This window comes from Mesorhizobium sp. M1006, from assembly GCF_040318825.1.
Classification (GTDB): domain Bacteria; phylum Pseudomonadota; class Alphaproteobacteria; order Rhizobiales; family Rhizobiaceae; genus Mesorhizobium.
The window spans coordinates 169,707-226,466 of the sequence record NZ_JAMYMZ010000008.1 but is presented as its reverse complement, the minus strand read 5'-3'; the positions used below and the strand labels follow the sequence as shown (position 1 = coordinate 226,466).

Sequence of the window (56,760 nt, the reverse complement as noted above, 5' to 3'; positions counted from 1 at the left end):
TTTCGCCGCCTATATCGACAAGCTGAACCGCTTCGTCTTCCGCTCCGGCCTGGTCATGAAGCCCGTGTTCTCGATGGCCAAGACGTCGAGCGCCAAGCGCGTCATCTATGCCGACGGCGAGGACGAGCGCGTGCTTCGCGCCGCGCAGGTCGTGCTCGAGGAAGGCATTGCCGAACCGATCCTGATCGGCCGCCCGCACGTCATCGACGTGCGGTTGAAACGCTATGGGCTGCGCATCAAGCCGGGCGTCGATTTCGGCCTGATCAACCCGGAAGACGATCCGCGTTACCGCCACTACGTCGACCTTTTGATCGAGCTTGCCGGCCGCCGTGGGGTGACTACGGAAGCGGCACGCACCATGGTGCGCACCGACAATACGGTGATCGCCGCCCTTGCCCTGAAGCGCGGCGACGCCGACGCCATGGTCTGCGGCCTTGAGGGCCGTTTCGAGCGCCATTTGCGCAACGTCACGCTGATCATCGGGCCACGCGCCGGCATTAGGGATCGCGACCTGTCGACGCTTTCCATGCTGATTTCGCAGCGCGGCATCATCTTCCTCACCGATACCCATGTCTCCGTCGATCCGACCGCCGAGGAGATTGCGGAGATGACCGTTCTGGCGGCCGAGGAGATTCAGCGTTTTGGCATCGAGCCCAAGGCAGCCCTGCTTTCGCATTCGGATTTCGGCTCCCGCGATTCGCCAAGCGCCATGAAGATGCGGCAGGCGGCGGCGATCCTGGCGCGCATCGCGCCCGACCTGCAATGCGACGGCGAGATGCATGCCGACTCGGCATTGTCGGAGCAGCTGCGCCAACGCGTCTATCCGCATTCGCGGCTGAAAGGCGAAGCCAATCTGCTGGTGTTCCCCAATCTCGATTCGGCGAACATCACACTGACGGCGCTGCGCACAATGATGGAGGCGCTGCATGTCGGCCCGATCCTGCTCGGCACCGACAGCCCGGCGCACATATTGACGCCGTCGGTGACGTCGCGCGGCGTCGTCAACATGACGGCACTGGCAGTGGTCGAAGCCGCGCACAAGGCGCAAGCCATCGTCGATCTGGGGTAGCCGCGGGCTTTCTCAGATTGGCCTGAACCGGAAATGCCCTGTCTGCCTGAAGGCAAACAAAGTGTCCTCTTCCCTGGCGCCGCCGCCGATATTGTGAATAACCAGCCTTCTTGTCGGTACCAAAGTGGAGCGATTGGACGACACGATGGCAATATGCGACAGATTGCCGGGCAGCATCTGGGCGACGAGATCCCCTGGCCGATAGTCGGCGGGGTCTTGGCTGACGGGCAAGGCAGCACCGCGCCGCTCGAAATAGGCCGCAAGATTGGGCACACGGCGGTGGTCGATGTTGCGGTCCGGCGCTTTCAGGCCCCAAGCCTTCGGATAGGCGGCAAAATTGGCCCGCATATCCTCATGTACCAATCTTTGCAGATCGACATCGAAGGCGCGGCGATAGGCACGGATCACGACATCCGTGCAAACACCCCGCTCGGGCCCAACGTCCCCGCCCGGATAGGCCAGGCGTGTATAGGTCGGATCGTAGAGTGTGGTGACGCCGATCTGCTCACGGGCAGCTTCGACCAATCTGGTACCCCAATCCGGCGCGATGGGCTTTTGCTGCGCCATGGCATCCGGCATCGCCAGGCACAAAAGACCAAACTGCAGCGCGGCTCGACGGGTAATCGCGGTCATGCCAAGCCTCCGGGCATTGCTGAATCCAGGCATTCTTCTGGGCGAATACGCCTTTTTCGTGCAGCGCCAGGACGTCGCGGTTCTGGCTCTGTCCGAATACGCAGTGTGGCGTGGTCGAAATGACAGCACCGGTCGTGATCGAAGCCGCGCACAAGGCGCAAGCCATCCGATTTGGGCTGAAGCCGGAATCGGCGGCATGCTAAACAAACGATTAACCGCAAGCGCGGTAGCTTTCTGAACAACAGGCAGGCGGAGTCGGAGGGATGACGGGCGCACGTTGGAAGCTGACGCGTACCGCCGCGCTGCTCGGCGCCGTGGTGCTGTGCGGCATTGCCGCCACTCAGGCACAGGCCGCTTCCCGCCTCTGCCGCCAGCTTGAAGCCGATCTTGCCGCCGCTTCTCGTGGTGGCGGCGGCAAACCGGCATTGCTCAGGAAATATGACGACGCAATCGTCCGGCAGCGCCAGCAGATTTCAAAGGCCGTCAGGCAGGCCAGCAGCGCCGGCTGCGGCTTTTCGCTGTCTCGCCGCAACGCCAACGCATGCGCAGCACTCGACGCCACCATCGATCGCATGGCAGCCAATCTCGACGCCCTGCAGGCCAAGCGCGGCGACCTTGCCGGCGGTGGTTCGCGACGTGATCGTGCGCGCATATTGACGTTGCTTGACGCCAATGGCTGCCGCGATGATGCGGCGGCGCCGACGCCCGCGCCGGTCCGCGAAGCCAACCGTGAAAACGGCAAGCGAAACCTGCTCGACCAGCTTTTGGGCAGTCAGCCCGAAGAGGCCGACCAGGCTGAAGAACTGAGCCAGCCGGGCAACATCCGCACCGTGCTCAACAGCGCCGACATGGGCCAGCCCCAAGGCGAATTCCGCACCATGTGTGTGCGGACCTGCGACGGCTATTTCTTCCCGATGTCGAATGCTGCCTCGCTGGGCGATTTCGAGCGCGATCAGAAGAATTGCGAATCGAGCTGCCCCGGCACCGAGATGCAGGTTTTCTACACGCGCGGCGTGAACAGCGATTCGGCGTCGATGACGTCTTCGGTGACGGGCAGGCCTTATATCGAACTGCCGACGGCCTACCTCTACAAGCAATCCGACATGCCGCGGCCGCCGACCTGCGGCTGCAACGCCGCGCAGAATTTCGAGATCATCGCCGGCAACCCGCCAACCCGGGAACAATCCGAGGCGAATGTAGAGAGTACCCCGTTCATTCCGCTGCCGGTTGCCAGGCCTGATCCGGGCGCCGACCCGGAGTTCTTGGCCAATGCGCAAGACGGCCTCGACCGTGGGGCGATCAGACGCCTTGCTGTCAAACCTGTGCCCTCGCCGACATCGCTGCCGCCGCCGGAGCAGCGCAAGGTCAGGGTCGTCGGGCCAACGTTCCTTCCCGACCCAGCAGCGGCAACAGATCTGCAAGCTCCGGACCCGAAGGCTGTCCCGTAAGCGCCAGCCTGAGCGGCATGAACAGCGCCTTGCCCTTACGGCCGCTCGCCGCTCGGATCTTGCCCGTCCAGTCCTTCCAGACGGTGCCGTTCCAAGGCTCTTCCGGCAGCAACTCGAATGCCTGGCGAAGAAAGTCGCGGTCCTCGTCGGAAAACTCCGCCGGCTCCTCTGGACCGTCTCGAAGCGTACGCCACCAGATCGCCGCATCGGCCAGCCTGTCGAGATTGCCGCGCACGGCCAGCCAGAAAGACTCGGCCTGTTCGCCGGAGATGCCGAGCACGATCAGCCGGTCGCGCGCCTCGGAAAACGGCATGTGATGCAGCAGCGTGCGGTTGAGCACGAAGAGTTCGTCCGGGTCGAATTTGGCGGCGGATTTCGATGTTGCAGCCGGATCGAAGCGCTCGACTAGCTCGGCCATCGTTGGCACCGCCACGACGTTTTCCGAGGTGCCGACGAGCACCGCCAGCGAAGCGATCGCCATCGGCTCGATGCCGCTCTCACGCAGGCTCTGGATGGACAGCGCGCCGGTGCGCTTCGAAAGTCCCTCGCCTGATGCCGTTGTCAGGAGATTGTGGTGGCCGAACACCGGCGGCTCCGCGCCAAGTGCTCGGAACAGGGCTATCTGGACGCCGGTATTGGTGACGTGGTCGTCGCCGCGAATGACATGGCTGACGCCCATGTCGATGTCGTCGACAACCGAAGGCAATGTGTAGAGGTAGGTGCCGTCCTCACGCCGCAGAACCGGGTCTGAAAGCGAGGCGAGGTCGACGGTCTCTTCGCCGCGCACCAGGTCGTTCCAGTGGATTTCGGTGCGCTCCGGCTGTAGCGGATCGCTGCTGAAGTTGGGCAGCAGAAAGCGCCAGTGCGGCCGCCGGCCATCGGCCTCATATTCCGCCACCTGCTCGGGTGCCAGCGTCAGCGCCTCGCGGCCATAGACTGGCGGCAGGCCACGCGTGCGGCGCACCTTGCGCCTCAGGTCGAGCTCTTCAGGCGTCTCATAGCAAGCATAGACGAGGCGCGCCTCCTTCAGCCTCTCCAGTGCGGCATCGTAGATTTCGACCCGCCGCGACTGGTACTCCGTGGCATCGGGGAAGATGCCCAGCCAATGCAGGTCATATAGGATAGCGTCGGAAAACTCCTGCGTCGAACGGGCGACGTCGGTGTCGTCGAAGCGCTGGATGAAGCGGCCTTTGTTCTTGATGGCGAACAGCCAATTGAACAAAGCGGTGCGCGCATTGCCGATATGGATGCGGCCGGTCGGTGACGGGGCGAAACGGACGGTAACTGTCATGAGCGGGCGTACCGGATGGTTTTGCTGTTGACAAGACGCGCCCCCGCGCTCGGCGGCAGACATAGAACATGACAAAGGCGAAGAAAAGACTGCAGCGCCGCACGTCTATCAAGACGCGCGGCACCGCAACCGTCAGATCACCAGGCCTTTGGTCAGTTCAAGCGCCTGGCGTTCGAACAGCCGGCGGTAGATGCCGCCTTGCAGCCGGATCAGTTGGTCATGCGAGCCCTCTTCGACGATGCGGCCGCGATCGAACACCAAAAGCCTGTCCAGCGCCCGCACCGTCGACAGCCGGTGGGCAATGACCAGCGTCGTGCGGCCGACCATCAACCGCTCCATCGCCTGCTGGATCAGCACCTCCGATTCCGAATCGAGGCTCGACGTTGCCTCATCCAGGATGAGAATGCGCGCATCGGCAAGAAAGGCGCGTGCGATTGCAACGCGCTGACGCTCACCACCCGATAGCTTTACGCCACGCTCGCCGACCAGCGTGCCATAGCCTTTCGGCAAATTGGCAATGAAGTCATGCGCGCTGGCCAATCGCGCCGCGTGCTCGATCTCGGCCTGCGTGGCGGCCGGCCGAGCATAGGCGATGTTTTCGGCCAGCGACCGGTGAAACAGGATCGGCTCCTGCTGGACGATTGCGATCTGTGCGCGCAGCGACGCCTGCGCCACATTCGCAATATCCTGGCCGTCGATCAGGATATTGCCCGCAGTCACGTCGTAGAGGCGCTGGATCAGCTTGACGAATGTCGTCTTGCCGGAGCCCGAATGGCCAACCAGCCCAACCCGTTCGCCCGGCGCGATGTCCACCGAAAAATCGCGATAGAGCGGCAGGCGGTGGCTGCCATAGTGGAACGTGACATTGTCGAAGGTGATACGGCCATCGGTGATCCGGATCGGTTTGGCTCCGGGCCGATCCTCGATGCCGAGTGGTTCGGACTGGAAGTCGACCAGTTCCTCCATGTCGTTGATCGAGCGCTGCAGATTGCGGATATGTGTGCCGATGTCGCGCAGATAGCCTTGCAGCACGAAGAATGAGGTCAGCACGAAGGCGACATCGCCGGCGCTCGCCTGCCCCCACGACCACAACAGCAGGGAGAACCCGATGACCGCTGCCCTCAAAAGCAGCAGCATCGTCCCTTGCGTGGTGCCGTTGACGGTGCCGCGCATCCAGGTGCGGCGCGTGCGACCGCGCCATTTGGCGACGACCTCGGCGAGCCGCGTCTCCTCGCGTTCCTCGGCGCCAAAACCCTTGACCACGGCGTTGCAGCTTACCGCGTCGGCCAGCGAGCCGCCGAGCCGTGTATCCCACGCATTGGCAAGCCTTGCCGCGGGCGCGACATAGCCAAGCGACAGCATCGTCGTCACCGCGATGAACAGAACCGAACCGGTGGCGACGACAGCACCCATCAGCGGCCAGAACCAGCCAAGCAGCAGCGTCGAGCCGACGAGCATGACGACCGATGGCAGCAGCGCGATCAGGATCGTGTCGTTGAGCAGGTCGAGCGCCCACATGCCGCGCGTTATCTTGCGCACCGTCGATCCGGCGAAGCTGTTGGCGTGCCAGTCGGTGGAGAAGCGCTGGACGCGGTGGAAGGCGTCGGCGGCGATATCCGCCATCATCTTCAACGTCAGCTCGACAATGGCCATGAAGGCGAGATTGCGCAGCACGACACCGGTGAGCGCCAGGGCCACCAGCATCGAAAAGGCCGCTGTCGCCGCGTTCCACGCAACATCGTCGGCCGCAGCACTGCTGGCGACGGCATCCACCAGCCGGCCGGAATAGAGCGGCGTCAGCACGTCGGCCAAGGTCGACAGCAGGAATGTGCCCATAATGCCGGCAAGCCGCCACGGCTGACACCGCCAATGGCTGAGCGTGAAGCCAAGAACGCTGCGAAAGGCGCCCGCGCGCAAATCTATTCGAAAACGAGTCATGATGTCATTCGGGCGCAAACGAGCCCGATCCCACGAAAGTAGAAATTGAAAAACCGCGTCGGCGCCGTTTGGCGCCCGGAGATGCGGAGGTTTGGCGTATTTGGCGGCCCTGTAGAGGGGCGGCGACCGGCAGCGGCGAAATACCTGCCTCGGTTCAGCCTTGCCGCGAGGCTATCTCGCGGCGCACTGACCAAGACCTAGGCTTCGCAGCCTCGCATAACGATGTCAAATCCTGGCATTCGGTTCCTCCTGAAGGGGAATCGCGGAGAGGTGTTTATAGAGACGCCTCAACGCCGCGCCAAGTCAGTAGATAGCCAAAAGCGCATCTGGTCCAAGCAGTGAGACGATTTTGCAACAATCGCGGGTTGTGCGCTGCCTCTGTTCAGGTTGCCGGGATACGGTCGAGGCGCATATAGCGGCCGTCGGTGGAAGGCCTGAAGCCGAGCTTCTCGTACATGGAGTGTGCGTCGTTGGTCGACAGGCTCCAATGCGTGACAGTCTTGCAATCCGGATGACCGATAAGCGTCTGGACAAGCCGGGTTCCGATGCCTTGCCGGCGATACCCGGGCCAGACAATGATGTCGGCGAGATAGGCAAATACCGTACGGTCGGTGATCGCCCGGCCGAAGCCGACCTGATTGCCGCGGACATAGGCGCCGACGCACAGTGAGTTGGCAAAGGCGCGGCGGTGCAATTCGTCGCTGCGGCCGCTGCCCAATAGCTCTCCTTCAAAATGTCGGATGTCGCCCGGAAGTCGATTCGCGACAGGTCGAAGCTGATCTCAAAGTTGGCCATGGCTAAACCGTTATGCAGCCAATCGCCTACCCGCCATCCCTGAACCGGTTGGTGATGGGATAACGGCGATCGCGGCCAAAGTTCTTCCTGGTGATCTTCACGCCAGGCGCCGCCTGCCGGCGCTTGTATTCGGCGACGTAAAGCAGGTGCTCGACACGCGCCACCGTCGCCCGGTCATGGCCGCGCGCAACGATCTCGTCGACGCCCATCTCGTTCTCGACCAGACACTCCAATATGTCATCGAGCACTGGATAGGGCGGCAGCGAATCCTGGTCGGTCTGGTTCTCTCGCAGTTCGGCCGAGGGCGCCTTGTCGATGATGTTGGCCGGGATCACCTCGCCGGACGGACCGAGCGCACCCGGCGGCACATGCGCGTTGCGCCAGCGCGACAACGCATAGACCTGCATCTTATAAAGATCCTTGATCGGGTTGAAGCCGCCATTCATGTCGCCATAGAGCGTGGCGTAGCCTACCGACATCTCGCTCTTGTTGCCGGTGGTAACGACCATCGAGCCGAACTTGTTGGAAATCGCCATCAGGATGGTGCCGCGGGCCCGGCTCTGCAGGTTTTCCTCGGTGATGCCTTCCTTGGTGCCCTCGAAAAGCTGTGTCAACGTGTGCAGGAAACCCTCGACTGGCTCGAAGATCGGCACGATGTCGTAGCGGCAGCCGAGCGCGCGGGCGCAGTCCTCGGCATCCTTGAGCGAGTCCTTCGAAGTGTAGCGGTAAGGCATCATCACGGCGCGCAGCCGTTCCTCGCCGAGCGCATCGACGGCAAGTGCCGCGCAGATCGCCGAATCGATGCCGCCGGAGAGGCCGAGCACGACATTCTTGAAGCCGTTCTTGTTGACGTAATCGCGCAGGCCCAACATGCAGGCGCGATAGTCGGCCTCCTCCTTTTCCGGGATTTTCGACATCGGTCCGTCAGAGCAGACCCAGATGTCATTCTTTCGCTTCCAGGTGGTGACGTTGACCGTCTCCTCGAACTGGCTCATCTGGAAGGCCAGCGTCTTGTCAGAACCTATGGCAAACGATGCGCCATCGAAAACCAGCTCGTCCTGGCCGCCAAGCTGGTTGGCATAGATAATCGGCAGTCCGCATTCGATGACCTGACGGATGACGATCTGGTGGCGGACGTCGACCTTGCCGCGGTAATAGGGCGAGCCGTTCGGGACCAGCAGGATTTCCGCGCCGCTTTCGGCCAGCGTCTCGCAGACGGCAACCTCGCCCCAGATATCTTCGCAGATCGGCACTCCCACGCGCACGCCGCGGAAATTGACCGGCCCCTGGATCTCGGGGCCGGCCTGGAAGACGCGCTTCTCGTCGAACTCACCGTAATTCGGCAGATCGAGCTTGTAGCGTTCGGCAAGGATCTTGCCGCCATCGGCAAAGATGATCGAATTGTGCGTGCCGGTCTTGCGCTTCAACGGCGTGCCGATGACGAAACCCGGGCCGCCGTCGGCGGTATCGCCGGCGAAATCCTCCGCCGCCCGCTCGCAGGCCTTCAGGAAGGCGGGCTTCAGCACCAGATCCTCAGGCGGATAGCCGGCAAGGAAAAGCTCGGTAAACAGCACGAGGTCGGCGCCTTGGCGGGCGGCATCCGCCCTCGCCTCGCGTGCCTTGGCAAGATTGCCGGCGACGTCGCCGACCGTCGGATTGAGCTGGGCGACGGCGATGCGCAATATGTCTGGAGCGGTCTTGTCTGTCATGCCCGTGGGTTTAGCGCGGCAAAATTCGTCGAGCAATGGCGTTCGTTTGGACCAAACAGTCGATCCTATTCGCCCATATATTCGCGCAAGGCTTCCGGCGGATGGTTCTCGCCGATCGACATTGCCAGAATGCGCGAAATGTGCCGGCGCGGCAGCCCGGTTTCCGCCGCCCAGGCGTTTATCTGCACTTGGATCTTGTCCAGGTCCTTCTTCGACGTCGGGCTCTGCGCGAGGTCGAGCCCAGCGTCGCGCAGCGCTGCCGCCATGTCGGCCGAGACGATGAAGGCGTCCCACTCCAGCCAGCGCAGAAAATACTGGCCGGTATTGCCGCCGAGCCGGCTGCCATGCTTGCCGAGATAGGCCATCAATCCGACCTGGTCATCCGCCGGCCAATTGGCCAGGAACTTGCCGAAGCTGCCATGCTCCTTCGACACGCGCTCGACGAAGGCTGCGTTGTCGCGTACGGATTTGATCTTCTGCGGATTGCGGACGATGCGCTTGTCGAATGTGAGATCGTGCCAGAAATCGTCAGGCTGGAACAGCAGCCGCTTCGGCTCGAAGCCAAGAAATGCTTCCTCGAAACCCGGCCATTTCTGCTCGATGACGCGCCAGACAAAGCCGGCGGCAAAAACCCGCTCGGCCATGGTCGACAGGATCCGGTCGTCCGTAATCTTTGCCACCGCGGCATTGTCGGGCATAGGACCCAGCAGCGACGTCAGCGCTGCCTCACCGCCTTTGCGCTTCGCTGCACGGGCGCGAATTTTCTGAAAATCCACCATTGTTTCCTGACCCCATCGCGTCAATCTACCACTTCCCGTAGGAACCGGCAGCGTCTACCTCATCGCGGACGACGGAGGCGACGATGAACAAAACGATCGAGGACCTGGCAAGCCGCTGGCTGAAGCGAAAGCCGGACGGCCTCAGCGCGCTCGAAAGCCGGGTACTGCAATCTACGCTCGAGCGCACCACGATCTCCAAGGACACCAACAAGGCCGTCGCCTTTCACCAGACGTTTGGAGATCGCCTGGCCGACACCATCGCCCGGATCGGCGGCTCTTGGTCCTTCATCCTGGCATTCATTGGCTTCCTGATCCTGTGGACGGCAGGCAATGTCTGGCTCTTGTCGCGCGCCGCCTTCGATCCCTATCCCTTCATCTTCCTCAATCTCGTGCTTTCCATGGTTGCCGCCCTGCAGGCGCCAGTGATCATGATGGCGCAAAACCGCCAGACGGAGCGCGATCGAATCGACGCCGCCCACGACTATGAGGTTAATCTCAAGGCCGAGATCGAGATCATGGCGTTACACGAAAAGCTCGACGAACTGCGCCACAGCCAGATCATCGGCATGCGAGACGAGATCGCCCGGCTGGCCGAGCAGGTGAAGCGCATCGACGACATTCTGTCGAAGCAGCGAACGTCTTCATGACGGAAGTCATCCATCGTCTCATTGAGCAATATGGATTGGTCGCGGTTTTTCTGGGCTGCGTCGCAGAGGGCGAAAGCGCCGCAATTCTTGGCGGTTTTTTTGCGCATCAGCATGTCTTCATCCCGTGGCAGGCGTTTCTCGCAGCCGCGCTCGGCGCCTTCGGTGGCGACACGTTCTTCTTCATCTTGGGACGGAGCTTCGCCGACCATAAATTCGTGATCAGGCTCCGAGCCCGGCCGGGCTTCAGCCACGCCTACCGCCTTGTCACCTCTCATCCCAACATTTTCGTGCTGTCGAACCGCTACATCTATGGCCTCCGCCTGGTCGGCGGCATCGCCGCCGGGCTGTCGGGCATTGCGGCGGCGCGCTTCGTCATCCTCAACGCCATCTCATCGGTGGTCTGGGCGGCACTGTTCTGCACTGTCGGTTATGTCTTCGGGCTGGGCGCGGAGCACATCGTCGGCCAAGCGCTGGCTCGTCACGAGCGATTACTGATCGCTCTGGCAATCGGCCTCGTTGTGGCCATCCTCGGCTGGCTCGCGGCCCATATCGTCGCCAAGAAGGAACTCCACAAGGGAAGCTGATCGTCAATCAATGCCGAGCGCGCGATCACCCTTCTCGAGGATCAGCGGAATGATCAGGTCTTCCTCGTCGGCAAGATGCCGGGTCAACATGGCGATCAGCCGGCCGTTCTCGTCGGCATAGGCATCGGCGGCGAAACGCTGTTTGTCTTCGCTCTTCTGAAGCGTGCGGATGAAGGCATTTGCCGCCTCGGCATTGCGCTCCAGTCCCTCATGGATTGTGTGGTGATCGGCATCGAGAATCTCGAAGCCGCGCTTCAGACGGGTCTCGGCCCTGGCGAAGACCGGGAAATAATGATGGTCCTCGACATTGTGATGGCCGTCGAGATTGCCGAGGAAATGGTTGAGGCGCGGCGCGAACCAGCGCGCGAATTCCGGCGCGTTCAGCCTACTTTCTCGATAATCGCCGATACCATTGGTGAGCATGCCGCCAAGCTCGCGGAACATGTCGTGCCGCTGCAGCCACATATTGGCTATGCCGTGGATATTGGCATGCGCCTGCCAGTCCTCGCGCGGATATTTTTCGACCAGCCAGCGCAGATCGTCCGGCAGGCCCTCACGTTCAAGCAACAGAAATCCGGTGGTATCGGCCATGTCGGGCCCCTCAGTTGACCTGCATGTAGTGTCTGAAACGTCAGATCGGTACCCCGAGGATCCGCTCGATGACGGCGACGCCCCATACCCCGGCAGCGATCACCACCGAAATCAGCACCGCCAGCGAACCGCAATCCTTGGCCAGTTGGATATCGACGTTGAATTCGCGGCTGAACGCGTCGCATGCCGCCTCGATGCCGGTGTTCAGCACCTCGATCATGATCATGAGCAGCACCGCGCCGATCAGCAACGCATAGCCGCGCCACGATTCCGAAAGGAACCAGCCGAGCGGCAAGGCAAGCACGAGCAGCGTCAGCTCCAGCTGGAAGGCCTCCTCGCCGGCGGCCAGTTTGCGAAACGCCCGCACCGAATTGTAAAAAGCGTCGATCAGTCGCTGCATGCCAAAACCCTTCGGAATCACCGGCAGGGGATAGCGCAATGGCTGGACCAAGGGAATAAGGCGGCCTCTGCAAAGAATCAGCCGGCTGCCACCTTGATCGACGGCGTCGACTTCTCGAACTGCGGCAGCCCGTCATCGATCGCGTAATAATCGCCCTTGTCGCCGACGAAGATATGACATTCGCCTTGGAGCCTAGTTGGCGCGTCGAACAGCCCTGCCATGACCGAAACATAGCCGTCATCGCTCGGCTTCCAGAACAACAGAGAGCCGCATGTCTTGCAGAAGCCGCGCCTGGCGAACGAAGAGGCCTCGTACCAGGTGATGCTCTTCGCGCCGGTGATTGTAATGTCGCGGTCGGCAACGTTGGTCGCCGCATAAAAATGCCCGCTCTGCTTCCGGCACTGCGAGCAATGGCAGTAGACGACACCGCGTAGCGGTCCTCGTGTCTTGAACCGCACTGCCCCGCACAAGCATGATCCGGTGTGACTGTCAGCCATGTCGGCCTCCCGATGCAATTGCCATCGCCTGGCAGCATTCCAGTTTTGCGCGCGTTAGGCACGAGCAAATGCGACACCGGCGGGATTGAATACAAAAAGCGCCGGTTTTCGCCCGGCGCTTCTTCAATGACATCAAAGTTCAGATCATATCAGCCGTTAACGGCCTGCTTGTGCTGGACCGGATGGGTCTTCTTGAGCAGATCGGAGACCAGGAACGCCAACTCGATCGCCTGATCGGCATTGAGGCGCGGATCGCAATGGGTGTGGTAGCGGTCCTGCAGTTCTTCGGCGGTGATGGCGCGGGCACCACCGGTGCACTCGGTGACGTTTTTGCCGGTCATCTCGATGTGGATGCCGCCCGGATGCGTGCCTTCGGCGCGGTGCACCTCGAAGAAGGTCTGCACTTCCTTCAGGATGCGGTCGAACGGCCGTGTCTTGTAGCCGGCGGCCTCGATCGTATTGCCATGCATCGGGTCGGACGACCACACCACGCTGCGGCCTTCCTTCTGCACCGCGCGCACCAGTTTGGGCAGATGGTCGGCAACCTTGTCGGAGCCGAAGCGGGCGATCAGCGTCAGCCGGCCGGGCTCGTTCTCCGGATTGAGCAGGTCGATGAGCTGCAACAGGCCATCCGGCGTCAGCGACGGACCGCATTTCAGCCCGAGCGGGTTCTTGATGCCGCGGCAGTATTCGACATGGGCATGGTCGGGTTGGCGCGTGCGATCACCGATCCAGATCATGTGGCCAGAGGTGGCGTACCAGTCGCCGGAGGTCGAATCGACGCGGGTCAGCGCCTCCTCGTAGCCGAGCAGCAACGCTTCGTGGCTGGTGTAGAAATCCGTCTCGCGCAGCGCGTAATTGGTCTCCGAGGTGATGCCGACGGCCTTCATGAAGTCCATCGTCTCGGTGATGCGGTTGGCGAGCGACTCGTATTTCTCGCCCTGCGGGCTGTCGGACACGAAGCCGAGCATCCATTGATGCACGTTCTCCAGGCTGGCGTAGCCGCCCTGGGCGAAGGCACGCAAAAGGTTGAGCGTCGCCGCCGACTGGCGGTACGCCATCTCCTGTCTTGCAGGATCGGGAATGCGCGACTTGGCGTCGAACTCGATGCCATTGATGATGTCGCCGCGATAGCTCGGCAGCGTTACACCGCCCTTGGTCTCATTGTCGGACGAGCGCGGCTTGGCGAACTGGCCGGCGACACGGCCGACCTTCACCACCGGCTGGGCGCCGGCGAAGGTCAGCACCACCGACATCTGCAGGAAGACGCGGAAGAAGTCGCGGATATTGTCGGCGCCATGCTCGGCGAAGCTCTCGGCGCAATCGCCGCCCTGCAGAAGGAATGCGTCACCGGCAGCGACGGCTGCAAGCTGCTTCTTCAGTTTGCGTGCCTCACCTGCAAAAACCAACGGCGGAAACGTGGCAAGCTGGGCTTCCGTGTTCCTCAGCGCGGCAAGATCCGGATAGGCAGGAACCTGCTGGATCGGCTTAGCTCTCCACGAATTCGGCGACCATTTCGTCATCGAAGCACCTAACGCTCTTTCACACGGACGCCATCGCCCGCCAATCCGCCCCATATGGGGTCGCGGCTCCATACACGAAGCCGATTTCCTATTCTAGACCGGAATTGGGCGCGTGGCGAATGAGCACGGCACTGCGAAAGTGCCGGTGCGGCTGTGCCCAGAGCACCAGCGACGCGCTGCTACGCCGCCTTCTCCACCAGCCGCGCCAGCTGCGTCATGACAACCGCTGAGCCAGCCAGCCGCTTCTCGGGCGTCGCCCAGTCACGGCTGAAGACGACGCTCTGGTCGGGTCGGATCTTGGCCAGCGAGCCCTGTTCGCCGATGAGCTTGACCAGCCCGACCGGATTGGGGAATTCCCGCTTGCGGAAATGGACGACGACACCTTTCGGCCCGGCGTCGAGCTTCTCCACGTTGGCCTTGCGGCAAAGCGCCTTGATGAAGACGATCTTCAACAGATGCTTTACCTCTTCCGGCAACGGTCCGAACCGGTCGATCAGCTCGGCGCCGAAAGCATCGATCTCTTCCGTATTTTCGAGATCGCCAAGACGGCGATAGAGCGCCAGCCTGAGCTGCAGATCCGGGACGTAGCTTTCCGGGATCATCACCGCCGTGCCGACGGCGATCTGCGGCGACCAGCCGCCGTCCTGCACCTCGCCGGAATCCTTCACTTCGGCCACCGCCTCCTCCAGCATCTGCTGGTAGAGCTCGAAGCCGACCTCCTTGATGTGGCCCGACTGCTCTTCGCCAAGCAGATTGCCGGCGCCGCGGATGTCGAGGTCGTGGCTGGCCAGCTGGAAACCGGCGCCTAGCGTATCGAGCGATTGCAGCACTTTCAGCCGACGCTCGGCTGTATCGGTTAGCTTGCGGTTGGCGGGCAGAGTGAACAGCGCATAGGCGCGCACCTTCGAACGGCCGACGCGGCCACGCAACTGATAGAGCTGAGACAGGCCGAACATGTCGGCGCGGTGTACGATCAGCGTATTGGCGGTCGGTATATCGAGGCCGGATTCGACGATGGTGGTCGACAAAAGCACATCGTACTGGCCGTCATAAAAGGCATTCATGATATCGTCGAGCTCGCCGGGCGGCATCTGGCCGTGGGCCACCGCCACTTTCAGCTCAGGCACGGATTCGCGCAGGAAATCATGGATTTCCGTGAGATCGCTGATACGCGGTACGACGTAGAAGGAATGGCCGCCACGGTAGCGCTCGCGCAGCAGCGTCTCGCGGATGACCAGCGGATCGAAAGGGGAGATGAAGGTACGCACGGCCATGCGATCGACCGGCGGCGTGGCGATCAGCGACAGCTCACGCACCCCGGTCAAGGCAAGCTGAAGCGTTCGCGGGATCGGCGTCGCCGACAGCGTCAGAACGTGGACGTCGGTCTTGAGATCCTTCAGCCGCTCCTTGTGCTTGACGCCGAAATGCTGCTCCTCGTCGATGATCAGCAGGCCGAGATTCTTGAACGAGATCGAGGAGCCGAGCAGTGCGTGCGTGCCGATGACAATGTCGACTTGGCCTTCGGCGACGCCCTTCTTGGTCTCGGCCAGTTCCTTGGCGCCGACCAGCCGCGAGGCCTGGGCGACGCGGATCGGCAGGCCGGAGAAGCGCTGCGAGAAGGTCTTGAAATGCTGGCGCGACAACAATGTCGTCGGCACCACCACCGCGACCTGAAAGCCTTCCATCGCCGCGATGAAGGCGGCACGAAGCGCGACTTCGGTCTTGCCGAAGCCGACATCGCCGCAGATCAGCCGATCCATCGGCTTTCCAGCGCCCAGATCACCCATGACCGAATCGATTGCCGTTTGCTGGTCGTCGGTTTCTTCATAGGGGAAACGCGCCGCAAACTCGCCATAGAGGCCTTCCGCCGGCACCAGCGCCGGTGCGGCCCGCATTTGTCGCTCGGCGGCGATGCGGATCAGCTGCCCGGCCATGTCGAGCAGACGTTTCTTCAGCCGTGCCTTGCGCGATTGCCAGGCGCCGCCGCCAAGCTTGTCGAGCGTCGCCTCGGCCGAATCCGAGCCATAGCGCGACAGCAGCTCGATGTTTTCCACCGGCAAGAACAGCCGATCGTCGCCGGCATAGTGGATTTCAAGGCAATCGTGCGGCGCACCGACTGCCTCGATGGTGCGCAGCCCGATGAAGCGGCCAATGCCATGGTCGGCATGCACGACGATATCGCCTGAAGACAATGCCGAAGCCTCGGCGATGAAGTCGGACGCGCGCTTCTTGCGCTTCGAGCGCCGGATCAGCCGGTCGCCGAGAATGTCCTGCTCGGCGACGACGACCAGTTTCTCGGTCTCGAAGCCGGATTCGAGCGGCAGCACGGCCAGGGCCGCCTGCCCTGGCTCAAGCCTTTCGGCTTCGGCAAGCGTCGCCACCGGCTCCAGATTGCCAAGGTGATGCTCGACCAGGATCTGGCCGAGCCGGTCGAGCGAACCTTCAGTCCAGCCGGCGACGACGACACGGCGGCGTGCAGCGCGCTCGTCGGAAATGTGTTTGACGACGACGTCGAAGACGTTGGCGTTAGGGTCGGCGCGTTCCTCGACGAAGCTGCGGCCATGGCGCGAGCCGGCATGGAACACCTTTTTCGCACCGGCATCGGGCGCGTCGAAGGAGGTGAAGTCGATCGCTTCGCGCGGACCAAGCGAGGCAATCAGGTTCTCGGGCGACAGATAAAGCTGATCCGGCGACACCGGCTTGTAGGGCACGGCATCCTTCAAGGCGCCGTCGGCCTGTTTTTTTCGCGCCTCGTAATGATCGAGGATCAGAGTGTGGCGCTCGGCCAGTGCCTCATGCGCCAGATGATCAAACACCACGGGCGCATCCGGCAGGTAATCGAACACGGTTTCCAGCCGCTCATAGAAGAACGGCAGCCAGTGCTCCATGCCGGCAAACCGCCTGCCCTCGCTGACCGCCGCATAGAGCCCATCGTCGCGCGAGGGCGCGCCAAAGGCTTCGATGTAGGCGCGGCGGAAGCGGCTGATGGTTTCCGGCGTCAGCGCCACCTCGCTCATCGCCTGCAGCGCCATCGACTTGCGTTGGCCGATGGTGCGCTGGGTTGCGGTGTCGAAGACGCGGATCGATTCCAGCGTATCGCCGAAGAAATCGAGGCGCAGTGCCTCCGTCCAGCCGGGCGCGAAGAGATCGAGAATGCCGCCGCGCACGGCAAATTCGCCGATGCCGCGCACCGTCGGCACCCGCTCGAAGCCGGAAGTCTCCAGCCGTGACACCAGCGCGTTCATGTCGATCTGGTTGCCGGGCTTGGCGTGAAAGGTCTGCGCCTCGACGAGTTCCGCCGGCGGAATGCGTTGAAGCAAGGCGTTCGCGGTGGTGAGAATGACGGCGCGGTGCGGCTTCTTCGCCAGCGCGATCATCGCTGCCAGCGCATCGAGCCGCCTTGCGGCGGCGTCGGCGCCGGGCGAGACGCGGTCGTAAGGCAGGCAGTCCCAGGCCGGCAGTTCCAGCACCGGCAGGCCCGGCGCGGCAAAGGCAAGCGCCTCGACGATCGCCGGCAGACGCTGGCCGTCGCGCGCCACGAACAGCACCGGCTTGTCAGGGGCGATCTCGTGCGCAGCCTGCACCAGCGCAAAGGCTTCGTAGCCGTCGGCGACGCCATCGACGATGAACTGGCCGGCGCGGCCTTTCGGCAGACCGATCGTAGGGATAAGGCTCATGGCTACACGTTGTTCAGAAGGTCATCTCCCGGCGCGAAGCCAGGATTTTTTGCAGGACGGTACAGTCGATATCCGCCGGAACCGGGCGTTCGCCAGTGACGAGAGGCAGGAATTCGGTGTCGGGAATGTCGAGGAGCCTCTCATATTGGTCGATTTCGTCGCCGGTCAAGGCGCCGATCTCGGCATCGGCGAAGCTGCCGAGTATAAGGTCCATCTCGCGCATGCCGCGGTGCCACGAACGAAACAGAAGCTTGCGGCGGCGGGCATCGAGCCCCTCGCTTGATCGTTTCGTTCCGGTCATCTTGCAACATCCTTGCCCAGGCGGCGCATATAGCGTGGATAGAAGGCGGTGTCAGCCTTGCGCTACAGTCGCCGCAACATAAGCTGACATCATGCGTCCCTCCCTCCTCGATCCGCTGTTTGTCCCGATCACCTCGCTTGCCGGGGTCGGGCCAAAAGTTGGCGCCCTGATCGAAAAAGTCGTAGCAGCCGACCTCGGCGACCGGGCCGCGCGCGCCGGGGATCTCTTGTTCGTGCTGCCGCATACTGTCATCGACCGCCGCAACCGGCCTGGCATCGCCGGCTCGGCGGAAGGCGCCATCGTTACGCTCGACGTCCGCATCGACCGCCACCAGCCGCCGCCACGCGGCAACAGGTCGGTCCCGTACCGGGTCTACGCCCATGACGACACCGGCGAGATCGCGCTGACCTTCTTCCATGCCCATGCCGCCTATCTCGAAAAAGCAATGCCCGTAGGCGAGCATGTCGTCGTCTCCGGCCGCATGGAATGGTTCAACGGCCGCCCGACCATGGTTCACCCCGACCATATCGCACTTGCCGACGACGCGGAAAACCTGCCGCTGGTCGAGCCGGTCTATCCGCTGACCGCCGGGCTCTCGGGCAAGGTACTGCGCCGGGCCATCGGCCAGGCGCTGGCCCGCCTGCCGGTGCTGCCCGAATGGCAGGACGGTGAGTTCCGGCGCCGCCATGCCTTTCCTGCTTTCAGCGATGCGCTCAACCGCATCCACAATCCTGCCGACCCGATCGACGTCTCCGTCGACGGCGCAGCGTGGCGGCGCCTTGCCTATGACGAGTTCTTGGCCGGCCAGGTATCGCTGGCGCTGGTGCGGGCCAAGGTCCGCCGATTATCTGGCCGGCCATTGGTCGGCGACGGCCGCATAGTCGAACAACTGCGCGTGGCACTCCCCTATTCGCTGACCATGTCGCAGGAAATGGCGCTTGCCGAAATCAACGCCGATCTCGGTGACCCCGAACGCATGCTGCGCCTTTTGCAGGGCGATGTCGGCTCCGGCAAGACGGTGGTCGCGCTGCTTGCCATGGCGCGTGCCGTCGAGGCCGGCGGCCAGGCGGCATTGATGGCGCCGACCGAAATCCTGGCGCGCCAGCATCTGGCAACAATTGCGCCGTTGGCGGAACGGGCCGGCCTGCGTGTCGCCGTCCTCACAGGTCGCGAAAAGGGCCGCGAGCGTGCCGACACGCTGACCGGGCTGGCCAATGGTGACATCGACATCGTCGTCGGCACCCATGCGCTGTTCCAGGAAACGGTGACGTTCCGTGACCTCGTGTTCGCCGTCGTCGACGAGCAGCACCGTTTCGGCGTCCATCAGCGCCTTGCCATTACCGCCAAGGGCGATGCGCCCGACATGCTGGTGATGACAGCAACGCCGATACCGCGGACGCTGGTGCTGACTGCATTCGGCGACATGGATGTGTCGAAGCTGACGGAAAAGCCGGCCGGCCGCCAGCCGATCCGCACCGTCACCTTGCCGCTTGAACGGCTCGACGAACTGATCGGACGCATGCTCGACGCCGTCGCCGATGGCCAGAAAATCTACTGGATCTGTCCGCTGATCGAGGAATCCGAGGAGATCAAGCTGATGTCGGCCGAGGACCGTTTTGCCTCGCTGAAGCCGCTGTTCGGCGACCGCATCGGCCTGGTGCACGGCCGCATGAAAGGCACCGACAAAGACGAGGCGATGCGCGCCTTCAAGCAGGGCGACACCCGTATCCTGATCGCCACCACCGTCATCGAGGTCGGCGTCGATGTGCCTGATGCGACGATCATGGTCATCGAGCATGCCGAGCGTTTTGGCCTCGCCCAGTTGCACCAATTGCGTGGCCGGGTCGGGCGTGGCGACAAGCCTTCATCCTGTGTGCTGCTCTACAAGGACCCGCTCGGCGAGACGGCAAAACGCCGTTTGTCGGTGATGCGCGAGACCGAGGACGGTTTCCGTATCGCCGAAGAGGATCTGAAGCTGCGCGGCGAAGGCGAGTTGCTCGGCACCCGCCAGTCCGGCACGCCGGGCTTCCAGGTGGCGCGCATCGAGGCGCATGCCGACCTGCTCGAGGCCGCACGCGACGATGCGCGGCTGATCCTGTCGCGCGATCCGGAACTGCAGTCCGAACGCGGCACGGCGCTGCGCCTGTTGCTCTATCTGTTCGGCCGCGACGAGGCCGTGCGGCTCCTGCGTGCCGGCTGAGGCATCGTGTCGAGCGGAGGATTGGCAAGCGCGCCGTGGATATGCTCGCCGTTCACCGTCACCATTTTGACAGCTGGCGCCACCAGGCCGGCCGACACGATCAGCTTGGCTCCGTCCTCGATCGTCATGTCGAGCAGCACAATGTCGGATTTCGGCACATACATCAGAAAGCCGGTCGTCGGGTTGGGCGTACACGGCATGAACACGGCAATCAGCGGATCGCCTTCCCGGTCGAGCTTCTGGTTGATCTCGGTTTCCTTCTCGCTGGCGACGAAGACAAGCGACCAGACCCCTTTGCGCGGATATTCGACCAATCCGACCTGCCGGAACATGTCGCCCTTGTTCGACAGCACTGTCTCGAAAATCTGCTTCAGCGAACGGTAGATGCCGCGCACCAGCGGCATGCGGCCAAGCAGGCGCTCGCCGAAGTTGACGATGGCGCGGCCAACGATATTGGCGGTCATAAAGCCGATGAAGGTGATGAGGATCAGGGCAACGATCAGCCCAAAACCCGGCACTGGAAACGGCAGGTACGTGTCCGGATTGTAGCGTACCGGAATGTAGGGTTTCACCCAGGAATCGACCCAGCCGATCAGCGACCAGGCAATGTAGGCGGTAATCGCCAGCGGCGCGCAAACGACGAAGCCGGTCAGGAAATAGTTTCTCAGCCGGGTCATGCCTGAGGTCTTGAGAGCATCCGACATGGTTCACCGCAGCGTGTGTTTGCAGCGCGACACTACTGAACCCCAAGGCGCTTTGGAATGGCGAAGTTTTTAAAAGATCAACTATGCCGCGGCTTCCAGCGGTTCGATCTTCTCGAGCTCCGGTGCGAGTTTCTTCGCCTCGGTTTCAAGTTCATAAGCCTGCTGAAAATTCATCCAGAATTCCGGCGTGGTGTTGAAGAACCTGGCGAGGCGAAGCGCGGTATCAGGAGTCAGGCCGATCTCTTCCTTGGCAATGCGTTCGATACGGGTACGAGGAAGATTGAGCTTCTTCGCCAGCGCACCGGCACTCATACCGAGCGGGACGAGATATTCCTCGCGCAGGAACTCTCCGGGGTGAATTGGACGTACGAACTTGAGCATGGTTCAGAGACCTCAAGGGTTTAGGGCAAGTGCCCGCTCAATGGTAGTCGACGATCTCCACCTCTTCGGCGCCAGCGTTGGTCCATTTGAAGCAGGCATTGGTCGTTGATACGAATTGAATGCTGCCCAGCTCTGCTCCCTTCAGGGCTTCAAGGCGATTTCCGGGTGGCGATCGTTCAATTGTCCGGCGTTTTCGATCGCTCGAAGACGACGTTCGCCACGGGCAACCAGATCCGGTGGAAAACCTTTCGGTGCCTTCCCCTCGGCAACCGCTTCCACCGCTTTGCCTTTGAACGAAACGATCAACTTGGACCCTATCGGTAGCCGTTTGGAACCGATCATTCCACCGTTACCGATTTCGCCAGATTGCGCGGCTGGTCGACATCCGTGCCCATGAACACGGCGGTGAAATAGGCGAGCATCTGGATCGGCAGTGCGTAGATGATCGGCGAGATGATTTCCGGTACGTCCGGCAAAACGATCGTCTCCATCGTCTTCACCGTGGCGTGCGCGGCGCCCTTGCTGTCGGTGATCAGGATGATCTTGCCGCCGCGCGCCGCCACCTCCTGCATGTTCGAGACGGTCTTTTCGAAGATACGGTCATGCGGGGCGATGACGATGACGGGCATGTTCTCGTCGATCAGCGCGATCGGGCCGTGTTTCAACTCGCCGGCGGCATAGCCTTCGGCGTGGATATAGGAAATTTCCTTGAGCTTCAGCGCGCCTTCCAGGGCCAGCGGAAAATTGGTGTCGCGGCCGAGATAAAGCACATTCTTGTAGTGCGAGAGGTCGCGCGCGACCTTTTCGATCTGCCCGTCGAGCTTTAGCACCTGGTTCGCATAACGCGGCGCTTCCGACAGCTCGCGTATCAGCGTTTTCTCCTGCTCCTGCGAAATCGTTCCGCGCGCCACGCCCGCCCGCACCGCCAGCGAGGCCAGCACGGAAAGCTGGCAGGTGAACGCCTTAGTCGAAGCGACGCCGATCTCCGGGCCGGCCAACGTCGGCAGGATGACGTCGGATTCGCGCGCCATGGTCGATTCGCGCACATTGACGACCGCGCCGATCTTCATGCCGGCCTTGCGGCAGTAGCGCAGCGACGCCAGCGTGTCGGCGGTCTCACCCGATTGCGAGATGAAGAAAGCGGCATCGTTCTTCGACAGCGGCATCTCGCGATAGCGGAACTCCGAAGCGACATCGATGTCGACCGGCAGCCGCGCATAGCGCTCGAACCAGTATTTGCTGATCAGCCCGGCGAGATAGGCGGTGCCGCAGGCCGAGATCGCCAGCCGGTCGATCTTGGCGAAATCGAACGGCAGGTCGAGCGGCTTCGAGACGCCGCTGATGAAATCAACATAATGCGCCAGCGTGTGCGAGATCACTTCCGGCTGCTCATGGATTTCCTTTTCCATGAAATGGCGGCGGTTGCCTTTGTCGACCATGAAGCTCGTGCTGAGCGACTGTTGGCGTTTGCGGTCGACCTTGTTGCCGCCCATGTCGAAGATATCGACCTCGTTGCGGCGCACCACCGCCCAGTCGCCGTCTTCCAGATAGGTGATCGAATTGGTGAAAGGGGCAAGCGCAATGGCGTCGGAGCCAAGGAACATCTGGCCGTCGCCATGACCGACCGCGAGCGGCGGGCCATTGCGCGCGCCGACGATCAGATCCTCGTCGCCCTTGAACATGATGGCGAGCGCAAAGGCGCCTTCCAGCCGCTTCAGCGCCTTGTGCGCCGCCTCAACCGGCTTCAGCCCCCTGGCCAGTTCGCGCGCCACCAGATGCGCGACGACTTCGGTATCGGTCTGTGAGGCGAAGCTGTAGCCGTCGCGCATCAGCTCGTCGCGCAATTCGGCGAAATTCTCGATGATGCCGTTATGGACGATGGCGACGCCGTCGGAAAAATGCGGATGCGCATTGCTCTCGTTCGGAACGCCATGCGTGGCCCAGCGCGTGTGGCCGATGCCGATCATGCCGTCGAGCGGTTCGTCCTTCAGCAGGCGCTCGAGATTGACCAGCTTGCCCTCGGCGCGGCGGCGGTCAAGCCTGCCGTGCTCGATCGTGGCGACGCCGGCCGAGTCATAGCCGCGATATTCGAGCCTTTTCAGCGCATCGACGATAAGCGGCGCGACCGGCGAGTCACCGACAATTCCAACGATACCGCACATGGCGCCTGCCCCCGATTCCGACCTCAAACCCGGCACTATTTAGAGACTGCCGGGCTGCCGCGAAAAATCACATTCCATTTCGTCCGGTATCAGCCGGACTATCCTGCACAGATGCACCATGACAGGGCGCACTTGCAATCCGGTTACTGCAATTGCTCAGTTCCTCCGCTTATGTATCCTATCTCGGCTCAACGGCTCCAGAAATCAGTCAAAGACATGATGCGGCTATGAACGAACGAATTGACACGGTGACGCTTTGGCGTCCGGTTGGTCCCCGCGAACTGGAGTTGATCCAGAGGGCAGGGATGCGCGCCTTTCCTCCTCGACTTGCCGATCAGCCGATCTTCTATCCGGTTACCAGCGAGGCCTATGCCACCCAGATCGCCCGAGACTGGAACGTGCCCGCGAGCGGATCAGGTTTCGTGACGCGTTTCGAGGTGAGTCGCAGCTTTCTGGACCGTTACAGCGTCCAGCATGCCGGCAGCCGGGCGCATCTGGAATACTGGATTCCGGCCGAAGACCTGTCGGCCTTCAACGATGCAATCGTTGGCGAAATCCAGCTTGTCGCCGAGTTCCGCTAGTCTACCCTTTTTTGCGGGCCGCCGCGGCCTGAGAAAAACGCTCTCGCAACTCCTTGCCCTTGCCGGGTAGAGTCCGCTGGCGGGCGCGGCCGAAAGCCAGCGCATCGTCGGGTACGCTTTCGGTAATGACGCTGCCCGAGGCGATGTAGCCGCCCTTGCCGATGGACACCGGCGCCACCAGCGAGGAGTTCGAGCCTATGAAGGCGCCCTCGCCGATATCGGTGAAGAATTTCGAATAGCCGTCATAATTGCAGGTGATGGTGCCGGCGCCGATATTGGCGCCGGCACCGATGCGGGCATCGCCGATATAGGTCAGATGGTTGACCTTCGCGCCCTCCTCGACGATCGCCTGCTTGACCTCGCAGAAATTGCCGACCTTGGCCTTGGTTCTCAGATCGGCCCCGGGCCGCAGCCGCGCGAACGGCCCGACATCGCAATTCGACGCGATGGTGGCGCCTTCGATATGGCTGAAGGCATGGATCTTGGCCCCCGTCGCGATTTTCACGCCCGGCCCGAACCAGACATTGGGTTCGACGACCGTATCGGCGCCGATCTCGGTGTCGTGCGAGAAGAACACAGTTTCGGGCGCGATCAGCGTAACGCCAGAAAGCATCGCCTCGCGCCGCCGGCGCTGCTGCCAGATACCTTCCGCCTGGGCAAGCTCGGCACGGTTGTTGATGCCGAGCGCGTTCTCGAAACTGGCTTCGGTGGCGACGACATCAAGTCCCTGGGCAGCGGCGATCTCGACGATGTCGGTGAGATAATACTCGCCCTTGGCGTTCTTGCTGCCGACTTGATCGAGCAGCTTCAGCGCGTGCCTGCCGGCGACCGCCATCAGCCCGCCATTGCAGAAGGTGATCTTTTTCTCCTCGTCCGAGCAGTCCTTCTCCTCGCGGATGGCCACGAGCTTGCCGGCCTTTTCGATAAGCCGGCCGTAGCCCGAAGGATTTTCCGTACGGAAGCCGACCACGACGACGGCCGCACCTTCCGCCAGCTTCAGCCTCGCCGCCGCGAGCGCTTCCGGATCGATCAACGGCGTGTCGCCAAACATCACCAAGATATCGTCATAACCTTTTGATATTGCTGCACGTGCGGCAAGCACGGCGTGCGCGGTGCCGAGACGTTTTTCCTGAACGAAAGCCTCGGCCCTCGGCGCAAACTTGAGTGCAGCCTTGCGCATCTCATCGGCGCCATGGCCGATCACCAGCGCCAATTCGCCGCTGCCGGCGGCTTCGGCCGCCTTGACGACATGGGCAACCATCGGCAGGCCCGCGATTGTGTGCAGCACTTTCGGCACTGCACTCTTCATGCGCGTGCCTTCACCGGCGGCGAGGATGATGGACAGGCAGGATCTCTGGCTCATGGGGACAGCAACCGTTGAAAGGGGTCTGGAATCGAAGCGTTAGTAGCACCGGCGCCATGCTGCACCAATGCGGTTAAATTCCGGTGAGACGGTGGAACCTCCAACCCGCGACACGCTCAAGCCGATCGGCTCAGGCGGCTTCCGCCTCGTTGCGTGATGCGAAGCTGGGGGCTCGGCCACGGCCGTATTGCCGTGGCGAACAGTTCATGACCCGCTTGAAGGCTGTGCTGAAGGCGCTTTCGGATTCGTAGCCGAGCGAAAGCGCTATGACGGCGACGGGATCGCTGGAATTCGTCAGCCGGTCGCCAGCCAGCAGCATTCGCCAGCGCGTCAAATAGTCCATCGGCGACGCGCCAACCGTCTCCTTGAATCTGAGCGCAAAGGTCGATCGCGACATGCCGGCCCGTTCCGCCAGTTCCTGTAGCGTCCAGCCATGCGCCGGATCGTCATGCATGGCCCTGATCGCCGCGCCGATCTGTTTGTCCGCGAGGGCAAAGAGCCAGCCGATGCCACCTTTCAATCCTTCCGAAAGATGCAGCCGCAGCGCCTGAACCAGCATCATGTGGGCGAGGTGCTGGATCATCAGAAAGCCGCCCGGCTGCGGCTCGCGCAGCTCCTGCATCATCCGCTCCACAGACCAGCGCAGCGCCGACTGGTCCGACTCTTTGCGGATATGCACAATGGCTGGCAGCATCCGCAACAGCATGCCGGCATGATTGCCGCCAAGCGCGAAGCGGCTGCTGACCAGAAAGAAATCACCACCGCCATTGTGGGTCACGACCCCGCCGGCTCGCGCAGGCGGAAAAATCTTGACGGCTTCAACAGGCGTCAAGCTCATGTCGCTTGCAAGGCGGAAAGGCCGTCCACTCGGCAGCAGGAAGCTGTCTCCCGTCTCAAGGCGCACTGCGTCAGCAACACCCTCCACAGACAGCCAGCACCGGCCGGAGACCACCGCTCCGGTCTTGATGCTTTGCTGCTGGTCGGGGAACTGGATCGACCATTCACCACCAGCATCGAAACCGGCCGACATATAGTTTCGCGGCTTCAGCAGCGAGAGCACATCTGAAAGGGGATCCACAGGTCATTCCGGACGATTGCGAAGATAATACGGACTTTACCGCATAGATCGTATTTTCTCAAGCGCCTATCACGACACAACTGAGCCGCGAAAATGGTCGTGGCCAGAAACGAACAAGGAGAAGTCGTGGTGCGTGTTTTCGTTACCGGAGCGACCGGATTCGTCGGTTCTGCCGTCGTTCAAGAACTCATCGGCGCCGGCCATCAGGTGCTCGGCCTCGCCCGCTCGGCGGCGTCGGCCAAGTCGCTTGCGGCCACCGGAGCCGAGGTGCATCGAGGTGACCTCGAAGCCCTCGAAAGCCTCAGCAGGGGCGCAGCGGCAGCTGATGGAGTGATCCATACCGGCTTCAACCACGACTTCTCGAAATTCGCGCAAAATTGCGAGATGGACCGGCGCGCCATCGAGGCCTTGGGCGGTGCACTCGAAGGCTCCGAGCGGCCCCTGCTCGTCACCTCCGGGACCGCGCTCCAGGCGCGGGGCCGTATCGCGACCGAGGAAGATGCGCCTGTCCCATCTTCCGCTTCGTATCCCCGCGCCTCCGAAGCGACAGCCGCCGCGCTGGCGGCACGCGGCGTGCGCGCGTCGGTTGTGCGCCTTCCTCCGTCGGTCCATGGCCAAGGCGACCATGCCTTCGTTCCTATTCTCATCGACCTCGCTCGCGAGAAGGGCGTGTCGGCCTATATCGGCGAAGGGCTCAATCGCTGGCCTGCCGTGCATCGGTTCGATGCCGCCCGCGTCTACCGGCTTGCGCTCGAGCATGGAGCCGGTGGCGGGCGATATCACGCGATCGCCGAAGAAGGCGTGCCGTTCAAGGACGTCGCCGGCGTGATCGGCCGGCGCCTGGACGTGCCGGTCGTCGCCAAGTCCGCGGAAGAAGCCGCCGATCATTTTGGCTGGTTCGCGATGTTCGCGGCGATGGATGTCCCGACCTCGAGCGAACGAACCCAGGCGCTGCTGGGGTGGCAGCCGAGCGGACCCGGGCTGATCGCTGATATCGACCAGCCGGGCTATTTCGAAGGCTGAACAGACCCATGTCGGGCGGCAAACCTATCCCAATTGCCCCAGCACCGGAAAATTCTCGAGCAACCAATAGGACACCGCCTGCACGCCGCCGGTCAGGAAAAACACGCCGGCGACCACCAGCAACGCGCCGATGGCCTTTTCGACGCGGCCGAGATGGACGCGGAATTTCCCGAGAAAGCGCATGAAGGCGCCTGAAAACAGCGCCGCAACGAGGAAGGGAATACCGAGGCCGAGCGAATAGGCGGCGAGCAGCAGCGCGCCCTCGCCCACCGTCTCGCGGCCGCCGGCAAGCGTCAGGATCGGCCCCAGCACCGGGCCGATACAGGGCGTCCAGCCAAAGGCGAAGGCCAGGCCCATGACGTAAGCGGCGATCAGGCTGGCCGGCTTGCCTTGTGACTGGAAGCGCGCCTCGCGTGAAAGCAAAGGGATGCGCAGTACGCCGAGGAAATTCAGCCCCATCAGGATGATCAGCACGCCTGCCGCCATTGCCAGCGGCTCCTGCCAGACTCGCAGCAAATGGCCGATGGTCGAGGCGCCGGCGCCGAGCGCGACGAAGACGGTCGAGAAGCCGAGCACGAAGGCGATTGAGGAATTAATCAGCGCGCCTCGCGCGCCGGCCTTTGCCGTAATGCCGGCCTCGCCGCGGAAATCGTCGACCGACACGCCGGCCATATAGCACAGGTAAGGCGGCACCAGCGGCAGCACGCAGGGGGACAGGAAGGAAATTGCTCCCGCCCCGATCGCACTGACATAGCCGACGTCCAATGCCATTTCCGTCTCCCGATGACTGCGCAGCCATATAGCCGCGACAACAGCCGTCCGCCAATCACCATCGCGTGGCCCCATCACATTGGGTAGCAAGTCGGCGCCCGCCCGGGAAGAAAGGGCAGCCAGGCAGCGTTGATCAAACGAAACTGCGTTGTTCCGCACGCTTTTCGAAATGACCCAGGGAGAAGTCCATGAAAACGATCGCAATTGGCATAGCCGCGCTTTTGCTCGGCACTGCCGCATCCTTCGCTGCCGAGGCGTGGAAGGAAGCGGAGGTCGGCGGCACCAAGATCTACACCGACGCCAGCGGCATGACGCTCTACACCTACGACAAGGACGAGGCGGGCAAGTCGAACTGCTACGACAAATGCGCCGCCAATTGGCCGCCGCTGAAGGCTGACGCCAACGCCAAGGCCGAGGGCGAGTGGACGATCGTCGACCGCACCGACGGCACCAGGATGTGGGCCTACGAAGGTAAGCCGCTCTACACGTTCATCAAGGACAAGAAGGCCGGCGACGTGACCGGCGAGGGTGTCGGCGGCGTCTGGCATATCGCCAAGGCCGACTAGGCCTTGAGCTTCTGATCGGCTGTAACAGGCAGCAACACGGCTGGTCGCTGGGAACTCGACCCAACCGCCCCGGCGGCCAGCTTTTCAGCACGGTACTTCCTTGCGACTGTCCGAGCAAAATGCCGGGCAAGCGATTGCGCGCTTTACAGCATCTGTTCAAGCAGGGCTGGCGCGTGCTCGATGTTTCTCTTATATCCGCGGGAGAGTTTGTCCCGTTCTCCAGGATCAATTGTCGGGTTTGTCCAGCGATAGGCTGCTCATTTCCCTTGTCCAGGATTGCGGAAATCGCATGGCGCGCCGTTGGGTTGCGCATTCGCTACAGGGCCGCATTTTGACTGCTTGGCCTTGACCGGATGCAAAAGCGCGGCCATGTGAGCGACACATTGAACGAGATTTCGTCGCGCGCAGCGGAATTCTTCTGCCGCATCACAACTGATATGAGACCGTATGGACGTCGTCGTCGTCGAATCGCCGGCCAAGGCGAAGACAATCAACAAGTACCTCGGCAAGAACTACAAGGTTCTGGCCTCGTTCGGCCATGTCCGCGATCTGCCGGCCAAGGATGGCTCGGTGCGTCCGGATGAGGACTTTGCCATGTCCTGGGCCGTCGACACCGCGTCTGGAAAGCGTCTCGCCGATATCGCCAAGGCGGTCAAGGACGCCGACGGGCTGATCCTCGCCACCGATCCGGACCGCGAGGGCGAAGCGATCTCCTGGCATGTCCTGGAAGTGCTGAAGCAAAAGCGCGCGTTGAAGGACAAGCCGGTCAGCCGCGTCGTCTTCAACGCCATCACCAAGGCGTCCGTGCTGGAGGCGATGGCCAATCCGCGCCAGATCGACGCGCCGCTGGTCGATGCCTATCTCGCTCGCCGTGCGCTCGACTATCTGGTCGGCTTCACGCTGTCGCCCGTGCTGTGGCGCAAGCTGCCCGGCGCCCGCTCCGCCGGCCGCGTCCAGTCGGTGGCGCTGCGTCTGGTCTGCGACCGCGAATCCGAGATCGAGCGCTTCATCCGCGAGGAATACTGGCAGGTCGCCGCCATTCTCGGTACGCCGCGCAAGGATAATTTCGAGGCGCGGCTGACCGCCTTCGAGCGCAAGAAGCTGCAAAAGCTCGACATTTCCAACAAGGCGCAGGCCGACGACATCAAAGCGATGCTCGAAGGCGCCAGCTTCAAGGCGGCGTCGGTCGAAGCCAAGCCGACCAAGCGCAATCCCGGGCCGCCCTTCACCACCTCGACGCTGCAGCAGGCAGCCTCATCGGGCCTCGGCTTTTCGGCCAACCGCACCATGCAGGTGGCTCAGCGGCTCTATGAGGGCATGGAGATCGGCGGTGAGACCACCGGCCTGATCACCTACATGCGAACCGACGGCGTGCAGATGGCGCCGGAGGCGATCTCTGCCGCGCGCGATGCGATTGCCAAGGAATTCGGCCCTAAATACCTGCCTGAAAAGCCGCGCTACTATTCCGCCAAGGCCAAGAATGCCCAGGAGGCGCACGAAGCGATCCGTCCGACCGATTTCATGCGCACGCCGGCTTCCGTCAGGCAGTATCTCGACGCTGACCAGGCGCGGCTTTACGAGATGATCTGGAAACGCGCCATCGCCAGCCAGATGCAGCCGGCCGAGATAGAGCGCACCACGGTCGAGGTCGAGGCCATCAACGGCCCGCGCACCGCCGAGCTTCGTGCTGTAGGCTCGGTTGTTCGCTTCGACGGCTTCCTTGCCGCTTACATCGAGCAGAAGGAAGAAGATTCGGAAGACGAGGAAAGCCGCCGCCTGCCCGAGATCCGTGCCGGCGAGCAGCTCACACGCGAGGCGATCAACGCCACCCAGCACACCACCGAGCCGCCGCCGCGTTATTCGGAAGCTTCGCTGATCAAGAAGCTGGAAGAGTTGGGCATCGGCCGGCCGTCGACTTATACGGCGATCCTGAAGACGCTCGAGGATCGTGACTATGTCACCATCGACAAGCGCAAGCTGGTGCCGCAGGCCAAGGGCCGGCTATTGTCGGCCTTCCTCGAAAGCTTCTTCGAGCGTTATGTCGAGTACGACTTCACCGCTTCGCTGGAGGAAAAGCTCGATGAGATTTCCGACGGCAAGCTCGCATGGAAGGACGTGCTGCGCGATTTCTGGAAGGATTTTTCCGGCGCCGTCGCCGACATCAAGGAGTTGCGCGTCACCGACGTCCTCGATGCATTGAACGAGGAACTGGCGCCGCTGGTCTTTCCCGCGCGGGAAGACGGTTCGAACCCGCGCATCTGTCCGAAATGCGGCACCGGCAACCTGTCGCTGAAGCTCGGCAAGTTCGGCGCCTTCGTCGGCTGTTCGAACTATCCCGAATGCTCCTTCACCCGCCAGCTCGGCGACGCCGCCAATCCCAATGGCGAGAATGGCGGTGGTGAAGACGGCACCAAAGTGCTCGGCAAGGACCCCTATACCGCCGAGGAGATCACGCTGCGCAATGGCCGGTTCGGCCCCTATATCCAGCGCGGCGACGGCAAGGATGCCAAGCGCTCCAGCCTGCCCAAGGGCTGGACGGTCGATTCGATCGATCACGAAAAGGCGCTCGCCTTGTTGTCGCTGCCGCGCGACGTCGGCAAGCATCCGGAATCCGGCAAGATGATTTCGGCCGGGCTGGGGCGCTACGGGCCGTTCGTGCTGCATGACGGCACCTACGCCAATCTCGACAGCATCGAGGACGTGTTCTCGATCGGCCTCAATCGCGCCGTCTCGGTGATCGCCGAGAAGCAATTGAAGGGCAAAGGCGGCCGCAATGGCGGCACAGCCGCTGCGCTCAAGGAACTAGGCGAGCATCCTGCCGGCGGCGGCAACATAGTCGTGCGCGACGGCAAATACGGGCCTTATGTGAATTTCGGCAAGGTCAATGCGACGCTGCCGAAGGGCAAGGATCCGCAATCGGTGACGATCGAGGATGCGGTGGCGCTCATTGCGGAAAAGGAAGCCAAGGGCGGCAACGGCGCCAGGAAGCCCTTCCGCAAAGCGGCCGCGCCTGCCAAGAAACCGGCTGCGGCCAAAAAACCGGCGGCCAGGAAAAAGGGATAGGACGGGTTGGCGCGCAAAGTCTCCGGAAGAAGCCACGGCGATCTGCGCACCGCCGATACCCGTGCCAAGGTCAGGGACAATTACCGGCCTTCACGCGACGAGATACTGCGTTACATCGCCGAAAATCCGGACCGCGCCGGTAAACGCGACATCGCCAAGGCGTTTGCGCTGCGCGGCGAAGACCGTATCTGGCTGAAGGACGTCTTGCGCGACCTGCAGGATGAAGGCCTGCTCACCAAGGAGCGCAAGCGGCTTGCCCGTATCGGCGCCCTGCCCCACGTCGCGGTGCTCGACATCTTCGGCCGTGACGCCGACGGTGTGCTGCTGGCGCACCCGACCGAAGCGATTGGCAATGGCGAACCTCCGGTCATAGCGATCCGCGTGTCGCGCGGCGGCAATGGCCCGACGCCGGGCATCGGCGACCGCGTGCTGGCCAAGACCTTTCCGACCGACGATCCGGCAGGCCCGGCCTATACGGGCCGGGTGATGAAGATATTCGAGAAGCGCACCGATGCGGTTCTCGGCGTTTTCCGTGTGCTGAAGGACGGCACGTTCCGCATCGAACCGGTGGAAAGGCGTCAGCCGGAGCTGGTCGTCGACAAGGAATTCCAGAACGGCGCCAAGAACGGCGACCTGGTCGAGGTCGAGCCGGCACGGGCCTCGCGCTACGGGCTGCCGCGAGCCAAGGTTCTGGCGGTGTTGGGGTCGCTGACCAGCGAAAAGGCGGTCTCGATGATCGCCATCCACGCACACGACATTCCGCATATTTTCCCAGCCGACGTCATCGCCCAGGCGGAGGCGGTCAAGCCGGCGACGCTTGCCGGCCGCGAGGATTGGCGCGAGCTGCCGCTGCTCACCATCGATCCGGCCGATGCCAAGGATCATGACGACGCGGTGTTCGCCATGCCTGACACCGACGAGAAGAACGCCGGCGGCGTGATTGTCACCGTCGCCATTGCCGATGTCGCTGCATACGTGCGCTATGCCACGGCGCTCGATCGCGAAGCGCTGAAGCGCGGCAATTCGGTCTATTTTCCCGACCGAGTCGTACCGATGCTGCCGGAGCGCATCTCGAACGACCTCTGTTCACTGCGCGAGGGCCAGGATCGTCCGGCGATAGCGGTGCGTATGACTTTCTCGGCCGATGGCCACAAACTCAGACATTCCTTCCATCGCGTCATGATGAAGTCGGCGGCGAAACTCGCCTATCAGCAGGCGCAAGCGGCGATCGACGGCGCACCGGACGACACGACTGGCCCGATCCTCGATACGGTGCTGAAGCCGCTATGGGACGCCTACGCGATCCTGAAGCGCGGCCGCGACACCCGCCAGCCGCTCGAACTCGATCTGCCCGAGCGCAAGATCCTGCTCAAGCAGGACGGCACCGTCGACAAGGTCGTCGTGCCGGAGCGGCTCGACGCGCACAAACTGATCGAAGAGTTCATGATCCAGGCCAATGTCGCCGCCGCCGAGACACTCGAGGCGAAGCGCCAGGCGCTGGTCTACCGCATCCACGATGCGCCCTCGCTCGCCAAGCAGGAATCGCTGCGTGAATTCCTGCAGACGCTCGGCCTGTCGCTGGCGCGCGGCGCGCAAATGCTGCCGAACCAGTTCAACGGCATCCTCGCTCGCGTGCGCGGCGCCGATAATGAGGGGCTGGTCAACGAAGTGGTGCTGCGCTCGCAGAGCCAGGCCGAATATTCGCCCGCCAATATCGGCCATTTCGGCCTCAACCTGAAGCGCTACGCGCATTTCACCTCGCCGATCCGTCGCTATGCCGACCTGATCGTGCATCGTGGGCTGATTGCCGCACTCGGCCTTGGTCCGGGGGGCCTGACGCAGGACGAGGCGGAGCGGCTGGAAGAGGTCTCGGCGCTGATTTCGGCGACCGAGCGGCGCGCGATGGCCGCCGAGCGCGACACGGTCGACCGGCTGATCGCCGCCTTTCTCGCCGAGCGCATCGACGACCGTTTCGACGCCCGCATCTCGGGCGTCACCAAATCGGGCCTGTTTGTCCAATTGCCGCAGTACGGCGCGGATGGCTTCATTCCGGTTTCAACCCTGGGCGGCGACTACTATATATACGACGAAACTGCTCGATCGCTTTTCGGAGAACGCACCGGCAAGGGCTATCAGCTTGCTGATCGCGTCGAGGTTCGCCTGATCGAGGTGGCGCCGATGGCCGGCGCGATGCGTTTCGAGATGCTGACCGAGCCAAAGCCGCTGCCCGGCTCCAAACGGTCGTTCCACAAGGCCAAAGGCCGCGCCCGGGCGTCGCAATCGCGTCCAGGCTCGCGCGGCAGGAGACGGTAATGCCAACAGAACTGCAGGTGGAAGAACGGATTTTCGGTGGCGAACATCACTCGGGCCGGACCGCCCGGCCGCTATGGACGGCAATGAAGCGCGGTATGCTCGGCCGCTGCCCGCATTGCGGCGAGGGCAAGCTGTTTCGCGCCTTCGTCAAGACCGTCGACAAATGCGATCATTGCGGCGAGGAGCTCCACCACCATCGCGCCGACGACCTGCCGGCCTATCTCGTGGTCGTCATTGTCGGCCACATCGTGCTCGGGGCCTTCATGGGTGTCGAGGCGACCTCGACGCTGTCTACCTGGCAGCACATCGCCATCTGGGTGCCATTGACCATCATTCTGGCCGTCGTCCTGCTGCAACCGGTCAAGGGCGCTGTCATCGGCCTGCAATGGGCGTTTTATATGCACGGCTTTGGCGGTGAAGAAGATCTGATCGAGTCGCATCCCGAGGCTTGAAACCGAGGCTGGCGCAATCGGCATGGCTGGACGCCACTTTCGCATCGGAGAAGATTCCGCTAGGTCGACCGCATGGACGTTATGACCAAGGCGGAAGTCGACAAGGTTGAGCGGATCGCGCTCGAGGCCAAGCCTATACGCCCACGCGACGCCGCGACGCTGATCCTGCTCGACCGCAAAGGCGACGAATTCCTGGTGCTGATGGGCCGGCGCCACGCCGGTCATGCCTTCATGCCGGGAAAATTCGTGTTTCCTGGCGGCCGCACAGATCCGGCCGACAGCCGCATCTCAATAGCCACCGCACTTCATCCCGAGGAAGAAGCGAGATTGACCGCTGGTATCGGTCGCACCAGCCCGGCTCGCGCCCGCGCGATTGCCCTGTCGGCAATCCGCGAAACCTATGAGGAGGCCGGCCTGCTGATCGGTCAAAAAGGCGCGTTCGCAACCGCCAGGCGCGACTGGCAGGGCTTTGTCGAACACGGCGTCATCCCATCACTGCAAGCGCTGCGCTTCGTCGCACGCGCCATCACCCCGCCCAACCGGGTGCGCCGCTTCGATACGCGCTTTCTCGCCGCATGGCGCGACGATGTCGCCGTTGAACTGCCGGGTGGCGGTCCGACCAACGAGTTGGAGGACGTCGTTTGGCTGCCGCTGGCCAAGGCCAGGCAAGCCGATATTCCAGACATCACGCGCACGGTCCTGGAGGAACTGGAAACGCGGCTCGCCTGGGATCCGCTGCTGAGCCCCGGCAGTCCCGTGCCGTTCTACCGGCTTGTCCACAATCGCTTCGTCCGCGAAATTCTCTAGAGCAGCCAGGCATTCCATGACAGTCGATACCCAGCCGCAGGGCAAGGAACGCGTACACTGGCTGCCGATGGTCGCGGCGATCTCGTCGATCAGCGTCGTCGGCATTGCCATCGGCCTTGGCATGCCGCTGCTCAGCGTGATCCTGGAAACGCGTGGCCATTCCGCGTCGATGATCGGTCTCAACACCGCGGTCGCCGGCCTCGCCTCTATCGCCGGCGCGCCGCTCGCCACCCCGCTTGCCATGCGGTTCGGGGTCGCCTGGACGATGCTTGCCATGATCGCCGCCGGGGCGCTGGCCTTTGTCGGTTTCCATTTCGCGCCAGCTTTCTGGATGTGGTTTCCGCTGCGCGTGCTGCTGCATATCGCGCTAACGGTGCTGTTCATCCTGTCGGAATTCTGGATCAGCACCTCGGCGCCGCCACACCGGCGCGGACTGGTCCTCGGCATCTATGCCACCGTGCTGTCTCTCGGCTTTGCCGCCGGGCCTTGGCTGTTCGCCCATCTCGGCAGCAGCGGCTTCCTGCCCTTCGGCGTTACCATCGCCTTGGTTACGCTCGCTGCCATACCGGTCCTGGCGGCACGCAACGAGAGCCCGACGATCGTCTCGGACGGCGAAACCAGCAATTTCCTGCGTTACATCTGGCTGGTGCCGACGGCGACCGCGGCCGTGCTGGTGTTCGGCGCGGTCGAGACCGGCGGCTTTGCACTGTTCCCGGTCTACGGTAGCCGCATCGGCTACTCAGAGGCGGACGCCGCCCTTTTGCTCACCATGATCGGGCTTGGCAACGTGCTGTTGCAGATCCCGATCGGCATGATCAGCGACCGCGTAAGCGACCGTCGCTATCTGCTGATGGCCTGTGCCACCGTCGGGCTTGCCGGTACGGTCTTCATGCCGTACTTCGCGCAGAACTGGCATTTGATGGCAGCGCTTCTGTTCGTCTGGGGCGGTGTGGTCGCTGCCATGTACACAATCGGCCTGGCGCATCTCGGCTCGCAGCTTTCCGGCCACGAATTGGCCTCCGCCAACGCCGCCTTCGTGCTCTGCTACGGCGTCGGCATGGTGCTTGGCCCGCAGGCGATCGGCATCGGCATGGACGCTTTCGGGCCGTCGGGCTTCGGTTGGGCGCTCGGCCTGTTCTTCGCCTGCTATATCGTGCTGGTCGGCACCAGGCTGCTCCACAAAATCCTCTGACTCGGCCCAGCTGCCGACATCGCTCCCACTGCTGACCAACTCCTGACACAACCATGTCAGGAGGGCTCGAGTATATGCTCCCCCAAAGTGCATAAGCAGGGAGACCTCGGATGATCGATAGTGGCTTTGAAACGAAATCGCTGCGGATGGAATTGCTGCTGCTGGTGACCTTTCAGGCACCGGCAGCCGATGTCGACCGCATCATGGAGGCGGTGGTCGCGATCGCGCCGCTCGAAATGGGCAAATATGACAGCAATGCCTTTCAGTCGGCGGACGGCATCGAACGTTACCGGCCGCTTGAAGGTGCCGCCGCCGGCGCCGAGACGGAATTGCGCAGGCGGTCGGGGACTGTCGAGGTGTCGTTCGAACTGCCTGATGACCAGAAGCTCGCCGCACGCGTCGTCGAGGCGATTTATCAGGTTCACAGCTATCAGGAACCGGTGATCCGCATTCAGCCACTGCTTGCCAGCCGCTCCAAGGGTCTCGACGACCGCACCAACCCGAACCGCTGGTGGAACACGACGGGAGACTGGAAGAAGGCGTTACAACCGGAAACCGTCGCGGCGGAGTGACCGGAACCTGGTCGTATCTCGGTTTGAATCTGGCTGTCAGGAAGCCTGCCGATGAATGATGAAGCAAACCGCAAACCGGCAAGCGATCCCCAGGACCTGGCGCGGCTATTGGTTTCTCGCGAGCAAGCGGGAGACGCGGAAGGAATGGCTGCTCTTTACGAACCCGGTGCCATCCTCGATACCGGCAACGGACAGTTGGCCTGCGGCAGAGATGCCATCCGCCGATTTTACGCCAAGTTGGTGGCAGCGGGACGAAAGTTTGATCTCGGAGATCAGCGTCCGGCTATCATCAACAGGGATTTGGCGCTCACTTCCACGCGCCTTGCCGACGGCACCGTTACTGCGGAAATCGCTCGCCGGCAAGGTGACGGGAACTGGCTTTGGGTGATCGATCAGCCGTCCATCGCTCGATATTCATAGCCAGCATTCAAACTGAGACGCCACCCAGAGGACGGCCGGAGGCACACAGGAGCCTCCCGCGGCTGTCGGCACCCAATCAACTTGTCGGGTTTTGGTAGCACTCAATGTCCGCTTCGTCCCCAGCCTCCATCGGCTGGCATAAACCCGGACAACTCATGTGCTACCTAATCCGGACAACTCATCTGCTTACGACACAGAACCTGGACAAGGGTTGACTTTCCGGGCGCGTTCTTTATGTGTCGCGGCAAGTTTCCCGCGTCCGGGTGTTTCCCGTGCTCCAGCGGCCAAAACTCCACGAACATTCAACGGACGAACATCATGGCCAAAGCCGCAAACATCAAAATCAAGCTTCTGTCGACCGCCGACACCGGTTTCTTCTACGTGACCAGCAAAAACAGCCGCACCAAGACGGACAAGCTGTCGTTCCGCAAATACGACCCGGTCGCCAAGAAGCACGTCGAATTCAAGGAAACCAAGATCAAGTAATCGGGTTTTCTCTCGCAGTACCGAAACGCCGCCTTCCGGGCGGCGTTTTTCATTTCGGGGATACAGGGCTAGCCGATGCGATCGCCGCTTGCCGGATCGAACAGATGGAGCGATGCCGGATCAGCCGACAGGCGCACGGCCTCACCCGGCTTCACGCTGGCCCGGCCCATGGCAAACACGCAGACCTGCTGGCCGGCAAGCCTGGCATAGAACTGGGTGGACAGGCCGAGCGGCTCCACGACACCCACCTCGCCCTTCAGCGCGCCATTGTCGGCGAGCCGGATATGCTCGGGCCGCAAGCCGACGGTGATCGCATCGCCATCCCTGAGCGGCAGGCCGTCCGGCAGCCTCAGCTTCTGGCCGTCGGCCAGGATGGCATCCGGCTTGGCGCCCTTTTCAACCACGGCAGACAGAAAATTCATGCCGGGCGAGCCGATGAACCCGGCGACGAACATGTTGACCGGCCGGTCGTACAGATCGAGCGGCACACCGACCTGCTGGACGAGGCCGTCATGCATGACGACGATGCGGTCGGCCATTGTCATCGCTTCGGTCTGGTCGTGGGTGACATAGACCGAAGTGGTCTTCAATTGCTGGTGCAGCGCCTTGATCTCGGCACGCATGTGAACGCGCAGCTTGGCATCGAGGTTCGAAAGCGGCTCGTCGAAGAGAAAGACCTTCGGGTCGCGTACGATGGCACGGCCCATGGCGACGCGCTGACGCTGGCCGCCGGACAATTGCCGAGGCAGGCGCTGCAGAAGCGCATCGAGCCCGAGCCGCTTGGCGGCACTGTCCACCCTTGCATCGATCGCCGGCTTCCCGGCCTTTCTCAGCATCAGGCTGAAGCCCATGTTCTTCGACACGTCCATGTGCGGATAGAGCGCGTAGGACTGGAATACCATGGCAATGTCGCGGTCCTTTGGCGCCATATCGTTGACCAGGCGCTCACCAATATGGATTTCGCCGTCGGAGACCTCCTCCAGCCCGGCGATCATACGCAGCAGTGTCGACTTCCCGCAGCCGGACGGGCCGACCAGAACGACGAACTCGCCGTCGGCGATTTCGAGATCGACTGCGTGCAGAACGCGCACCGCTCCATAGTCTTTGCGGACTTTGTCAAGTGTAACGGAGGCCATCGATCTATCCCTTGACAGCGCCGGCGGTAAGGCCGGTGACGAGGTAGCGTTGCAGGAAGGCAAAGAAGACGCAGACCGGGATCAGCGCCAGGATGGAAGCCGCCATCATCTGTCCCCAGTCGACCGCGAATTTGCCGATATAGGTGAGCAGGCCGACCGCGAAGGTCTTCTGGTCGTCGCTGGAAATCAGCATCAGCGCAAACAGCAACTCGCTCCAGGCGGCGGTAAAGACGAAGCCGAGCGTCGCGCCCATGCCGGGCAGCGTCAGCGGCACGATCACCTTGCGCATCGCCTGCAGGCGCGTGCAGCCGTCGATCATCGCTGCCTCTTCCAGGTCTCTCGGGATGCCGTCGAAGAAAGATTGCATCAGGAAGGTCGCAAAGGCCGTATTGAACGCGGTGTAGATGATGACGAGGCCGGTCAGGCTGTTGATGAGGCCGATCTGTCCCATGATGCGGTAGATCGGCGGAATGACCATCACCAGCGGAAAAGTCTGGGTGAGCAAAAGCAGGATGGCCAGGGTCGCCTTGCCGCGGAAGGAAAATCGCGACATGGCGTAGCCGGCCAGCGTGGCAATGACCGTTACGAAGGCTGCCGTCGAAACCGAAACGATAACGCTGTTCAGGAAGTAACGCGGGAAATCGCTGGCTTCGAGCACGGTGACGAAGTTCTGCAGCGTCGTTTGCGACGGCCAGAAAGTGATGCCTTCGGAATAGAGCAGCCGCTCCGGCGTGACCGAGATCTTCAACGTCCAGAAGATCGGGAACAGCGCGAAGGCCATATAGGCGGCGATGGCGCCGTAAAGGCCGATACCGCCGAGGACGCGCGAGGAAGCGGAGCGTCCGGCAATCATCAGACGTGCCTCACCAGCGAACGGCGGATGCCGATAAGCGCAACCGCGTAGACGATGAGCAGCACAAGCAGCAGGACCGCCACTGCGGAGGCATAGCCTTTGTCCAGCGACTTGAACGCGCTGACATAGATATAGACCGGCACTGTGGCGGTCGAACCGGCAGGCCCGCCTTCGGTCATGACGAAGATCAGGTCGGCGAATGTGGCGATCCATATGGTGCGCAGCATGACGGTAATGACGATGGTCGGCGCCAGGAACGGCAGCGTCACCTTGGTGAAGCGCTGCCACGGCGAGGCGCCGTCGATCGCCGCCGCCTCATGCAGTTCTGACGGGATCGACTTCAACGCCGCCAAAAGGGTGATGGCAAAAAAGGGAATGCCGAACCAGACATTGGCGACGATCGGCCCCCACATGGCTGTCGAGGGATCGGAGAGCACGTTGGTTGGCTCGGCTTTCAGCCCCAAGGCGTAGAGCCAATGCGGCAGCGGCCCGATGATCGGGTTGAACAGCCAGGCCCAGGTCAGGCCCGAGAGGAAGGACGGTACCGCCCAAGGCAGGAACACCACGGCCTGCACGATCTTTCTGCCCCGGAACGGCGTATCGAGCAGCAGCGCCAGGCCAAGTCCAAGGAAAAATTGGAAGAACAGGCTGGCTGCCGTCCACCATAGCGTGTTGACGAGCGCCTGCCCGAGCACAGGATCCGACAGCATCGCCTGATACTGCCCAAGCCCGACATATTCGGATTTGAAAGCGGAGAATTTGCGGAACGAGTAGCCGACACCGATAACCAGCGGCACCAGGAGCACGACGACCAGCAGCGCGATCGCCGGGCTGAGATAGAGCCAAGGCTCGATCACGGCATGGGATAGCCGCTTCTTTCGCGGCCTGCCGGCGGATCGGATTTCGGACACGGCATAGGTCATTGGTACTGGATCGTCTCCTGGGTAACCACGGGCTGGCGACAGCGCCTTCCCCGTTTACGGGGAGATGCCGGTCCACCCTCCGCAGCTGCAGCGCAGCTGCTGCGGAGGACGGGCAGGCAGATGAGAGGCAACACGAGCCACGACGGGTTGGCGCCGCCCTCATCCGTCACTTCGTGACACCTTCTCCCCGTGAACGGGAGAAGGAAGAAGAGCTATTTCTTGTTCTTGGCCAGCCAGTCCTGCTGTTCTTTGGTCAGGAACTTGGCCCATTCGTCAGCCACGTCCTTGGCCGCTTTCTGGCCAAGCAGCACTTCCTGAAAATTCTTGATCGCCACCTGGTCTACGAAATTGCCAAGGTTTTCCAGGTGAGTCGGCGGCGTCACCATCTCGTATTTGTCGCCGTTGTTCAGTTCCTCGAACCAGCCTTTGAACTGCTCGGTCCTGAAGTGGGCGTCCTGGTCGGCGCCGTTGTGGATTGGAATGACGCCGACTTCCTTTGCCCATTCCAGATTGTCCTTGGGCGACAACAGCGTCGCCATCAGCTTCCATGCATCGTCCTTGTGCTGGGAATTGGCGAACATCGCCCAGCCGGCATAACCGAGCGTCGGATAGGATTTGCCGCTCGGTCCGACCGGCATCGGCGCCACGGCGAAATCGTCGGCGCTCATCTTGTCGGCGATGCCGAGCAGCGCGTCGGGATCCTGGTTCAGCATGGCGCAGGTGCCGCTGTAGAACCCGGTGACGGTCTCGTTAAAACCCCAGCTCACCGCATCTTTCGGCGCCAGGCCGTTCTTGTACATGTCGGCGAGCATCTGCAGGCCCTTGACCGAGCCTTCCTCGTTGATGGTCGAGGTGCCGTCCTCGTTGAAATACCCGCCCTTGCCGGCGGCGATGTTCATGAACATATGCATGCCGTTGAAGGCGCCCGGGCCGCCGCGCAGGCAGTAGCCGTATTTGCCCGGTATCGCCGAGATTTTTTTGGAGTCCTCGACGAATTCATCGAGCGTTGCCGGCGGACCGTCCAGACCAGCCTCCTTGAACAGCTTCTTGTTCCAGAACAGCGCGTTCAGGTAATAGCCGTAAGGGATCATGTACTGCTTGTTATCGACCGTCGAGCCGAACTGCTTGGCACGCTCGCCAAGCGTTTTGGCATCGTCCCATTTGGCCATGTATGGCCCGAGATCCTCGAGCTGGCCGTTGGTCGCATAGAGACCCATCCAGCGTTCCGGCATCTCGACGATATCGGGCGTGTCGCCGGCCTGCACCATGGTGAGGAACTTCTCGAACGCCTGTCCCCAGGGCAGTGATACCAGCTCGACCTTGACACCCGGATTGGCCGCCTCGAATTCGGCGATCTGCTTCTTGAGGAATTCGGTACGCGGCGGGCTGGTGATGACCTCGACCATCTTGACCGTGGAATCGGCCAGCACGCTGCCGGCGGAAATCGCCAGACCCAAGACGGCACCAAGAAGGATGCTCAGTTTTTTCATGTTCAGCACTCCCATTTTGAACGGCTCCTTTATCTTTTTGCTCTGTCGAAGGCCCGGGCAACATCCGCCCACAGGTCTTCGACACTTTCCAATCCGACACTGAAGCGGATGGTTCGTGGGCTGACGCCGAAGCGCGCCATCGAATTCAGGCCCGGCGTCTGCTCGAGCGAGGCCTTTGCCGGAACGACCAGGCTCTCATGGCCGCCCCAGCTGACGCCGATGCGAAAGAGTTTCAGCGCATCGACGAAAGCCGGGATGTCGACGTCTTCCGTCACTTCGAACGAGAACAGCCCGGCATAGCCGGCAAGCGTCGCCTTGCCTGGATGGTTGGAATAGGCCGGGTGGTTGACCCGCTCGACATGGTCATGCGCTTTCAGCCGTTCGGCGATGGTCAGCCCGCTCTTCATGTGGTGCGGCAACCGCAGCGGCAATGTGCGCAGGCCACGCAGCAACAGCCAGGCCTCGAAAGGCGAAAGTTTGCCGCCGAGATAGGAATAGGTCTGCTCGTTGATATGTCGGATATGGGCGGCCGAACCGGCCACCACACCGGCGACGGTGTCGCTGTGGCCGCCGAGATATTTCGAGGCCGAATGCAGCACCAGGTCGACACCGTGCGAAATCGGCTTCTGGAACACCGGCGTCGCCCAGGAATTGTCGATCGAGGTGATGATGCCCTGCTCTTTGGCCAGCCGCGCGAGCTGGGTTATGTCCTGGAGCTCGAATATCATCGACGTCGGGCTTTCCAGGTAGAGCAGCTTGGCGCCGGGAAGTGCTGCCGCGACCGCGTCCGGATCGGAACCGTCGACGTAGTCGACCTTGATGTTGAGCCGTGGCAAAAGCCGTTCGAACAGCCGGTAGGCATCGCCGTAGCAATTGCGCACGACAACCATGCGCTCACCGGCACCGACGAAAGCAAGCACCGTGGCGCTGATCGCCGCCATGCCGCTGGAAAAGCCGCGCGCGGCCTCCGCGCCTTCGAGAGCGGCGACACGCGCCTCGAACTCCATGACCGTCGGGTTGTCGCCGCGCGAATAGATCGGCTGATGTCGCCTGCCGGCGAATGTGTCGGCCATCTCGGAATAGTTGGCGAAGGTGAAGAGCGAAGTCTGGTAGATCGGCGGGACCACCGCGCCGCCGGGGAAAGGCTCGTCATGGGCGAGAAGCGTCGCTGCCTCGGCGAGATAGTCGTTTTCGAAACCGGCGGGATGATCGCTCATTTCTGGCCTGAAAGTTCGAGTTTGGCCGCGCCGCGCTTCAGATCGTCCTCGACGGTGGCGATCAGCTTGAGCGCCTCGGCCCGGGCCCCCTCCGGATCGTGCGCGGCAATGCGTTCGTAGATGGTGCGGTGGTAAGGAAAGCTGGCGTGGCCGAAATCACGAACGCCGAGCGGATGCTCCCAGAAACGATGGAACAGTTCGTGCATGGCGGCGATGATCTGCTCGAACAGCGGATTGCCGGAACTGCGGTAGATCGACTGGTGGAATTCCCAGTCCTCCTCCGCCGACATCCCGGCGCGGGTGTGGAAGGCCTGCTCCATAATGTCGAGCTTGCGCCCGATCTCGACGAGATCTGCCTGGCCCGCGCGGACGGCGCACAGGGCGGCGGCTTCCGCTTCCAGTGCCCGGCGGATTTCCAGCGTCTGCATCAGGCTGGTGAAATCATTGCCGCCGGCCAGCGTCAGCGGCATGTGCAGCATGTCCAGCGAGACCACTCCCTTGAGATAGGTGCCGCTGCCTTGCCGCCGTTCGACCAGGCCTAGCCCTTCCCAGCGCGTCAACGCCTCGCGCACGGTGTTGCGGCTCACCTTGAGGCGCTCGGCAAGGATTCGTTCGGTCGGCAGTCTCTGGCCGGGCCCGAGAGCTTCCCGCATCACAAAGCCGGCCAGCGCCTTGAGCACCGCGTCGTCACGAGCAGTTGCCTGTATGGGGGAAAGGCCGAATTCGGTCATGCCAACGGGTCACCAAATGGCTCAATGGTCCAACCAATTTCTGCATAGAAGACAGGGCCTGTCAATCGACTGCGGGCGCATACGCCCTGCCCAAGCCGGCTATTTCAAAGGGCGCTGTCGCTGCCGCAACAAAAACCAAACATTTTCCGGGTCTTGGCGTATAATCCTGATGTGTTTTGAAAATTGGGGGCCGGCCGGCGTTTGGCAGCGGTACGAGGAGGCCACTATGTGCCAGCGCCGGCCGGCCGACCCCACGGACCCAGGAGATGCGGCGGACCTGAGCATCATGGGGTATTCTTCGGGTCGAACCGGCGATCTAGCCTCGTGCCGGTTACGTCTAAGGGCTGCACATTTGCGCAACAACTTATGGAAATCAACCGTTTCTTAACCAAGCCTCGCAAATCGCTTGGATTAAGGTAAATTCGTAACCTTGTCGCGTTGACCCGGCAATTGGTGTTCGGTGCTAAGCCGCCTTGGCGACGACGCGATTGCGGCCGCCGCTCTTGGCTTCGTAGAGCGCAAGGTCGGCGCGTTTCATTAGCGCGGAGACCGTGTCCACCCCTTTCAGCACCGACGAAACGCCGACGCTGACGGTGACTTCGACGGCTTTGCCTTCGGCGCCGACGGGAAACGGCAGTTGGGCGATTTCGGCGCGAATGCGCTCGGCGACCTTTTCGGCCACCGCGCCGTCGGTGTCCGGCATCACCACGACGAACTCCTCGCCGCCGAAGCGGCAGGCCAGGTCGATGCCGCGCACATTCTTGCGCAGCCGCCGCGCGAATTCGCGCAGCACGTCGTCGCCGCCGTCATGGCCATGCGCGTCGTTGATGCTCTTGAAGCGGTCCAGATCGGTGATCATCACCGACAGCGGCCGGCGCCGTGCCACGGCGCGGTCGAACAGCGTCTGCAAATGGCTGTCGAGATAGCGGCGGTTGTGCAGGCCGGTCAGGGCATCGGTCACCGCCATCTCGATGGTCTGGGTGACGCTGGCGCGAAGCTGGTCGTTGTAGCGCTTGCGGCGCACCTGCGTACGCAGCCGCGCGGTCAGCTCCTGCTGGTCGATCGGCCGCATCAGATAATCGTTGATGCCGAGTTCGAGGCCGCGGATGATACGTCCCTCCTCGCCCTCGTCCGCCAGAAGGATGATCGGCAGGAAACGGGTGCGATCGAGCGAGCGCAATTGCGAGCAGAGCCTCAGCGGGTCGAAATCGGCGAAGGCCGTCGAGATCATCACGCATTCATACGGCTGCTCGGCGGCCTGGAAGAAGCCGGCATGCGGATCGTTGGCGACGTCGAGATCGGCACTGCCGCGCAGCATCTTCTGGATGCGCTCGAACGAGGATTTGCGCTCGTCGACCAGCAGCACCTTCGGCACCGCATCGTCGGCAGCGAAGTTGCGGCTCAAAAGCTCCTCGATGCCGATATTGCGTGTCGTCGAGGCGCGCAGCCGCAGCTCGTCGGTCAGCGATTTCAGCCTGACCAGGCTCTTGACGCGCGTCATCAACTGCAGATCGTTGACCGGCTTGGTCAAAAAATCGTCGGCGCCGGCCTCGAGGCCGCGCACCCGGTCCGAAACCTGGTCGAGCGCGGTGATCATCACGACAGGGATGTGCGATGTCGCCGGGTCGCCCTTCAGCCGCCGGCAGACCTCGAACCCGTCCATGTCGGGCATCATCACGTCGAGCAGCACGACGTCGACCTTGCCGTTCTCGCAGATCTCGATCGCGTCCGGCCCGTTGGTGGCGGTCAGGACCTCGAAATATTCGGCGAGCAGCCGAACCTCCAGCAGCCTGACATTGGCTGGGATGTCGTCGACGACGAGGATCCGCGCGGTCATTTCACAAAGCTCCGGCTCGGCTGGAAAGATACATCAGGCATCGCCCAGGTAGGATTTGATGGTTTCGATGAAACGCGGCACCGAGATCGGCTTGGAGATATATGCCTCGCAGCCGCCCTGGCGAATGCGCTCCTCGTCCCCTTTCATCGCGAAGGCGGTGACGGCGATGACCGGGATGACGTGGAGATCATCGTCCTCCTTCAGCCATTTGGTGACCTCGAGGCCCGACACTTCCGGCAGCTGGATGTCCATCAGGATGAGGTCCGGCCTGTGCTGCCGCGCCAGATCCAGCGCTTCCAGGCCGTTGCGTGTGCGCACCGTCTCGTAGCCGCTCGCTTCGATGAGGTCGCGAAAGAGCTTCATGTTGAGCTCGTTGTCTTCGACGATCATAACCTTCTTTGGCATCGATTTCCCGTCCCGGCTGACCTTCCACTCGAAGGGTGCCGTCATGCGCCCCTTGTCGGCACGCACCAAACCTGTTCCCACTATACGGCAATATGATTGACGAAACGCAAACCGGCCGCCCTAAAAGCGTTCGGATTCCAGGTGGGCGAGCTTGCTGCCGGCGACACTTGCCACTACTGCGAAAACAGAACGATTCCGCCCATGAAGGAAGGTAGCGATGGCAAACGCAGCGTCAATGCGCGAGGAAGCGGAAACCATTGCCGTAAAGGCGTTGGGCTTCGTCGCCGCCGATCCGGAACTTCTGCCCCGCTTCCTGGCGATCACCGGCATCGAAGCCCATTCCATCCGCCGGGCGGCAGGCGAGCCGGGATTCCTGGCCGGCGTGCTGCAGTTCATCCTTGCCCATGAGCCGACGCTGATGCGTTTTTCCGAGGAGACCGGAACGCCGCCCGCCGCAGTCGGCAAGGCATTGCGGGCGCTGCCGCTCGGCGACGACAATCATGAGCATTCGGTATGAGCGACGATCCCGAGACGGCGCGGCAGATCGAGGAGCTGGCCGCCGACGACCGGCCGCTGCTGGTGCTCGACGTCGACGACGTCGTGCTCGAATTCATCCGGCCGTTTCCGCATTTCCTCAAATCGCGCGGCTTCGGCCTGACGCTGGCTTCCTTCCGCCTCACCGGCAACATCACCGAAACGGCGAGCGGCCGTTTGATCGAACAGCCCGAGGTTACGGCACTTCTGGGGGAATTCTTTGACGCCCAGGCCGATTGGCAAAGCATCACCGACGGTGCCGAGGATGCTCTTGCAGCGCTTAGCGACAGCGCCGAGATCGTTCTGCTAACCGCCATGCCGCACAAGCACCGCGTGGTGCGCCGTGCGCATCTCGACGCGCTCGGATTGCCCTACCCGCTTTTGACCACCGAAATGGCCAAGGGACCGGCGGTGGCCAAATTGCGCGGCAACAAGGGCCGCCCGGTCGCTTTCGTCGACGATCAGCCGTCCAATCTTGTGTCGGTGCAGAACTCGGTCGCCGATGCGTATCTCTTCCATCTGATGGCCGACAATTCGCTGCGCGCTTTCCTGCCGCCGCCGCCGGACGGCGTCAGAGTCGTCGAAGACTGGCGCGACGCCGCGCCGAAGATCGCGAGCGCTCTGGGGCTTTAATGCGAGCGCTCAGGGCTGCAGCTTCGGTCCTGCCCCGCCATTGTCGCCGCCGTCCGAATCCTCGCCCCCGGTCGAATTGTCCGTTCCATTCGCGCCATCATCGCCCGAGTTGTCATCCTGGCCGGCGCTGTCGTCCTGGACTTCATCCGGCCCCTTCAGCATGGCGCCGTTGACCGCAACGGACCCATCGGCCTTGGTGTTGATCACCCATTCCAGCCGGCCATCCGGCAGCGTCTTGCCAAAACCTTTGACGGCCAGCGCAAAGGGGAAGGCCTGCGCCATCTGCTCATCGCTCTTGGCGCCTTCCTTCAAGGCATCGACGATCCTGTCGTAGCCGGCCACAGCGACGGTCACGGTCGCATCAGGCTTTTCGCCGCCCGGGAAAGTCATCTCGCCTTCCATGGCGACTTCGACGTCGCCATTCTTCACGGTCGAGTGGCCGAGGATTACTTTGGGTTTCTTGGCCTTGAAATCGGCGACCAAAGCCTTGCCGAATTCCCCCGGCAACGGCGGATTCTTATTGAGATCAAAGGCTTCGATCGCCTTCTTCGCCATCGTGTCGAGATCGATATTGGTACCGCCGAAGTTGAGGTCGATATCCGTCGGCACCAGTGGACCAGTCCAGGCGGGCAGCAATTGCCGGGGGATCGTCAGACCGGAGGCCTTGATCCCATAGTTGATCTTGCCGTTCTGGGAGACGCCATCCATGCCGCTAGCCAAATCCAACTGCTTCGCACCCCACTTGCCGACTGGGCTCTCAATTGCGAAATCCTTGAAGGCGTACGTTCCATCGATTCTTTCCCAGACAGGCAACGCCGCAAGGAGACGTGACTTAAGTTCCGCCTGATTTACTTTCAGTTTCGCCTCGTCTTCATTAGCGACGGCAAAAGCAAGCAGATCCATCAACGGCTTTGTCCGAACACCCTTGCCGTTTGCATGCACCGAAAATTCCGGCGCATTGAGGGTGACCGGGAAATTCAACCCTCGCTCGGGATCGTTGATTTTGAGGACTTCAGCAAAATTCAAGATCTTTTCCGCGACAGTGAAATCGATGCCGCCGTTCGCCGATTTCGTCGAATTTAGCGTGGCGGTGCCGGCACCGGCAGAGACATCGGCCTCTTGCTTCGGCTCCCGGGTTTTCATCGTCATAGCGTCCATTGACCCCGTGGCGCTGACGAAGGCCACCAGGGCCGGATCATACACACCGGTGAACTTGTTGTTCGACACCGAAAAGTCGATGTGCTGCGGCCCTTGAGGCCCCTTGAAATCGAACGATCCGGTCAGCGACGTATCCGCCGACACGTCCCACTGCCCGTCCTGGCGCGGCTTGACCCGCATGTCGTAAGGCGTGACGTCGAACTTGAAGGAATCCTGTTTCGACAGCAAAGCGACGAGCGGCTTGAAATCGACGGCGAGTTTGTACGCATCGCCGTCGGCAGTGATTTTCACCAGCCCGATATCGAAACCCTGCCTGCCGAAATAATGTGCCAGATCATCGGTAAGCTTCTTCGCGCCTTGGCTGTCGACGGTCTGGGCGAAAGCGGGCGCGCTAAACGCGACGGCGAGAACAAGTGGCAATACACGCTTCACGTCGATTCTCCGTTGTCTCGGGCCAAATCATTGCTTGTATTAGTGAAACAGCGTTACAGCGGCAAGACGCCGGCTGTAGGCCAAAAGCGCATCCGGCTAAAGCACCAGCCGCACCAGCGGTCGGCCTGGCTTACGTTCGACCAATCGCTGGAACCCGGCCTTCTCGAAGACCCGCGACGAGCCTACGAACAGCCCGATCGAGCGCGAATCCTTCGACAGGTCGATCGGGCAGGCCTCGATCAGCCGCGCGCCGTTCTCGCGGGCGAACTCGATGCCGCCTTGGACCAGGCGGTGCGACAGGCCCTTGCCGCGTGCTTTGGTGCGGATGAAGAAGCAGGAGATCGCCCAGACGCCCGGATCGCTGGCGTCGGCGGGGTCGATCGGCGCCGACCCCCTGCCCTGGTTGTTCCATTCGGGCACGTCGGCACGCGGGCCGATCTGCATCCAGCCGACCGCCTGGCCACCCTCGAAAGTCAGCACGCCGGGCGGCGGCCCGGCCCCGATCCGCGCCTTGATGTGGTCCTTGTTGCGCTCCCGGTTGCTCGCGCGGCGTGCTGCGGGCGACAGCCGGAAATGTGTGCACCAGCAGCCGTAGCAGGCGCCTTGCCTACCGAAAAGATCTTCGAAATCCGCCCAAAGCTCGGGCACTAGCGGCGCTATGGTCGTATTCATGAGCTCTCTCCCGGCCCACCGCCTTGTCGTGGCATCCGTCCTGACGTACCATTACATTTGTTCTCTTTATGTTCGCAGCGATGGCGGCCCCTGTCAACAATCCCGAACACGGTTTTTGCCGCGACTGCCTGAGTTTTCAGCGCAGCGAGGCACGCCGTTGCGAGCGCTGCGGCAGTCCACGGCTCGCCCGCCATCCGGAGCTCTACCGGCTGCGCCTTGCCCATATCGATTGCGACGCGTTCTACGCGGCGGTCGAAAAGCGCGACAACCCGGCGTTGAAGGACCGGCCATTGATCATCGGCGGCGGCAAGCGCGGCGTCGTCTCCACCGCATGCTACATTGCCCGCATCCACGGCGTGCGCTCGGCAATGCCGATGTTCAAGGCGCTCGAAGCCTGCCCGGAAGCGGTGGTCCTGCCGCCGGACATGGAAAAATACGTCCGCGTCGGCCGTGAGGTGCGCGCCATGATGCAGGCGCTGACGCCGCTGGTCGAGCCGCTCTCGATCGACGAGGCCTTTCTCGACCTCGCCGGCACCGAGCGCCTGCATGGCCTGCCGCCTGCGGTGGTCCTGGCGCGCTTCGCACTCGGCGTGGAAAAGGAGATCGGCATCACCGTTTCGGCCGGTCTTTCCTACTGCAAGTTCCTGGCCAAGGTGGCATCGGACTTCCGCAAGCCGCGCGGCTTTTCGGTGATCGGCGAGGCCGAGGCTATCGGCTTCCTGGCCGAGCAGCCGGTGACGCTGATCTGGGGGGTCGGCAAGGCCTTTGCCGCCACACTCGAGCGCGACGGCATCCGCACCATCGGCCAGTTGCAGCGCATGGAACGTGGCGATCTGATGCGCCGCTACGGCGTCATGGGCGACCGGCTCTACCGGCTTTCGCGCGGCGAGGACGACCGTCGCGTCGTTCCCGACCAGGACGCGAAAAGCGTCTCGGCGGAAACCACTTTCGATACCGACATCGCCTCCGTCGACGAACTGGTTTCGGTGCTGAGGGCGCTGTCGGAAAAAGTCTCGGCCCGGCTGAAGAAATCCGGCATTGCCGGACGCACCGTCGTCCTCAAGCTGAAGACCCAGGATTTCAGGATCCGCACGCGCAATCGCCAGCTCGGCGATCCGACCCGGCTGGCCGACCGCATCTTTCAGACCGGGCTCGAGCTGCTGCGCAAGGAAGCGGATGGCACGAAATACCGGCTGCTCGGCATTGGCGTCAGCGATCTCTCCGACGATGACCGGGCGGACCCGCCCGACCTGGTCGACGTCCAGTCACGCAAGCGCGCCATGGCCGAAGGCGCCATCGACACGCTGCGCGGCAAGTTCGGCCGCAGGGCGGTGGAAACCGGCTATACCTTCGGCAAGGGCCGCGATGCCCATCCGCCCGAACCGGTCGAGGAATGATACCGGCATGTTTGAGATTCAGGTCAGGCCGAGTCGAGAAGGGTGGTTTCCGAGAACCGGAGCGGAGCGCACTTGTGAGTACGTGAGCACTGGATGCGCAGGAAACCGCCTTTCGCAGGCCGGCCTCACCTGAATATCAACTTGCCCCAGTCACGTGCGCTGCAGATCGATCCGGGTGGTCACCACACTCTTCCCGGTTTTCGGATCGGTATCGACGACGATCAGCCGCATGCCATTCTCGCCGTTCTTCTCGACCGTCATTTGCGCCTTGCGATCGCCATTGACCTCCTTGGCCCAACGGATGCCGAGATTGATTGCGTTGCCGGAGCGGCTGCCGCTCAATTGCGCCGGCCCGGTGCGCGATCCGACATAGGTGCCGGTGTATTTCGTCCCGCTCGATTTGAGATCGGCGCTGATGGCGCGCGTTACCACGATAAGACCGCGGCAGCTGCCGTCGAGCGATAGCGAGCTCGACGTTGCGTCGGAATTGAAATGACAGGAGACATTCACCGTCGGCGCATCGGTGGTCACCTTGACGATGCCTTTGCCGGCGAAATTCCCCTGGAATGAGCGAAGAAAATCCGGATCGTCGGCATGCGCTGCCCCGGCCCCGGCCGTCAGGCAGCCGGCAAGTACAAATCGTGCAAGTGATTTCATCGGACCGCTCCTCGTTGGTGTCCAAAACACAGCACGCAAACACTGAGGGACCAACGCTTCCCTCAGCGGCGGGTTCCGGCTTCAACATCACTGTTTGCAACGCTGCACGGCTGGCCCAGTCGAATGCGTCGGCTAGCGGTTGCGATGAGCGCTCCGGCTTGCGACATAGCCGCATGGCACCCGCACCCTCGATCCCCAAGGCCGCGTTCTGGATGGCGCTGTCGATCGCCTCGTTCCTGGCGATGTCGGTGGCCGGCCGCGCCACGACGGCCGAACTAAACGTCTTCCAGGTGCTCGAGCTGCGCTCGGTGATCGGCTTTTTCATCCTGTTGCCGCTGGTCATGATGTCAGGCGGTTTTGCGGCGATGCGCACCGGACGCCCGCTGGCTCATATCGCCCGCAACGTCGTCCACTATACCGGCCAGGCTGCCTGGCTCTACGCCCTGACGCTGATCCCGCTTGCGGTACTGATCTCGATCGAATTCACGACGCCGATCTGGACCGCTTTGCTGGCCGTCGCTTTCCTCGGCGAAAGGCTGTCCCGGCCACGGCTGGCGGCAATCGTGCTCGGGCTGATCGGCGTTGTGATCATCGTGCGTCCGGGCGTCGGCGCGGTCAATCCGGGGCATGTTATCGTGCTGGGAGCCGCGGTCTGCTTCGGCGTCTCGATGGTTCTCGTCAAGTCGCTGACGCGGACGGACAGCGTCGTGCGCATCATCTTCTGGATGTTGATCATCCAGTCGCTGCTTGGCCTCGTCCCGGCGCTTTACGAATGGCGCAACCCGCCGCTTGAGCTCTGGCCGTGGATCCTGCTCATCGCCTTCACCGGCATGTCGTCGCATTTCTGCATGGCCCGCGCACTTGTCTATGCCGATGCGACGGTCATCTCGCCAATGGACTTTTTGCGCGTGCCGCTGTCGGCGGTGATCGGATGGCTGCTCTATCACGAGCAGATCGACGCCTTCACCGCCGGTGGCGCCCTGCTGATCCTCATGGGAAATCTGCTCAACCTGCAGCGGAGAGCACCGCAACCGGCGGAGATCGCCGCTTCATAAGCGTGCGCTAACTCTTAGACCAGTTCCACCTCGACCACGCCCGGCACCGCCCGCATCGCCGACGCGATCTGCGGCGATACGCGGTAGCGGTTGGGCAACTCGATCTCGACCTCGCCCTCGCCGCCTTCCTTGATGACGATGATGCTCACCTGACTGTCGCCACGCTGGCCAAGCTGCGATTGGATTGTCAATGCCGGTGCGTCATTTCTGACGAAGATGCGCAACGCTTTCTGGATACGGCTTGCCTCTTCCTCCAACGACTGCACGGTCTGGATGCGCAGATTGACGCCTTCAGGCCTGTCCTCGGCCGAAACGGTGATCACCACCGAGCGGCCGGGTTCGAGCAAGTCGCGGTATTGCGCCAGCCCCTCGGAAAACAGCACCGCTTCATACTGGCCGGAGGTGTCGGAGAACTGCACGACGCCCATCTTGTTGCCGGTGCGCGTCTTGCGCTCCTGCTTGGTGGTCACCGTGCCGGCGAGCCGGCCGGCGGCAGCACCGCGTTTGACGGCGGCCGAAAACTCGCCCCAGGTCTGCACCCGCATTTTCTGCAGCGCCGCCTTGTATTCGTCGAGCGGATGCGCCGAGAGATAGAACCCGACCACCTGGAATTCACGGTGCAGGCGGTCGGCGGCGAGCCAGGGATCGGTCGCCGGCAAGTTGAGCGCCTGCGACTGTGCGCCGAGCGAGGCGCCAAAGATGTCATGCTGGCCGGTGACGGCATTCTGCTGCGCCAGCGACGCCAGCCCCATCATCCGCTCGACGCCGGCCATCATCGCCGCGCGGTCATGACCGAAGCAGTCTAGCGCGCCGGCCATGATCAGGCTTTCGAAGACGCGCTTGCCGACGATCTTCGGATCGACCCTTTCACAGAAATCGGCGAGGCTCTTGAAGGGTTTTTCGCCGCGCGTGGCGACGATGTGCTCGACCGCCGCATCGCCGACGCCCTTGAGCGCGGCCAGCGAATAGAAGATGCGGTTCTCGCCGACCTCGAAATCCCGGAACGACGTCATGACCGACGGCGCCACCACCTCGATGCCGAGGCGCAGCGCATCCTGGCGGAAATCGGCGAGCTTGTCCGTATTGCCCATGTCGAGCGTCATCGATGCCGCCAGGAATTCGACGGGGTAATGCGCCTTCAGATAGGCGGTCTGGTAGGAGACGACGGCATAGGCGGCGGCATGCGATTTGTTGAAACCGTAGTCGGCAAACTTTGCCAGCAGGTCGAAGATGAAGTCGGCTTGCGGCTTGCCGACGCCGCGCTCGACCGCGCCCGAAACAAAGCGCTCGCGCTGCTTGTCCATCTCGGCGCGGATCTTCTTGCCCATGGCGCGGCGCAGCAGATCGGCTTCGCCCAGCGAATAGCCGGAGAGCTCCTGCGCGATCTGCATCACCTGTTCCTGGTAGACGATGACGCCTTGCGTCTCCTTGACGAGATGGTCGATCTTCGGGTGGATCGACGCCATCTCCTCCTCGCCGTGCTTTCTGGCGTTGTAGGTCGGTATGTTCTCCATCGGCCCCGGCCGGTAGAGCGCGACCAGCGCGATAATGTCCTCGATACAGTCGGGCCGCATGCCGATCAGCGCCTTGCGCATGCCGGCACTTTCCACCTGGAACACGCCGACCACCTCGCCGCGCGACAGCATGGCGTAGGTTTCGGGGTCGTCGAGCGGAATGTGGGCAAGATCGATCTCGATGCCGCGGCGGCGGATCAGCTTGACGGCCCTGTCCAGCACCGTCAGCGTCTTCAGGCCAAGGAAGTCGAATTTCACCAGCCCGGCCTGCTCGACATATTTCATGTTGAACTGCGTGACCGGCATGTCCGAGCGCGGATCGCGGTACATCGGCACCAGCTCCGACAGCGGCCGGTCGCCGATGACGATGCCGGCGGCGTGCGTCGAGGCGTGCCGATAAAGACCTTCCAGTTTCTGCGCCGTATCGAGCAGCGTCTGCACGATCGGCTCACGCTCCGCCTCTTCGGCAAAGCGCGGCTCGTTGGCGATGGCGTCGGCGAGCTTGACCGGATTGGCCGGGTTCGACGGCACCATCTTGCTCAGCTTGTCGACCTGCCCGTAAGGCATCTGCAGCACGCGGCCGACGTCGCGCAGCACCGCGCGCGCCTGCAGCGTGCCGAAGGTGATGATCTGGCCAACCTGGTCGCGGCCGTATTTCTGCTGGACGTAGCGGATGACTTCCTCGCGCCGGTCCTGGCAGAAGTCGATGTCGAAGTCGGGCATCGACACGCGGTCGGGATTGAGGAAGCGCTCGAACAGCAGCGAAAAACGCAGTGGGTCGATGTCGGTGATGGTCGTGGCATAGGCGACCAGCGAGCCGGCGCCCGAACCGCGGCCCGGGCCGACCGGAATGCCTTGTGCCTTGGCCCATTTGATGAAGTCGGCAACGATCAGGAAATAGCCCGGATATTTCATCTTCTCGATGACGCCGAGCTCGAAATCCAGCCTTTCGCGATATTGCTCGACCGTGTAGCCCGGCGTCGGGCCGTGCGCCGCCAGCCGCGCCTCTAGCCCTTCATGCGCCTGCCTGGCAAGCTCCTGCGCCTCCGCCTTGACCGCAGCATCGGCGTCGGCGACATCGCGGCCGGCAAAGCGCGGCAGAATCGGATTGCGGGTCTTCGGGTAATACGAGCAGCGCAGCGCGATCTCGACGGTGTTGTCGATAGCTTCCGGCAGGTCGGCGAACAGCCTCGCCATATCGGCCTGGCTTCTCAGGAAGTGGTCGGGCGAAAGGCGGCGGCGATTGTCGGCCGCCACCACGGAACCTTCGGCGATGGCGATCAGGGCGTCATGCGCCTCATAGTCTTCACGAGAGAAGAAAAACGCCTCGTTGGTGGCAACCAGCGGCAGATCGTGGCGGTAGGCGAGGTCGACCGACGACTGCTCGATGGCGCGGTCGTAACCGGAGACCCGCTCAAACTCGACATAGAGCCGGTCGCCGAACAGGCCCTTGAGCGCCGACAGCCTGGTCTCGGCGAGTTCGCGGCGATCCTGTTTCAAGGCAGTGCCGATCGGACCGCGCGGCCCGCCCGTAAGGCAGATCAATCCGTCGGTGTGGCCCTGCAGCATCTCGCTCGTCAGATGCACCGCTTCGCCGGGCGGTGTCTCGAGGTAGACGCGGCTGACCAGCCTGACCAGATTGCCGTAGCCGGCCTCGGTTGCGGCGATCAGGACGACCGGCCGCATCTCCGGTCCTTGCCGCCTGCGGTCGCGCTGGCTGTCGCTCGCCTCGCCGGAAAAGGCGAGGTCGATCTGGCAGCCGATGATCGGCTGGATGCCATCCTTTACCGCCTTCTGGGCGAATTCCAGCGCGCCGAACAGATTGTTGGTGTCGGTGACGGCGATTGCCGGGCATTCGTCCTGCACCGCATGGCCGACGATCTTGCCGAGCTGCAAGGCACCTTCGAGCAGCGAATAGGCCGAATGCACGCGCAGATGAATGAATCGACGCGCCGCCGCCTCCGCCCGCGACGCCTTTGCATAGGCCTCGCGCAGCAAGGGATCGCGTGGAAGTCTTTCATCCGCCATGGTTTTTTCGCGCCGCCTCACAAGGACTCAGTCGATGAAGATGTATTGTATTGTATTGTATTGTCCGGCACC

The 56,760-nt window shown here is 62.6% G+C and carries 50 protein-coding genes and 1 pseudogene (1 of these 51 cut by a window edge); 20 read left to right on the top strand and 31 right to left on the bottom strand.

The window, feature by feature from the left end:
• Positions 1 to 1,069: the final stretch of an NADP-dependent malic enzyme gene (locus NKH60_RS10750; RefSeq protein WP_352831612.1), read on the top strand. 1,256 nt of this gene lie to the left of the window's left edge; the window shows 1,069 of its 2,325 coding nt (coding positions 1,257-2,325); its start codon lies off the left edge, out of view; its stop codon occupies positions 1,067 to 1,069.
• A gap of 12 nt (positions 1,070 to 1,081) precedes the next feature.
• On the opposite strand, the gene NKH60_RS10745 is transcribed toward NKH60_RS10750, so the two are convergent.
• Positions 1,082 to 1,702, bottom strand: a complete 621-nt coding sequence (locus NKH60_RS10745) for a DUF1287 domain-containing protein (protein ID WP_352831610.1) — start codon at positions 1,700 to 1,702, stop codon at positions 1,082 to 1,084.
• 263 nt (positions 1,703 to 1,965) lie between these two features.
• Here NKH60_RS10745 and NKH60_RS10740 point away from each other — a divergent pair, with 263 nt between their 5' ends.
• Complete coding sequence (locus NKH60_RS10740) at positions 1,966 to 3,150, top strand: DUF2865 domain-containing protein (RefSeq protein WP_352831607.1); 1,185 nt, start codon at positions 1,966 to 1,968, stop codon at positions 3,148 to 3,150.
• Here the strand turns inward: NKH60_RS10740 and gltX are convergent.
• The 5 genes from gltX to NKH60_RS10715 form a co-directional block, all read right to left on the bottom strand.
• Positions 3,068 to 4,441, bottom strand: coding sequence for a glutamate--tRNA ligase (gene gltX / locus NKH60_RS10735; RefSeq protein ID WP_352471740.1), 1,374 nt, complete (start codon positions 4,439 to 4,441; stop codon positions 3,068 to 3,070). The genes NKH60_RS10740 and gltX overlap by 83 nt on opposite strands.
• 132 nt (positions 4,442 to 4,573) lie before the next feature.
• Positions 4,574 to 6,379, bottom strand: coding sequence for an ABC transporter ATP-binding protein (locus tag NKH60_RS10730; protein ID WP_352613797.1), 1,806 nt, complete (start codon positions 6,377 to 6,379; stop codon positions 4,574 to 4,576).
• A 382-nt stretch (positions 6,380 to 6,761) separates the two neighbouring features.
• A complete protein-coding gene (locus NKH60_RS10725; RefSeq protein WP_352872087.1) occupies positions 6,762 to 7,097 on the bottom strand; it encodes a GNAT family N-acetyltransferase in 336 nt (111 codons plus the stop codon).
• 103 nt (positions 7,098 to 7,200) lie between these two features.
• Positions 7,201 to 8,883 carry an NAD+ synthase gene (locus NKH60_RS10720; RefSeq protein WP_352502475.1) on the bottom strand — a complete coding sequence of 561 codons (1,683 nt, stop codon included), beginning with the start codon at positions 8,881 to 8,883 and terminating at the stop codon, positions 7,201 to 7,203.
• A 65-nt stretch (positions 8,884 to 8,948) separates the two neighbouring features.
• A complete protein-coding gene (locus NKH60_RS10715; protein WP_352502474.1) occupies positions 8,949 to 9,662 on the bottom strand; it encodes a DNA-3-methyladenine glycosylase I in 714 nt (237 codons plus the stop codon).
• An 83-nt stretch (positions 9,663 to 9,745) separates the two neighbouring features.
• Between NKH60_RS10715 and NKH60_RS10710 the strand changes: the two genes are divergently transcribed.
• Both NKH60_RS10710 and NKH60_RS10705 read left to right on the top strand, forming a co-directional pair.
• Positions 9,746 to 10,309: a DUF1003 domain-containing protein gene (locus tag NKH60_RS10710; RefSeq protein WP_023680015.1), complete on the top strand. Its 564-nt coding sequence runs from the start codon at positions 9,746 to 9,748 to the stop codon at positions 10,307 to 10,309.
• Positions 10,306 to 10,893: a DedA family protein gene (locus NKH60_RS10705; protein WP_352502473.1), complete on the top strand. Its 588-nt coding sequence runs from the start codon at positions 10,306 to 10,308 to the stop codon at positions 10,891 to 10,893. The genes NKH60_RS10710 and NKH60_RS10705 overlap by 4 nt, the downstream gene beginning before the upstream one ends.
• 3 nt (positions 10,894 to 10,896) lie before the next feature.
• On the opposite strand, the gene NKH60_RS10700 is transcribed toward NKH60_RS10705, so the two are convergent.
• From NKH60_RS10700 to NKH60_RS10675, 6 genes are all read right to left on the bottom strand, one after another.
• Complete coding sequence (locus NKH60_RS10700) at positions 10,897 to 11,484, bottom strand: hemerythrin domain-containing protein (RefSeq protein ID WP_352502472.1); 588 nt, start codon at positions 11,482 to 11,484, stop codon at positions 10,897 to 10,899.
• A gap of 40 nt (positions 11,485 to 11,524) precedes the next feature.
• The gene (locus NKH60_RS10695) at positions 11,525 to 11,884 is read right to left on the bottom strand and encodes a diacylglycerol kinase (RefSeq protein ID WP_352471749.1); all 360 of its coding nucleotides are present in this window, start codon (positions 11,882 to 11,884) and stop codon (positions 11,525 to 11,527) included.
• Between the two features lie 77 nt (positions 11,885 to 11,961).
• Complete coding sequence (locus tag NKH60_RS10690; RefSeq protein WP_352502471.1) at positions 11,962 to 12,381, bottom strand: GFA family protein; 420 nt, start codon at positions 12,379 to 12,381, stop codon at positions 11,962 to 11,964.
• 149 nt (positions 12,382 to 12,530) lie between these two features.
• A complete protein-coding gene (locus NKH60_RS10685; RefSeq protein WP_352471752.1) occupies positions 12,531 to 13,904 on the bottom strand; it encodes a class II 3-deoxy-7-phosphoheptulonate synthase in 1,374 nt (457 codons plus the stop codon).
• Between the two features lie 179 nt (positions 13,905 to 14,083).
• Positions 14,084 to 17,581, bottom strand: a complete 3,498-nt coding sequence (mfd, locus tag NKH60_RS10680; RefSeq protein ID WP_352502470.1) for a transcription-repair coupling factor — start codon at positions 17,579 to 17,581, stop codon at positions 14,084 to 14,086.
• 13 nt (positions 17,582 to 17,594) lie between these two features.
• Positions 17,595 to 17,882 (bottom strand): FAD assembly factor SdhE, encoded by a 288-nt coding sequence (locus NKH60_RS10675; protein ID WP_352471754.1) that lies wholly within the window; start codon positions 17,880 to 17,882, stop codon positions 17,595 to 17,597.
• Between the two features lie 91 nt (positions 17,883 to 17,973).
• Between NKH60_RS10675 and recG the strand changes: the two genes are divergently transcribed.
• A complete protein-coding gene (gene recG, locus NKH60_RS10670) occupies positions 17,974 to 20,082 on the top strand; it encodes an ATP-dependent DNA helicase RecG (protein WP_352502469.1) in 2,109 nt (702 codons plus the stop codon).
• Here the strand turns inward: recG and NKH60_RS10665 are convergent.
• The 4 genes and pseudogenes from NKH60_RS10665 to glmS form a co-directional block, all read right to left on the bottom strand.
• A complete protein-coding gene (locus tag NKH60_RS10665; protein ID WP_352471756.1) occupies positions 20,034 to 20,786 on the bottom strand; it encodes a DUF502 domain-containing protein in 753 nt (250 codons plus the stop codon). The genes recG and NKH60_RS10665 overlap by 49 nt on opposite strands.
• Positions 20,787 to 20,867: 81 nt before the next feature.
• Positions 20,868 to 21,167: a HigA family addiction module antitoxin gene (locus tag NKH60_RS10660; RefSeq protein ID WP_031212869.1), complete on the bottom strand. Its 300-nt coding sequence runs from the start codon at positions 21,165 to 21,167 to the stop codon at positions 20,868 to 20,870.
• A 37-nt stretch (positions 21,168 to 21,204) separates the two neighbouring features.
• Positions 21,205 to 21,473, bottom strand: a pseudogene (locus NKH60_RS10655) (type II toxin-antitoxin system RelE/ParE family toxin).
• A gap of 32 nt (positions 21,474 to 21,505) precedes the next feature.
• A complete protein-coding gene (glmS, locus tag NKH60_RS10650; protein WP_352831602.1) occupies positions 21,506 to 23,329 on the bottom strand; it encodes a glutamine--fructose-6-phosphate transaminase (isomerizing) in 1,824 nt (607 codons plus the stop codon).
• A 227-nt stretch (positions 23,330 to 23,556) separates the two neighbouring features.
• Here glmS and NKH60_RS10645 point away from each other — a divergent pair, with 227 nt between their 5' ends.
• Positions 23,557 to 23,910: an ADP-ribosylation/crystallin J1 gene (locus NKH60_RS10645; protein WP_352502466.1), complete on the top strand. Its 354-nt coding sequence runs from the start codon at positions 23,557 to 23,559 to the stop codon at positions 23,908 to 23,910.
• Position 23,911: 1 nt separating this feature from the next.
• On the opposite strand, the gene glmU is transcribed toward NKH60_RS10645, so the two are convergent.
• Together glmU and NKH60_RS10635 are read right to left on the bottom strand one after the other, a co-directional pair.
• Positions 23,912 to 25,273, bottom strand: a complete 1,362-nt coding sequence (glmU, locus tag NKH60_RS10640) for a bifunctional UDP-N-acetylglucosamine diphosphorylase/glucosamine-1-phosphate N-acetyltransferase GlmU (protein ID WP_352831601.1) — start codon at positions 25,271 to 25,273, stop codon at positions 23,912 to 23,914.
• A gap of 130 nt (positions 25,274 to 25,403) precedes the next feature.
• Positions 25,404 to 26,351 carry an AraC family transcriptional regulator gene (locus NKH60_RS10635; protein ID WP_352831599.1) on the bottom strand — a complete coding sequence of 316 codons (948 nt, stop codon included), beginning with the start codon at positions 26,349 to 26,351 and terminating at the stop codon, positions 25,404 to 25,406.
• Positions 26,352 to 26,480: 129 nt separating this feature from the next.
• On the opposite strand from NKH60_RS10635, the gene NKH60_RS10630 reads away from it, so the two are divergent.
• Positions 26,481 to 27,374, top strand: a complete 894-nt coding sequence (locus NKH60_RS10630; RefSeq protein WP_352831597.1) for an SDR family oxidoreductase — start codon at positions 26,481 to 26,483, stop codon at positions 27,372 to 27,374.
• A 24-nt stretch (positions 27,375 to 27,398) separates the two neighbouring features.
• Here NKH60_RS10630 and NKH60_RS10625 read toward each other — a convergent pair whose 3' ends face one another.
• Positions 27,399 to 28,145 (bottom strand): cytochrome c biogenesis CcdA family protein, encoded by a 747-nt coding sequence (locus NKH60_RS10625; protein ID WP_352471765.1) that lies wholly within the window; start codon positions 28,143 to 28,145, stop codon positions 27,399 to 27,401.
• A gap of 188 nt (positions 28,146 to 28,333) precedes the next feature.
• On the opposite strand from NKH60_RS10625, the gene NKH60_RS10620 reads away from it, so the two are divergent.
• The 9 genes from NKH60_RS10620 to rpmG all read left to right on the top strand — a co-directional run bounded on the left by NKH60_RS10620 (position 28,334) and on the right by rpmG (position 38,016).
• A complete protein-coding gene (locus NKH60_RS10620) occupies positions 28,334 to 28,711 on the top strand; it encodes a COG4315 family predicted lipoprotein (protein ID WP_352831596.1) in 378 nt (125 codons plus the stop codon).
• Between the two features lie 447 nt (positions 28,712 to 29,158).
• A complete protein-coding gene (gene topA, locus NKH60_RS10615; protein WP_352831594.1) occupies positions 29,159 to 31,774 on the top strand; it encodes a type I DNA topoisomerase in 2,616 nt (871 codons plus the stop codon).
• A gap of 6 nt (positions 31,775 to 31,780) precedes the next feature.
• Positions 31,781 to 34,087 (top strand): ribonuclease R, encoded by a 2,307-nt coding sequence (gene rnr / locus NKH60_RS10610; RefSeq protein ID WP_502898554.1) that lies wholly within the window; start codon positions 31,781 to 31,783, stop codon positions 34,085 to 34,087.
• A complete protein-coding gene (locus NKH60_RS10605) occupies positions 34,087 to 34,539 on the top strand; it encodes a DUF983 domain-containing protein (RefSeq protein ID WP_023679976.1) in 453 nt (150 codons plus the stop codon). The genes rnr and NKH60_RS10605 overlap by 1 nt, the downstream gene beginning before the upstream one ends.
• 72 nt (positions 34,540 to 34,611) lie before the next feature.
• Positions 34,612 to 35,346, top strand: coding sequence for an NUDIX hydrolase (locus tag NKH60_RS10600; RefSeq protein WP_352872079.1), 735 nt, complete (start codon positions 34,612 to 34,614; stop codon positions 35,344 to 35,346).
• A 16-nt stretch (positions 35,347 to 35,362) separates the two neighbouring features.
• Entirely contained in the window at positions 35,363 to 36,538 is a 1,176-nt protein-coding gene (locus tag NKH60_RS10595) for an MFS transporter (protein WP_352770286.1), read from the top strand.
• A gap of 110 nt (positions 36,539 to 36,648) precedes the next feature.
• Positions 36,649 to 37,110: a YqfO family protein gene (locus tag NKH60_RS10590; RefSeq protein WP_352471771.1), complete on the top strand. Its 462-nt coding sequence runs from the start codon at positions 36,649 to 36,651 to the stop codon at positions 37,108 to 37,110.
• Positions 37,111 to 37,161: 51 nt separating this feature from the next.
• A complete protein-coding gene (locus NKH60_RS10585; RefSeq protein ID WP_352471772.1) occupies positions 37,162 to 37,530 on the top strand; it encodes a YybH family protein in 369 nt (122 codons plus the stop codon).
• A 318-nt stretch (positions 37,531 to 37,848) separates the two neighbouring features.
• On the top strand, positions 37,849 to 38,016 hold the full coding sequence (gene rpmG / locus NKH60_RS10580; protein ID WP_006201775.1) for a 50S ribosomal protein L33: 168 nt from the start codon (positions 37,849 to 37,851) through the stop codon (positions 38,014 to 38,016).
• Positions 38,017 to 38,084: 68 nt separating this feature from the next.
• Here rpmG and NKH60_RS10575 read toward each other — a convergent pair whose 3' ends face one another.
• From NKH60_RS10575 to NKH60_RS10540, 8 genes are all read right to left on the bottom strand, one after another.
• A complete protein-coding gene (locus NKH60_RS10575; protein WP_352613809.1) occupies positions 38,085 to 39,152 on the bottom strand; it encodes an ABC transporter ATP-binding protein in 1,068 nt (355 codons plus the stop codon).
• A 4-nt stretch (positions 39,153 to 39,156) separates the two neighbouring features.
• Positions 39,157 to 40,005, bottom strand: a complete 849-nt coding sequence (locus NKH60_RS10570) for a carbohydrate ABC transporter permease (protein WP_352613810.1) — start codon at positions 40,003 to 40,005, stop codon at positions 39,157 to 39,159.
• A complete protein-coding gene (locus tag NKH60_RS10565; RefSeq protein ID WP_352613811.1) occupies positions 40,005 to 40,928 on the bottom strand; it encodes a carbohydrate ABC transporter permease in 924 nt (307 codons plus the stop codon). Before NKH60_RS10565 ends, NKH60_RS10570 begins: the two co-directional genes overlap by 1 nt.
• A gap of 212 nt (positions 40,929 to 41,140) precedes the next feature.
• A complete protein-coding gene (locus NKH60_RS10560; RefSeq protein ID WP_352770278.1) occupies positions 41,141 to 42,418 on the bottom strand; it encodes an ABC transporter substrate-binding protein in 1,278 nt (425 codons plus the stop codon).
• Positions 42,419 to 42,447: 29 nt separating this feature from the next.
• On the bottom strand, positions 42,448 to 43,635 hold the full coding sequence (locus NKH60_RS10555) for a PLP-dependent transferase (RefSeq protein ID WP_352831590.1): 1,188 nt from the start codon (positions 43,633 to 43,635) through the stop codon (positions 42,448 to 42,450).
• Positions 43,632 to 44,366, bottom strand: a complete 735-nt coding sequence (locus NKH60_RS10550) for a FadR/GntR family transcriptional regulator (RefSeq protein WP_023679986.1) — start codon at positions 44,364 to 44,366, stop codon at positions 43,632 to 43,634. The genes NKH60_RS10555 and NKH60_RS10550 overlap by 4 nt, the downstream gene beginning before the upstream one ends.
• 463 nt (positions 44,367 to 44,829) lie before the next feature.
• Complete coding sequence (locus NKH60_RS10545) at positions 44,830 to 46,203, bottom strand: PleD family two-component system response regulator (RefSeq protein ID WP_352448689.1); 1,374 nt, start codon at positions 46,201 to 46,203, stop codon at positions 44,830 to 44,832.
• 33 nt (positions 46,204 to 46,236) lie between these two features.
• Complete coding sequence (locus NKH60_RS10540; RefSeq protein WP_006334976.1) at positions 46,237 to 46,608, bottom strand: response regulator; 372 nt, start codon at positions 46,606 to 46,608, stop codon at positions 46,237 to 46,239.
• A gap of 217 nt (positions 46,609 to 46,825) precedes the next feature.
• Between NKH60_RS10540 and NKH60_RS10535 the strand changes: the two genes are divergently transcribed.
• Positions 46,826 to 47,125, top strand: a complete 300-nt coding sequence (locus tag NKH60_RS10535; protein WP_352502452.1) for a DUF3572 domain-containing protein — start codon at positions 46,826 to 46,828, stop codon at positions 47,123 to 47,125.
• Positions 47,122 to 47,775, top strand: a complete 654-nt coding sequence (locus NKH60_RS10530; protein WP_352831588.1) for a hypothetical protein — start codon at positions 47,122 to 47,124, stop codon at positions 47,773 to 47,775. The genes NKH60_RS10535 and NKH60_RS10530 overlap by 4 nt, the downstream gene beginning before the upstream one ends.
• 9 nt (positions 47,776 to 47,784) lie before the next feature.
• Here NKH60_RS10530 and NKH60_RS10525 read toward each other — a convergent pair whose 3' ends face one another.
• Both NKH60_RS10525 and NKH60_RS10520 read right to left on the bottom strand, forming a co-directional pair.
• Entirely contained in the window at positions 47,785 to 49,113 is a 1,329-nt protein-coding gene (locus NKH60_RS10525) for a hypothetical protein (protein ID WP_352816729.1), read from the bottom strand.
• A 348-nt stretch (positions 49,114 to 49,461) separates the two neighbouring features.
• Complete coding sequence (locus NKH60_RS10520) at positions 49,462 to 50,037, bottom strand: GNAT family N-acetyltransferase (RefSeq protein ID WP_352872074.1); 576 nt, start codon at positions 50,035 to 50,037, stop codon at positions 49,462 to 49,464.
• 68 nt (positions 50,038 to 50,105) lie between these two features.
• On the opposite strand from NKH60_RS10520, the gene NKH60_RS10515 reads away from it, so the two are divergent.
• Positions 50,106 to 51,434, top strand: a complete 1,329-nt coding sequence (locus NKH60_RS10515; protein ID WP_352471784.1) for a DNA polymerase IV — start codon at positions 50,106 to 50,108, stop codon at positions 51,432 to 51,434.
• Between the two features lie 150 nt (positions 51,435 to 51,584).
• Here NKH60_RS10515 and NKH60_RS10510 read toward each other — a convergent pair whose 3' ends face one another.
• Positions 51,585 to 52,091 (bottom strand): hypothetical protein, encoded by a 507-nt coding sequence (locus tag NKH60_RS10510; protein ID WP_352471786.1) that lies wholly within the window; start codon positions 52,089 to 52,091, stop codon positions 51,585 to 51,587.
• A 173-nt stretch (positions 52,092 to 52,264) separates the two neighbouring features.
• On the opposite strand from NKH60_RS10510, the gene NKH60_RS10505 reads away from it, so the two are divergent.
• The gene (locus NKH60_RS10505) at positions 52,265 to 53,146 is read left to right on the top strand and encodes a DMT family transporter (protein WP_352872072.1); all 882 of its coding nucleotides are present in this window, start codon (positions 52,265 to 52,267) and stop codon (positions 53,144 to 53,146) included.
• A 14-nt stretch (positions 53,147 to 53,160) separates the two neighbouring features.
• On the opposite strand, the gene dnaE is transcribed toward NKH60_RS10505, so the two are convergent.
• Entirely contained in the window at positions 53,161 to 56,688 is a 3,528-nt protein-coding gene (gene dnaE / locus NKH60_RS10500) for a DNA polymerase III subunit alpha (RefSeq protein WP_352850860.1), read from the bottom strand.
• Positions 56,689 to 56,760: the final 72 nt, after the last annotated feature.

What these genes read in the sequence shown, in the direction of transcription:
- NKH60_RS10745 (WP_352831610.1), bottom strand. Translation starts at nt 1,702, where the DNA reads ATGACCGCGATTACCCGTCGAGCCGCGCTGCAGTTTGGTCTTTTGTGC.
- NKH60_RS10740 (WP_352831607.1), top strand. Translation starts at nt 1,966, where the DNA reads ATGACGGGCGCACGTTGGAAGCTGACGCGTACCGCCGCGCTGCTCGGC.
- gltX (WP_352471740.1), bottom strand. Translation starts at nt 4,441, where the DNA reads ATGACAGTTACCGTCCGTTTCGCCCCGTCACCGACCGGCCGCATCCAT.
- NKH60_RS10730 (WP_352613797.1), bottom strand. Translation starts at nt 6,379, where the DNA reads ATGACTCGTTTTCGAATAGATTTGCGCGCGGGCGCCTTTCGCAGCGTT.
- NKH60_RS10720 (WP_352502475.1), bottom strand. Translation starts at nt 8,883, where the DNA reads ATGACAGACAAGACCGCTCCAGACATATTGCGCATCGCCGTCGCCCAG.
- NKH60_RS10715 (WP_352502474.1), bottom strand. Translation starts at nt 9,662, where the DNA reads ATGGTGGATTTTCAGAAAATTCGCGCCCGTGCAGCGAAGCGCAAAGGC.
- NKH60_RS10710 (WP_023680015.1), top strand. Translation starts at nt 9,746, where the DNA reads ATGAACAAAACGATCGAGGACCTGGCAAGCCGCTGGCTGAAGCGAAAG.
- NKH60_RS10705 (WP_352502473.1), top strand. Translation starts at nt 10,306, where the DNA reads ATGACGGAAGTCATCCATCGTCTCATTGAGCAATATGGATTGGTCGCG.
- NKH60_RS10700 (WP_352502472.1), bottom strand. Translation starts at nt 11,484, where the DNA reads ATGGCCGATACCACCGGATTTCTGTTGCTTGAACGTGAGGGCCTGCCG.
- NKH60_RS10695 (WP_352471749.1), bottom strand. Translation starts at nt 11,884, where the DNA reads ATGCAGCGACTGATCGACGCTTTTTACAATTCGGTGCGGGCGTTTCGC.
- NKH60_RS10690 (WP_352502471.1), bottom strand. Translation starts at nt 12,381, where the DNA reads ATGGCTGACAGTCACACCGGATCATGCTTGTGCGGGGCAGTGCGGTTC.
- NKH60_RS10685 (WP_352471752.1), bottom strand. Translation starts at nt 13,904, where the DNA reads ATGACGAAATGGTCGCCGAATTCGTGGAGAGCTAAGCCGATCCAGCAG.
- mfd (WP_352502470.1), bottom strand. Translation starts at nt 17,581, where the DNA reads ATGAGCCTTATCCCTACGATCGGTCTGCCGAAAGGCCGCGCCGGCCAG.
- NKH60_RS10675 (WP_352471754.1), bottom strand. Translation starts at nt 17,882, where the DNA reads ATGACCGGAACGAAACGATCAAGCGAGGGGCTCGATGCCCGCCGCCGC.
- recG (WP_352502469.1), top strand. Translation starts at nt 17,974, where the DNA reads ATGCGTCCCTCCCTCCTCGATCCGCTGTTTGTCCCGATCACCTCGCTT.
- NKH60_RS10665 (WP_352471756.1), bottom strand. Translation starts at nt 20,786, where the DNA reads ATGTCGGATGCTCTCAAGACCTCAGGCATGACCCGGCTGAGAAACTAT.
- NKH60_RS10660 (WP_031212869.1), bottom strand. Translation starts at nt 21,167, where the DNA reads ATGCTCAAGTTCGTACGTCCAATTCACCCCGGAGAGTTCCTGCGCGAG.
- glmS (WP_352831602.1), bottom strand. Translation starts at nt 23,329, where the DNA reads ATGTGCGGTATCGTTGGAATTGTCGGTGACTCGCCGGTCGCGCCGCTT.
- NKH60_RS10645 (WP_352502466.1), top strand. Translation starts at nt 23,557, where the DNA reads ATGAACGAACGAATTGACACGGTGACGCTTTGGCGTCCGGTTGGTCCC.
- glmU (WP_352831601.1), bottom strand. Translation starts at nt 25,273, where the DNA reads ATGAGCCAGAGATCCTGCCTGTCCATCATCCTCGCCGCCGGTGAAGGC.
- NKH60_RS10625 (WP_352471765.1), bottom strand. Translation starts at nt 28,145, where the DNA reads ATGGCATTGGACGTCGGCTATGTCAGTGCGATCGGGGCGGGAGCAATT.
- NKH60_RS10620 (WP_352831596.1), top strand. Translation starts at nt 28,334, where the DNA reads ATGAAAACGATCGCAATTGGCATAGCCGCGCTTTTGCTCGGCACTGCC.
- topA (WP_352831594.1), top strand. Translation starts at nt 29,159, where the DNA reads ATGGACGTCGTCGTCGTCGAATCGCCGGCCAAGGCGAAGACAATCAAC.
- NKH60_RS10605 (WP_023679976.1), top strand. Translation starts at nt 34,087, where the DNA reads ATGCCAACAGAACTGCAGGTGGAAGAACGGATTTTCGGTGGCGAACAT.
- NKH60_RS10600 (WP_352872079.1), top strand. Translation starts at nt 34,612, where the DNA reads ATGGACGTTATGACCAAGGCGGAAGTCGACAAGGTTGAGCGGATCGCG.
- NKH60_RS10595 (WP_352770286.1), top strand. Translation starts at nt 35,363, where the DNA reads ATGACAGTCGATACCCAGCCGCAGGGCAAGGAACGCGTACACTGGCTG.
- NKH60_RS10590 (WP_352471771.1), top strand. Translation starts at nt 36,649, where the DNA reads ATGATCGATAGTGGCTTTGAAACGAAATCGCTGCGGATGGAATTGCTG.
- NKH60_RS10585 (WP_352471772.1), top strand. Translation starts at nt 37,162, where the DNA reads ATGAATGATGAAGCAAACCGCAAACCGGCAAGCGATCCCCAGGACCTG.
- rpmG (WP_006201775.1), top strand. Translation starts at nt 37,849, where the DNA reads ATGGCCAAAGCCGCAAACATCAAAATCAAGCTTCTGTCGACCGCCGAC.
- NKH60_RS10575 (WP_352613809.1), bottom strand. Translation starts at nt 39,152, where the DNA reads ATGGCCTCCGTTACACTTGACAAAGTCCGCAAAGACTATGGAGCGGTG.
- NKH60_RS10570 (WP_352613810.1), bottom strand. Translation starts at nt 40,005, where the DNA reads ATGATTGCCGGACGCTCCGCTTCCTCGCGCGTCCTCGGCGGTATCGGC.
- NKH60_RS10565 (WP_352613811.1), bottom strand. Translation starts at nt 40,928, where the DNA reads ATGACCTATGCCGTGTCCGAAATCCGATCCGCCGGCAGGCCGCGAAAG.
- NKH60_RS10560 (WP_352770278.1), bottom strand. Translation starts at nt 42,418, where the DNA reads ATGAAAAAACTGAGCATCCTTCTTGGTGCCGTCTTGGGTCTGGCGATT.
- NKH60_RS10555 (WP_352831590.1), bottom strand. Translation starts at nt 43,635, where the DNA reads ATGAGCGATCATCCCGCCGGTTTCGAAAACGACTATCTCGCCGAGGCA.
- NKH60_RS10550 (WP_023679986.1), bottom strand. Translation starts at nt 44,366, where the DNA reads ATGACCGAATTCGGCCTTTCCCCCATACAGGCAACTGCTCGTGACGAC.
- NKH60_RS10545 (WP_352448689.1), bottom strand. Translation starts at nt 46,203, where the DNA reads ATGACCGCGCGGATCCTCGTCGTCGACGACATCCCAGCCAATGTCAGG.
- NKH60_RS10540 (WP_006334976.1), bottom strand. Translation starts at nt 46,608, where the DNA reads ATGCCAAAGAAGGTTATGATCGTCGAAGACAACGAGCTCAACATGAAG.
- NKH60_RS10535 (WP_352502452.1), top strand. Translation starts at nt 46,826, where the DNA reads ATGGCAAACGCAGCGTCAATGCGCGAGGAAGCGGAAACCATTGCCGTA.
- NKH60_RS10530 (WP_352831588.1), top strand. Translation starts at nt 47,122, where the DNA reads ATGAGCGACGATCCCGAGACGGCGCGGCAGATCGAGGAGCTGGCCGCC.
- NKH60_RS10525 (WP_352816729.1), bottom strand. Translation starts at nt 49,113, where the DNA reads ATGCGGGTCAAGCCGCGCCAGGACGGGCAGTGGGACGTGTCGGCGGAT.
- NKH60_RS10520 (WP_352872074.1), bottom strand. Translation starts at nt 50,037, where the DNA reads ATGAATACGACCATAGCGCCGCTAGTGCCCGAGCTTTGGGCGGATTTC.
- NKH60_RS10515 (WP_352471784.1), top strand. Translation starts at nt 50,106, where the DNA reads ATGTTCGCAGCGATGGCGGCCCCTGTCAACAATCCCGAACACGGTTTT.
- NKH60_RS10510 (WP_352471786.1), bottom strand. Translation starts at nt 52,091, where the DNA reads ATGAAATCACTTGCACGATTTGTACTTGCCGGCTGCCTGACGGCCGGG.
- NKH60_RS10505 (WP_352872072.1), top strand. Translation starts at nt 52,265, where the DNA reads ATGGCACCCGCACCCTCGATCCCCAAGGCCGCGTTCTGGATGGCGCTG.
- dnaE (WP_352850860.1), bottom strand. Translation starts at nt 56,688, where the DNA reads ATGGCGGATGAAAGACTTCCACGCGATCCCTTGCTGCGCGAGGCCTAT.